Source organism: Pararhizobium sp. P1_E7, from assembly GCF_056405855.1.
The window spans coordinates 1-55843 of sequence record NZ_JBFUBH010000015.1; the positions used below are offsets into that span (position 1 = coordinate 1).

General features: G+C 60.8%; 59 protein-coding genes and 1 tRNA gene (1 of these 60 cut by a window edge). 32 read left to right on the forward strand and 28 right to left on the reverse strand.

Annotated features, from left to right (window positions below):
• Positions 1-298 (reverse strand): ATP-binding protein (locus AC1D17_RS15845; RefSeq protein ID WP_477566417.1); only part of this gene is annotated, 298 nt, incomplete at its 3' end.
• 244 nt (positions 299-542) lie between these two features.
• A tRNA-Gln gene (locus AC1D17_RS15850) sits at positions 543-616 on the reverse strand.
• 265 nt (positions 617-881) lie between these two features.
• On the opposite strand from AC1D17_RS15850, the gene AC1D17_RS15855 reads away from it, so the two are divergent.
• From AC1D17_RS15855 to AC1D17_RS15865, 3 genes are read left to right on the forward strand one after another with little or no spacing between them, the layout of a single operon-like run.
• The gene (locus AC1D17_RS15855; protein WP_477566335.1) at positions 882-2486 is read left to right on the forward strand and encodes a Ppx/GppA phosphatase family protein; all 1605 of its coding nucleotides are present in this window, start codon (positions 882-884) and stop codon (positions 2484-2486) included.
• Positions 2483-3262 carry an RlmE family RNA methyltransferase gene (locus tag AC1D17_RS15860; RefSeq protein WP_264222276.1) on the forward strand — a complete coding sequence of 260 codons (780 nt, stop codon included), beginning with the start codon at positions 2483-2485 and terminating at the stop codon, positions 3260-3262. Before AC1D17_RS15855 ends, AC1D17_RS15860 begins: the two co-directional genes overlap by 4 nt.
• A 3-nt stretch (positions 3263-3265) precedes the next feature.
• Entirely contained in the window at positions 3266-3649 is a 384-nt protein-coding gene (locus AC1D17_RS15865) for a VOC family protein (protein WP_477566336.1), read from the forward strand.
• A 12-nt stretch (positions 3650-3661) separates the two neighbouring features.
• Here the strand turns inward: AC1D17_RS15865 and AC1D17_RS15870 are convergent, their stop codons facing one another.
• Positions 3662-5074 (reverse strand): DHA2 family efflux MFS transporter permease subunit, encoded by a 1413-nt coding sequence (locus tag AC1D17_RS15870; RefSeq protein ID WP_477566337.1) that lies wholly within the window; start codon positions 5072-5074, stop codon positions 3662-3664.
• A gap of 361 nt (positions 5075-5435) precedes the next feature.
• Between AC1D17_RS15870 and guaB the strand changes: the two genes are divergently transcribed.
• The gene (gene guaB, locus AC1D17_RS15875; RefSeq protein ID WP_477566338.1) at positions 5436-6932 is read left to right on the forward strand and encodes an IMP dehydrogenase; all 1497 of its coding nucleotides are present in this window, start codon (positions 5436-5438) and stop codon (positions 6930-6932) included.
• An 82-nt stretch (positions 6933-7014) separates the two neighbouring features.
• Here guaB and AC1D17_RS15880 read toward each other — a convergent pair whose 3' ends face one another.
• Positions 7015-8283, reverse strand: a complete 1269-nt coding sequence (locus AC1D17_RS15880) for a low temperature requirement protein A (protein WP_477566339.1) — start codon at positions 8281-8283, stop codon at positions 7015-7017.
• Positions 8284-8433: 150 nt separating this feature from the next.
• Between AC1D17_RS15880 and AC1D17_RS15885 the strand changes: the two genes are divergently transcribed.
• The 5 genes from AC1D17_RS15885 (at position 8434) to AC1D17_RS15905 (ending at position 12818) form a co-directional block, all read left to right on the forward strand.
• Entirely contained in the window at positions 8434-8853 is a 420-nt protein-coding gene (locus AC1D17_RS15885) for an MAPEG family protein (RefSeq protein WP_477566340.1), read from the forward strand.
• 233 nt (positions 8854-9086) lie between these two features.
• Positions 9087-10214: a DUF3734 domain-containing protein gene (locus tag AC1D17_RS15890; protein WP_477566341.1), complete on the forward strand. Its 1128-nt coding sequence runs from the start codon at positions 9087-9089 to the stop codon at positions 10212-10214.
• Positions 10211-10951 carry an acetoacetate decarboxylase gene (locus tag AC1D17_RS15895; protein WP_477566342.1) on the forward strand — a complete coding sequence of 247 codons (741 nt, stop codon included), beginning with the start codon at positions 10211-10213 and terminating at the stop codon, positions 10949-10951. Before AC1D17_RS15890 ends, AC1D17_RS15895 begins: the two co-directional genes overlap by 4 nt.
• 12 nt (positions 10952-10963) lie before the next feature.
• A complete protein-coding gene (locus tag AC1D17_RS15900; RefSeq protein ID WP_477566343.1) occupies positions 10964-11746 on the forward strand; it encodes a 3-hydroxybutyrate dehydrogenase in 783 nt (260 codons plus the stop codon).
• Between the two features lie 196 nt (positions 11747-11942).
• A complete protein-coding gene (locus AC1D17_RS15905; protein WP_477566344.1) occupies positions 11943-12818 on the forward strand; it encodes a dienelactone hydrolase family protein in 876 nt (291 codons plus the stop codon).
• 33 nt (positions 12819-12851) lie between these two features.
• Here AC1D17_RS15905 and AC1D17_RS15910 read toward each other — a convergent pair whose 3' ends face one another.
• Positions 12852-13751: a hydrogen peroxide-inducible genes activator gene (locus tag AC1D17_RS15910; RefSeq protein ID WP_477566345.1), complete on the reverse strand. Its 900-nt coding sequence runs from the start codon at positions 13749-13751 to the stop codon at positions 12852-12854.
• A 109-nt stretch (positions 13752-13860) separates the two neighbouring features.
• On the opposite strand from AC1D17_RS15910, the gene katG reads away from it, so the two are divergent.
• Positions 13861-16068 (forward strand): catalase/peroxidase HPI, encoded by a 2208-nt coding sequence (gene katG, locus AC1D17_RS15915; RefSeq protein ID WP_477566346.1) that lies wholly within the window; start codon positions 13861-13863, stop codon positions 16066-16068.
• 350 nt (positions 16069-16418) lie between these two features.
• On the opposite strand, the gene AC1D17_RS15920 is transcribed toward katG, so the two are convergent.
• Entirely contained in the window at positions 16419-17369 is a 951-nt protein-coding gene (locus tag AC1D17_RS15920) for a LysR substrate-binding domain-containing protein (protein ID WP_477566347.1), read from the reverse strand.
• A 232-nt stretch (positions 17370-17601) separates the two neighbouring features.
• Here AC1D17_RS15920 and AC1D17_RS15925 point away from each other — a divergent pair, with 232 nt between their 5' ends.
• The 4 genes from AC1D17_RS15925 to AC1D17_RS15940 all read left to right on the forward strand — a co-directional run bounded on the left by AC1D17_RS15925 (position 17602) and on the right by AC1D17_RS15940 (position 19870).
• Positions 17602-17895, forward strand: a complete 294-nt coding sequence (locus AC1D17_RS15925) for a DUF1127 domain-containing protein (protein ID WP_477566348.1) — start codon at positions 17602-17604, stop codon at positions 17893-17895.
• A gap of 412 nt (positions 17896-18307) precedes the next feature.
• Entirely contained in the window at positions 18308-18514 is a 207-nt protein-coding gene (locus AC1D17_RS15930) for a hypothetical protein (protein WP_477566349.1), read from the forward strand.
• A gap of 71 nt (positions 18515-18585) precedes the next feature.
• On the forward strand, positions 18586-18849 hold the full coding sequence (locus AC1D17_RS15935; protein ID WP_477566350.1) for a DUF982 domain-containing protein: 264 nt from the start codon (positions 18586-18588) through the stop codon (positions 18847-18849).
• 586 nt (positions 18850-19435) lie between these two features.
• On the forward strand, positions 19436-19870 hold the full coding sequence (locus AC1D17_RS15940) for a hypothetical protein (protein ID WP_477566351.1): 435 nt from the start codon (positions 19436-19438) through the stop codon (positions 19868-19870).
• A gap of 218 nt (positions 19871-20088) precedes the next feature.
• Here the strand turns inward: AC1D17_RS15940 and AC1D17_RS15945 are convergent, their stop codons facing one another.
• The 6 genes from AC1D17_RS15945 to AC1D17_RS15970 form a co-directional block, all read right to left on the reverse strand.
• Positions 20089-20922 carry a DUF937 domain-containing protein gene (locus AC1D17_RS15945; RefSeq protein WP_477566352.1) on the reverse strand — a complete coding sequence of 278 codons (834 nt, stop codon included), beginning with the start codon at positions 20920-20922 and terminating at the stop codon, positions 20089-20091.
• Between the two features lie 95 nt (positions 20923-21017).
• On the reverse strand, positions 21018-22391 hold the full coding sequence (locus AC1D17_RS15950; RefSeq protein ID WP_477566353.1) for a glutamate--cysteine ligase: 1374 nt from the start codon (positions 22389-22391) through the stop codon (positions 21018-21020).
• A 249-nt stretch (positions 22392-22640) separates the two neighbouring features.
• Positions 22641-23378: a 16S rRNA (uracil(1498)-N(3))-methyltransferase gene (locus AC1D17_RS15955; RefSeq protein ID WP_477566354.1), complete on the reverse strand. Its 738-nt coding sequence runs from the start codon at positions 23376-23378 to the stop codon at positions 22641-22643.
• 172 nt (positions 23379-23550) lie between these two features.
• Positions 23551-25056 (reverse strand): inorganic phosphate transporter, encoded by a 1506-nt coding sequence (locus AC1D17_RS15960; RefSeq protein WP_477566355.1) that lies wholly within the window; start codon positions 25054-25056, stop codon positions 23551-23553.
• Between the two features lie 179 nt (positions 25057-25235).
• Entirely contained in the window at positions 25236-25742 is a 507-nt protein-coding gene (locus tag AC1D17_RS15965; RefSeq protein WP_477566356.1) for an NUDIX hydrolase, read from the reverse strand.
• 271 nt (positions 25743-26013) lie between these two features.
• Complete coding sequence (locus tag AC1D17_RS15970; RefSeq protein WP_477566357.1) at positions 26014-26808, reverse strand: FadR/GntR family transcriptional regulator; 795 nt, start codon at positions 26806-26808, stop codon at positions 26014-26016.
• A 173-nt stretch (positions 26809-26981) separates the two neighbouring features.
• Between AC1D17_RS15970 and AC1D17_RS15975 the strand changes: the two genes are divergently transcribed.
• Positions 26982-28265 carry a DUF3422 family protein gene (locus AC1D17_RS15975; RefSeq protein ID WP_477566358.1) on the forward strand — a complete coding sequence of 428 codons (1284 nt, stop codon included), beginning with the start codon at positions 26982-26984 and terminating at the stop codon, positions 28263-28265.
• A gap of 41 nt (positions 28266-28306) precedes the next feature.
• On the forward strand, positions 28307-29746 hold the full coding sequence (locus tag AC1D17_RS15980; RefSeq protein ID WP_477566359.1) for a DUF6880 family protein: 1440 nt from the start codon (positions 28307-28309) through the stop codon (positions 29744-29746).
• Here AC1D17_RS15980 and AC1D17_RS15985 read toward each other — a convergent pair.
• Positions 29731-30627, reverse strand: coding sequence for a LysR family transcriptional regulator (locus AC1D17_RS15985; protein WP_477566360.1), 897 nt, complete (start codon positions 30625-30627; stop codon positions 29731-29733). The genes AC1D17_RS15980 and AC1D17_RS15985 overlap by 16 nt on opposite strands.
• A gap of 117 nt (positions 30628-30744) precedes the next feature.
• Between AC1D17_RS15985 and AC1D17_RS15990 the strand changes: the two genes are divergently transcribed.
• The 3 genes from AC1D17_RS15990 to glcF are packed head-to-tail and all read left to right on the forward strand — an operon-like array spanning position 30745 to position 34733.
• Positions 30745-32184, forward strand: a complete 1440-nt coding sequence (locus tag AC1D17_RS15990; protein ID WP_477566361.1) for an FAD-binding oxidoreductase — start codon at positions 30745-30747, stop codon at positions 32182-32184.
• Entirely contained in the window at positions 32181-33383 is a 1203-nt protein-coding gene (gene glcE / locus AC1D17_RS15995; RefSeq protein WP_477566362.1) for a glycolate oxidase subunit GlcE, read from the forward strand. Before AC1D17_RS15990 ends, glcE begins: the two co-directional genes overlap by 4 nt.
• 48 nt (positions 33384-33431) lie before the next feature.
• Complete coding sequence (gene glcF, locus AC1D17_RS16000; protein WP_477566363.1) at positions 33432-34733, forward strand: glycolate oxidase subunit GlcF; 1302 nt, start codon at positions 33432-33434, stop codon at positions 34731-34733.
• On the opposite strand, the gene AC1D17_RS16005 is transcribed toward glcF, so the two are convergent.
• From AC1D17_RS16005 to AC1D17_RS16015, 3 genes are all read right to left on the reverse strand, one after another.
• Positions 34724-35395, reverse strand: coding sequence for an outer membrane protein (locus tag AC1D17_RS16005; RefSeq protein WP_477566364.1), 672 nt, complete (start codon positions 35393-35395; stop codon positions 34724-34726). The two genes, glcF and AC1D17_RS16005, sit on opposite strands and share 10 nt — an antisense overlap.
• A 132-nt stretch (positions 35396-35527) precedes the next feature.
• Positions 35528-36139, reverse strand: coding sequence for a L,D-transpeptidase (locus tag AC1D17_RS16010; protein WP_477566418.1), 612 nt, complete (start codon positions 36137-36139; stop codon positions 35528-35530).
• Between the two features lie 280 nt (positions 36140-36419).
• Entirely contained in the window at positions 36420-37181 is a 762-nt protein-coding gene (locus AC1D17_RS16015; RefSeq protein ID WP_477566365.1) for a L,D-transpeptidase, read from the reverse strand.
• Positions 37182-37429: 248 nt separating this feature from the next.
• Here AC1D17_RS16015 and AC1D17_RS16020 point away from each other — a divergent pair, with 248 nt between their 5' ends.
• Entirely contained in the window at positions 37430-38080 is a 651-nt protein-coding gene (locus tag AC1D17_RS16020; RefSeq protein WP_477566366.1) for a DNA-3-methyladenine glycosylase I, read from the forward strand.
• 108 nt (positions 38081-38188) lie between these two features.
• On the opposite strand, the gene AC1D17_RS16025 is transcribed toward AC1D17_RS16020, so the two are convergent.
• The 5 genes from AC1D17_RS16025 to AC1D17_RS16045 form a co-directional block, all read right to left on the reverse strand.
• Positions 38189-38407: a hypothetical protein gene (locus tag AC1D17_RS16025; protein WP_477566367.1), complete on the reverse strand. Its 219-nt coding sequence runs from the start codon at positions 38405-38407 to the stop codon at positions 38189-38191.
• Positions 38408-38532: 125 nt separating this feature from the next.
• Positions 38533-38934: a CopM family metallochaperone gene (copM, locus tag AC1D17_RS16030; RefSeq protein WP_477566368.1), complete on the reverse strand. Its 402-nt coding sequence runs from the start codon at positions 38932-38934 to the stop codon at positions 38533-38535.
• Between the two features lie 53 nt (positions 38935-38987).
• Positions 38988-39353 (reverse strand): hypothetical protein, encoded by a 366-nt coding sequence (locus tag AC1D17_RS16035; protein WP_477566369.1) that lies wholly within the window; start codon positions 39351-39353, stop codon positions 38988-38990.
• Positions 39354-39429: 76 nt separating this feature from the next.
• Entirely contained in the window at positions 39430-39846 is a 417-nt protein-coding gene (locus AC1D17_RS16040; RefSeq protein ID WP_477566370.1) for a hypothetical protein, read from the reverse strand.
• The gene (locus AC1D17_RS16045; protein ID WP_477566371.1) at positions 39831-39977 is read right to left on the reverse strand and encodes a hypothetical protein; all 147 of its coding nucleotides are present in this window, start codon (positions 39975-39977) and stop codon (positions 39831-39833) included. Before AC1D17_RS16045 ends, AC1D17_RS16040 begins: the two co-directional genes overlap by 16 nt.
• Before the next feature lie 153 nt (positions 39978-40130).
• Here AC1D17_RS16045 and AC1D17_RS16050 point away from each other — a divergent pair, with 153 nt between their 5' ends.
• The 5 genes from AC1D17_RS16050 to hisG all read left to right on the forward strand — a co-directional run bounded on the left by AC1D17_RS16050 (position 40131) and on the right by hisG (position 44617).
• Positions 40131-40754, forward strand: coding sequence for a helix-turn-helix domain-containing protein (locus AC1D17_RS16050; RefSeq protein WP_477566372.1), 624 nt, complete (start codon positions 40131-40133; stop codon positions 40752-40754).
• 113 nt (positions 40755-40867) lie between these two features.
• The gene (gene hisS / locus AC1D17_RS16055) at positions 40868-42391 is read left to right on the forward strand and encodes a histidine--tRNA ligase (protein ID WP_477566373.1); all 1524 of its coding nucleotides are present in this window, start codon (positions 40868-40870) and stop codon (positions 42389-42391) included.
• 5 nt (positions 42392-42396) lie between these two features.
• The gene (locus tag AC1D17_RS16060) at positions 42397-42765 is read left to right on the forward strand and encodes a VOC family protein (RefSeq protein WP_477566374.1); all 369 of its coding nucleotides are present in this window, start codon (positions 42397-42399) and stop codon (positions 42763-42765) included.
• A gap of 17 nt (positions 42766-42782) precedes the next feature.
• Positions 42783-43922 (forward strand): ATP phosphoribosyltransferase regulatory subunit, encoded by a 1140-nt coding sequence (locus AC1D17_RS16065; RefSeq protein WP_477566375.1) that lies wholly within the window; start codon positions 42783-42785, stop codon positions 43920-43922.
• Positions 43919-44617, forward strand: coding sequence for an ATP phosphoribosyltransferase (gene hisG / locus AC1D17_RS16070; RefSeq protein ID WP_477566376.1), 699 nt, complete (start codon positions 43919-43921; stop codon positions 44615-44617). The genes AC1D17_RS16065 and hisG overlap by 4 nt, the downstream gene beginning before the upstream one ends.
• A gap of 64 nt (positions 44618-44681) precedes the next feature.
• On the opposite strand, the gene AC1D17_RS16075 is transcribed toward hisG, so the two are convergent.
• Both AC1D17_RS16075 and AC1D17_RS16080 read right to left on the reverse strand, forming a co-directional pair.
• On the reverse strand, positions 44682-45005 hold the full coding sequence (locus AC1D17_RS16075) for a type II toxin-antitoxin system RelE/ParE family toxin (protein ID WP_477566377.1): 324 nt from the start codon (positions 45003-45005) through the stop codon (positions 44682-44684).
• A gap of 6 nt (positions 45006-45011) precedes the next feature.
• The gene (locus AC1D17_RS16080; protein WP_477566378.1) at positions 45012-45275 is read right to left on the reverse strand and encodes a ribbon-helix-helix domain-containing protein; all 264 of its coding nucleotides are present in this window, start codon (positions 45273-45275) and stop codon (positions 45012-45014) included.
• Between the two features lie 174 nt (positions 45276-45449).
• Between AC1D17_RS16080 and AC1D17_RS16085 the strand changes: the two genes are divergently transcribed.
• Positions 45450-46157, forward strand: a complete 708-nt coding sequence (locus AC1D17_RS16085) for a glutathione binding-like protein (RefSeq protein WP_477566379.1) — start codon at positions 45450-45452, stop codon at positions 46155-46157.
• A gap of 213 nt (positions 46158-46370) precedes the next feature.
• A complete protein-coding gene (locus tag AC1D17_RS16090; protein WP_477566380.1) occupies positions 46371-47588 on the forward strand; it encodes an NAD(P)/FAD-dependent oxidoreductase in 1218 nt (405 codons plus the stop codon).
• Between the two features lie 45 nt (positions 47589-47633).
• Here the strand turns inward: AC1D17_RS16090 and AC1D17_RS16095 are convergent, their stop codons facing one another.
• From AC1D17_RS16095 to groES, 3 genes are all read right to left on the reverse strand, one after another.
• On the reverse strand, positions 47634-48083 hold the full coding sequence (locus AC1D17_RS16095; protein ID WP_477566381.1) for a hypothetical protein: 450 nt from the start codon (positions 48081-48083) through the stop codon (positions 47634-47636).
• A gap of 716 nt (positions 48084-48799) precedes the next feature.
• Entirely contained in the window at positions 48800-50443 is a 1644-nt protein-coding gene (gene groL, locus AC1D17_RS16100) for a chaperonin GroEL (protein WP_264222238.1), read from the reverse strand.
• A 68-nt stretch (positions 50444-50511) separates the two neighbouring features.
• Positions 50512-50808, reverse strand: coding sequence for a co-chaperone GroES (gene groES, locus AC1D17_RS16105; RefSeq protein ID WP_037124760.1), 297 nt, complete (start codon positions 50806-50808; stop codon positions 50512-50514).
• 278 nt (positions 50809-51086) lie between these two features.
• Here groES and AC1D17_RS16110 point away from each other — a divergent pair, with 278 nt between their 5' ends.
• The 4 genes from AC1D17_RS16110 (at position 51087) to AC1D17_RS16125 (ending at position 53566) form a co-directional block, all read left to right on the forward strand.
• Positions 51087-51302 carry a hypothetical protein gene (locus tag AC1D17_RS16110; RefSeq protein WP_477566382.1) on the forward strand — a complete coding sequence of 72 codons (216 nt, stop codon included), beginning with the start codon at positions 51087-51089 and terminating at the stop codon, positions 51300-51302.
• A gap of 123 nt (positions 51303-51425) precedes the next feature.
• Positions 51426-52274, forward strand: a complete 849-nt coding sequence (locus AC1D17_RS16115) for a TIGR01459 family HAD-type hydrolase (RefSeq protein ID WP_477566383.1) — start codon at positions 51426-51428, stop codon at positions 52272-52274.
• Positions 52275-52321: 47 nt separating this feature from the next.
• Positions 52322-53314, forward strand: a complete 993-nt coding sequence (locus AC1D17_RS16120; RefSeq protein WP_477566384.1) for a bifunctional riboflavin kinase/FAD synthetase — start codon at positions 52322-52324, stop codon at positions 53312-53314.
• A gap of 12 nt (positions 53315-53326) precedes the next feature.
• The gene (locus AC1D17_RS16125) at positions 53327-53566 is read left to right on the forward strand and encodes a BrnA antitoxin family protein (protein ID WP_477566385.1); all 240 of its coding nucleotides are present in this window, start codon (positions 53327-53329) and stop codon (positions 53564-53566) included.
• 53 nt (positions 53567-53619) lie between these two features.
• Here AC1D17_RS16125 and AC1D17_RS16130 read toward each other — a convergent pair whose 3' ends face one another.
• Positions 53620-53820, reverse strand: a complete 201-nt coding sequence (locus tag AC1D17_RS16130; protein WP_477566386.1) for a type II toxin-antitoxin system HicA family toxin — start codon at positions 53818-53820, stop codon at positions 53620-53622.
• Positions 53817-54068 carry a DUF1902 domain-containing protein gene (locus AC1D17_RS16135; RefSeq protein WP_477566387.1) on the reverse strand — a complete coding sequence of 84 codons (252 nt, stop codon included), beginning with the start codon at positions 54066-54068 and terminating at the stop codon, positions 53817-53819. Before AC1D17_RS16135 ends, AC1D17_RS16130 begins: the two co-directional genes overlap by 4 nt.
• 343 nt (positions 54069-54411) lie before the next feature.
• Between AC1D17_RS16135 and ileS the strand changes: the two genes are divergently transcribed.
• Positions 54412-55843 carry the start of an isoleucine--tRNA ligase gene (gene ileS / locus AC1D17_RS16140; protein WP_477566388.1) on the forward strand. The gene runs 1478 nt beyond the window's last position, so the window shows 1432 of its 2910 coding nt (coding positions 1-1432); it begins with the start codon at positions 54412-54414; its stop codon lies beyond the right edge, outside the window.

Genomic DNA, 55843 nt, shown 5'->3' on the forward strand with positions numbered 1-55843 from the left:
GGTTGTTGGCGTCGTCGAGGAAGTCGCAGCGATGAAGCTGCTGCACGAGCGCCTCGTTGATCTCGCTACTGGCGAAGTCAAAGCCATTCAGATCACGGTAGGCCGGGAAGCGTGCGGTTTTGAGCTGATAAGCCGTTGATCGGACTTCGCGCTCCGCGGTCTCCGCCTTGAGAAGCTGGGACAAGATCGGAATGGCAGCCTCGAACGCCGGCGATCCCTGCTCGGTCAAATCACCGACGGCATGGGCCAGTGCCGCCTTGTCCTGTGGAAGGAAACGGCCGTAGTGCTTGGCCACCATGTCCGCCGTATCCTGGATGGCGTAGCTCGCCTGTTCGTATGAGCCGGTTTGCTTCAGGATATGGGTCGCCAGCACATCCCGGACGTTATGCGGGCCATGTCTATACCCGAGGGCTCTGCCATCGCGCTCGATCGGCGTGGGCATCACCTTTGGGCTACAGTTCTGGGCATCAGGTCGCCAATGATGCCAAAACGGGATCCGGCACGACTGGAAAATCAAGGAATTAAGGGCTTTTAGGGAGAATTGGCTGGGGAACCTGGATTCGAACCAGGACTAACGGAGTCAGAGTCCGTGGGTCTACCGTTAACCTATTCCCCAAAACTGCGTGGGCGATGTTTGTGCCCAGCCGGTGAGGCGGGCTTATAAACAAAAGATCGGGGGATGCAATAGATTTTGGCAAAAAATCCGCAGCGACCGGCAAAAACTCTTGAGCGGCGGCCGTGAAAGGTGCGCGATCGGCTGGGCCCGCGTGGTGTGCAAAAAGAATTTGGCGATTTGGGGTGGCACTGGTAAAGTCCATCCAACGAAAATCAAGAGAGCGCCTTGAGCGGCTATCGTTCCGCGCGGCGCAATGGACAGACACGTGAGAGACCCCGACCACGGCGAACAGCCGTCCGTTTCCGGGGCGTCGGCAGCAGGCCGCAACGACGGGCAGTCACCGCCCCGTTCCGGCAAGGGCAAGCGCAGACGGGGTAAACCGTCGCGCAATGCCTCTGCGAATGCCAGTTCCTCCGTTGGCAACGGAGAAACACGGCGTCCCGAAGTGACAGATGCCACCGGAGAACCGGTGCGCAAGCGCAAACGTAGGCGCCGTTCCAAGTCCGGCCAGGCACAGCAGTCTGCTGCATCCGGAACGGTTGCCGATGCCGCCGTTCAAAGGGCGGCTGGCGCTCCAGGCCCAGACAATTCCAGCCAGAAACGCAGCAAGAAGCACCGGCAGCGCCGCAGCCTGCAGGGACGCCCGCTCGCCGTCAGCGACAAGCCGAGACCGGCTGCCGATGCCGCCCGGCCGCAGCCTGCGGCGACGGCCTCCGGTGCCCGTGCGGACGATAGGCCATCGCCCGGCTCTCACGCTCATGCCAGCCCTCACGGTCATGAGCGGCGCGGCAGTGGCCAAGCATACGCGCACGGGTCTGATTCGGGCTCGCCGCTCTATGCGGCGCTCGATCTTGGCACCAACAATTGCCGCCTTCTGATTGCGCAGCCGACCCGTCCCGGCCAGTTCCGGGTCGTCGATGCCTTTTCGCGCATCGTCCGGCTTGGCGAGGGGCTCGGCGCGTCCGGTCGCCTGTCGCCAGATGCGATGGACCGCTCGATCGAGGCCCTGAAGGTCTGCGCCGCCAAGCTGAAGAACCGCGATATCCGCAAGACCCGGCTGATTGCCACCGAGGCTGCCCGTGCCGCCGAAAACGGCGAGGCTTTCCTTGAGCGCGTGCTGGCCGAGACCGGCCTGGAACTCGAGATCATCAACCGCGAGACCGAGGCCCGGCTTGCCGTCTCCGGCTGCTCGTCGCTGGTCGGGCGCGAAACGAAATCGGTGGTGCTGTTCGATATCGGCGGCGGCTCCTCGGAGATTGCCGTCATCAAGATCGGCGAGAACCGGTCGAGCCGGCTTGCCAATCACATCACCCACTGGACATCGCTGCCGGTCGGCGTCGTGACGCTGTCGGAACGGCATGGCGGCCAGGATGTCTCGCCGGCAAGTTTTGAAGCCATGGTGCTCGAGGTTCAGGGCATGTTGTCCAATTTCGATTGCCCGGCCATCCACACTTTGGAAAATCCCGGCGACGAGAATGGTTTTCACCTGATCGGCACCTCCGGGACGGTGACGACGCTGGCTGGCGTCCATCTCGACCTGCCGCGCTACGACCGCCGCAAGGTCGATGGTCTGTGGCTGTCGGACGACGAGGTCTCGGCCATGCAGGCGCGTCTCTTGTCCTGGGATTTCACCGCGCGTGCCGCCAATCCCTGCATCGGACCGGACCGGGCCGATCTGGTTCTGGCCGGATGCGCCATTCTCGAAGCCATTCGCCGCCGCTGGCCATCGGAGCGCATGCGTGTCGCCGATCGCGGCCTGCGCGAGGGGCTTTTGACCGATATGATGGCCGATGATGGCGTCTGGCGGCGCGGCCGCGCCCGCCGGCCGGTGCGTGGCCCGTATGGTTCCCAAGAAGGAAATACACAATGAGCAAACCCCCGATCGGCGGAAACCGCACCGGGCGCAAGCTTGGCCAGAAGGTCAAAAAAGGCAAGCTGAAGGCGTCGTCGCGGCGCTGGATCGAGCGGCATATCAACGATCCCTATGTGCAGCGCGCGCAGCTCGAAGGCTATCGCGCCCGCGCTGCGTTCAAGCTTTTGGAGATCGACGAGAAGCACAAGATCCTTTCCGGCGCCAAGCGCATCATCGATCTGGGCGCTGCCCCCGGCAGCTGGTCGCAGATCGCCGCCAAGGTGACGAACTCGACCGATGCCGAGCCCAAGGTCGTTGCGATCGATTTTCTCGAGCTCGATCCGCTGGCGGGCGTCCACATCCTGCAGCTGGACTTCCTCGATCCGACGGCGCCGGAAAAGCTGATGACGGCGCTCGGCGGCACGCCGGATTTGGTGCTGTCCGACATGGCCGCACCGACGACCGGCCATCGCCAGACCGACCATATCCGCACCATGCACCTGTGCGAAGTCGCTGCCTATTTCGCCATCGACGTTTTGGCGGAGGGGGGGCATTTCCTGGCCAAGACTTTCCAGGGCGGTGCAGAGCGGGAGCTTTTGACGCTTTTGAAGCAGAATTTCAAACAGGTTATCCATGTGAAGCCGGCGGCGTCGCGGGCCGAATCGGTCGAGATGTTCCTGCTTGCCAAGGGCTTCAAGGGCCGCAAGCCCGGTGCCCGCTCGCTCTATGACAGCGAGACCGAAATCGATGACAGGGATGTGGTGGACGAGCGGGACGCGGTCGAGGCCGAGTGAAACATGCTTCTCTACGTGACCATCGGCAGCAACGATCTTGGCCGGGCGCAGCTGTTTTATGATGCTGCGCTGGCGCCGCTTGGGTTGAAACGCCGCCAGCAAGACGATGTCGAGATCGGCTATGGCGCCGAAAGCGATACGCGCTGCCGGCTCTGGGTGGTCACGCCCTATGACCGCAATGCCGCGACGATCGGCAATGGGTCGATGGTCGCGCTCGAAGCGGAAAGCCGCGCCGTGGTCGATGCTTTCTATGAGGCCGCACTTGCCCATGGCGGCAGCGACGAGGGCGCGCCGGGCTTGCGGCCGTTTCACCCCCATTTCTACGCGGCTTATGTCCGGGATCCCGATGGCAACAAGCTGTCGGCGGTTTGCGAGCGGCCGGAATAGGTCATTCCATCGCTATTTGACGGCAATCGTCTCGGCTTCCGGATCCGTCCGCATCCGGTGACCGGACACGGATGCGCCTGCCGTCTTCGACATGCCGATCAGCGGAATGACCGCCGACAGGGTGATGGCGGAAATCAGCATGAAGGCGATCTGGAAGTCGTGCAGTTCCAGTTTCGATCCCGTCAGCGTCGTCTCGATCTCGAGGATCGCGCCGGCAACGGCAACGCCGAGCGCCAGGCTCATCTGCTGCAAGACGGCGGTCATCGATGTCGCCTTGCTGGCTTGCCTGTCCGGGATGTCGGCGAAAGCCAGCGCGTTGACACTGGTGAAGAAGAACGAGCGGGCAAAACCGGCGAGCAGCAGGATGAACATCATCACGGCGTAGGGCGTTGCCGGGGTGAACAGGCCGTTGATGAAGGTCAGGATCGTGCCGGCGATGCAGGCAAAGATCAGCGTCGTGCGGAAACCGGCGAAGATCAGCACGCGCTTGGCAAAGAACTTCGTCGTCAACGCCCCGACGGCACCGACAAAGGTGATCATGCCGGACTGAAACGGTGTCAGGCCGAAGCCGACCTGCAGCATCAGCGGCATCAGGAAGGGGACCGCGCCGATCGAGATGCGAAACAGCGTGCCGCCGATGGCAGCGGCCCGGAATGCACTGTCCTTGAACAGGTTGAGATCGAGCAGCGGGGCCGGATGGCGCCGCGCGTGACGGACGTAGAGGATGGCGCAGATGACGCCGATGATGACGGCTGCAGCCCCGGCCTGCGGCGGCAGCGCCGGCAGGCTCATCACCGACAGGCCGAACATCGTGCCGGATGCGGCGATGGCGCTGAGGAAAAAACCCTTGATGTCGATCGGCGGCGGTGCGTCGCTCTTGATCTCCGGCAGGTAGATACCGGACAGGATGTAGCCGAGAACCCCGACCGGCACATTGATGAGAAAGATCCAGTGCCAGGAGAAATAGGTGGTGATGAAGCCGCCGAGCGGCGGGCCCGCGAGCGGCCCGACGAGTGCGGGGATGGTGAGCAGCGCCATGGCGCCGACCAGTTCGCTGCGCTGCGTCGAACGCACCAGCACGAGGCGCGCCACCGGCGTCATCATCGCGCCGCCCATGCCTTGCAGGAAGCGCGAGACGACGAAGCCAAGCACGCTGCCGGCAAAGGCGCAGAGGATCGAGCCGGCGATAAAAACCAGGATAGCGGCGCGAAAGACCCGTTTGGCGCCGAACCGGTCGGCCATCCAGCCGCTGAGCGGAATGAAAATCGCCAGCGATACCATGTAGGAGGTCAGCGCCAGCTTCAGCGTGATCGGCCCGACGCCGAGGTCATGGGCGATCGCCGGCAGCGACGTGGCAATGACGGTCGAGTCCATCTGCTCCATGAACAGAGCGACGGCGAGGATCATCGGAACGATGCGATTCATGCGAACGGCCTTGCGCGGTATGGCGGAGCGCCGGAAATAGTGGACTACTGCGGCAAAAGTCGCGATCCGGGGGCTCACTTTGCAATCACAACCGTGTGAATCCGGCAGGCCTATCCTGTCAAGACCCTAGAAGTTGCCTGCCGGAAACCTGCCAGTTCGAAACCTGATATCGCATTTGCGAAAAGAATCTTGGCCGGTCCGGCACACTTGCCGGGCTTTTGCTATTTCCAACCCGTCATATCCGTGTTACCAGCCCTCGCCAACTTCCAAGAAACTCTCGCCCGCTTGAGCGTGGCGAGTCTCCCGCCGCACTGTTGTCCAACTGTGCGGGGAGAACACCTTTTACTGAAGGGATTTGGCCATGGCGCGCATCATCGAAACGGCAACCGGTTTGGAGGCACTGACCTTCGACGACGTTCTTCTGCAACCCGGACATTCCGAAGTCATGCCGGGGCAGACGAATATCGCCACCCGCATCGCCCAGGATATCGATCTCAACCTGCCGATCCTCTCGTCCGCGATGGATACGGTCACCGAAGGGCGTCTGGCGATTGCCATGGCGCAGGCCGGCGGTATCGGCGTCATCCACCGCAACCTGACCCCGATCGAACAGGCCGAGCAGGTCCGCCAGGTCAAGAAGTTCGAAAGCGGCATGGTCGTCAACCCGGTGACCATCGGCCCTGACGCGACGCTGGCCGACGCCCTGGCGCTGATGAAGATGTATTCGATCTCCGGCATTCCGGTCGTCGAGAACGCAACCGGCAAAATTCCAGGCCGCCTCGTCGGCATCCTGACCAATCGCGATGTGCGCTTTGCATCTGATCCGGGCCAGAAGATCTATGAACTGATGACCCGCGACAACCTGATCACGGTGACGGAAAATGTCGAGCAGCAGGAAGCCAAGCGCCTCCTTCACACCCATCGTATCGAGAAGCTCCTGGTCATCGATGGCGACGGCCGTTGCGTCGGTCTGATCACCGTCAAGGACATCGAAAAGTCGCAGCTCAACCCGAACGCCTCGAAGGATGCGCAGGGCCGTCTGCGCGCCGCTGCCGCCATCAGCGTCGGTGATGACGGTATCGAGCGGGCCGAGCGGCTGATCGATGCCGGTGTCGACCTGATCGTGGTAGATACCGCCCATGGCCATTCGCAGCGCGTTCTCGATGCGGTGACCAAGGTCAAGACCATGTCGAACTCGGTTCGCATCATGGCCGGCAACGTCGCCACCGCCGGTGGCACCAAGGCGCTGATCGATGCCGGGGCGGATGCCGTCAAGGTCGGTATCGGCCCGGGCTCGATCTGCACCACCCGCATCGTTGCCGGCGTCGGCGTGCCGCAGCTTGCAGCCATCATGGCAGCGGTCGAGGCAGCCCAGGCAGCCAATATCCCGGTTATCGCCGATGGCGGCATCAAGTTCTCGGGCGATCTGGCCAAGGCGATTGCCGCTGGCGCGTCTGCCTGCATGATCGGCTCGCTGCTTGCCGGCACCGACGAGAGCCCGGGCGAAGTGTTCCTCTACCAGGGCCGCTCGTTCAAGGCCTATCGCGGCATGGGGTCCGTCGGCGCCATGGCGCGCGGCTCGGCAGACCGTTACTTCCAGGCGGAAGTGCGCGACACGCTCAAGCTGGTTCCTGAAGGCATCGAAGGCCAGGTGCCGTACAAGGGTCCGGTCTCCGGCGTCCTGCATCAGCTGGCCGGCGGCCTGAAGGCATCGATGGGTTATGTCGGCGGCAAGACCATCAAGGACTTTCAGGAGCGCGCCACCTTCGTGCGCATCTCCGGTGCGGGCCTGCGTGAAAGCCACGCCCACGACGTGACGATCACCCGCGAAAGCCCGAACTATCCCGGCTCGATGTAAGCGTGACTGTCCCGTTGACCGCATGCGGTCAGGGTTTGTGATTGAAAAGGCGGCGGAAAGATTTTCGCCGCCTTTTCGTTTTCTAATTCGAGGAACCGAGCGCGCGAGCCAGCGCCCGGTTGCCATAGCGATGCCCCTTTGCCTCATAACCGATGACCGGGACGAGCGGCGCCAGCATCAGCACTGTGAGGCAGACAGTCATGCTGACGCCCACGGAGGCTGCAATGACCGGCAGCACCAGCAGGATGCCAGCGCCGGCCAGAAGCCAGAGATAGAAGGCTTCCATTCTGCGCAGGAGATAGACGTAGTGGGCAAAGATCAGCAGGATATAGGCGCCGACGGGAATGGCTACGGCCAGCACGGCGGCAACGGCGCCGATATGCGCCTTGTGCTCGATATAATAGGCCGCCACATGCAGGCCCGCGCCGGTTGCGGCGATTGATGCAAAGATCAGCATGTGACCGTACCCCCAGACAAAGGCCCGGTTGCGGAAGTGATGCAGGATCTGGCCGGACGGCAGCAGGAAATACAGCCACCACATGCCAAAGGTAAGGCCGGTGCCGGCAACGCAGATGAGGACGGCGTCGAGGTTCCATCCCTGCTCCCCGACGATAGCCGAGATCGAGGCCACTGTTCCGACCACGCCTTCGCCAAGTGTGATGATCGCCAAAAGGCCGTACCGTTCGGCGATGTGATGCGCATGCCACGGTGTGCCACCGCCTCTGCGTTCGGCGATGACGGGGCCGGCCATTTCGATGAGGATGAGCATGGCGGCGCAAAGACATGTCGGCAGGAGCGGCATGTCGATGAAGATCAGCACGATCCAGCCGATCTGGGCAATGGATATTGCCGTCGCGTAGGACAGGCAGGCGGCGCGCCGGTCGGGCGTTTGCCGTGCGGCACGCAGCCACTGAAAAATCATCGCCACCCGCATGATGACATAACCGAGCACCATGATGCCGTTATCGACATGTGCGCCCTTGTCGATGGATTCGAACATCTGCGGCAGGCCGAGCGCAAGGATCAGCACACCGACCATCTGCACCATTGTGGTCAGCCGGTAGATCCAGTCGTCGGTGTCGAAGGCGGAGGCGAACCAGGAGAAGTTCACCCACGCCCAGCAGACGGCGAACATCGCCAAACCAAAGCCCGTCATCCCGGCCGCGTAATGGCCTTCCGCAAGCAGATGGGCGAGCTGCGACCCGGCAATACCAAAGGCGATGACGAAGGTAAGGTCGAACAGAAGCTCGAGCGGTGTCGCGACCCGGTGGTGTTCGTGCGGATCGCGTCCGCGCATCGCAGCAGCATGATGGGTGGGCAGCGGAGCGACGGAAGCATGCTGTTCGGACATACGGTTCTTTCTCGTTGAGGCTTAAGCGAACATCGTTCATTCGTAAAACGGCTGTCAAGCAAGGAGCGCGCTGCGGCGTAGTGGCGAACCGTTCTGGATTTCACGCTGGCCCGCTATAGATCAAGCGGGGTTCGAAAAGACGGAGTGATCATGCCCATTTCGACTGCAATCTTCTGGCCGGTCATCGCGCAGGTCGCGTTGATCCATCTCATCTATTTCCTGATGTTGAAACGCCGCAACAGCGCCATGCGCGCCGGGACCGCCAAGGCATCGGATTTCTGGGTTCCTGCCATCGAGCCGGAGCCCAGCGCCACCGTCGCCCGCAGCCTCATCAACCAGTTCGAGCTGCCGGTCCTTTTCTTCCTCGTCTGCGTGCTGTTGCATCTGACTGCTGGTGTGAACTATGCCGCGCTTGCCCTTGCTTGGCTCTTCGTGCTTAGCCGCTGCGCGCATGCCTATGTGCATGTCACGTCCAACAGGTTGCAGATACGCCAGCGTCTCTTCGTGACCGGGTTCGTCCTCAATTTCAGTCTGTGGTTGCTTTTCGCGATCCATCTGGCCGGTATTTGATGGCTGCGGCTGTCACATTGTCTTGCATTGCGCAGTGCACAAGACCGGACTATCATCCGGCTCCAACGGCGCGAAAAGAAACGTAGCGTCCATGTCAACCAATTGAATTAACCGAACATACCGCCTCTCAATAGCCTTTCCACGCTACCGAAACCTAATCTGCGAAGGCGGAACCGGACAACCTTCCAGCCGTTGTCTCTTCGCAGGTGCAATCGTCCGAAGGAAAGCATCCAGTGAGCATACCCACAGAGAAGACCGTTCTGGTATTTCAGGGCGGCGGTGCTCTCGGCGCCTATCAGGCAGGGGCCTACGAGGCGTTGCATGAAGCCGGCGTCCGGCCGGATTGGCTGGCCGGCATTTCCATCGGCTCGATCAACTCCGCGATCATTGCCGGCAGCCCCGTCGATCAGCGCGTCGATAATCTGCGCACTTTCTGGCACCGGGTTTCGTCAGGACTGCCGGGTCATTTTCACGGCAATGGCAATGCCATGCGCAAGTGGTTCAACGAATCCTCCGCCTTTCTCGGCTCGTTGACCGGTGTTCCCGGCTTTTTCACGCCGCGCGTTTTTGCGCCGTGGAAAATTCCCGGCGATCCGATGGCGGCAATCAGCCTTTATGACACGACACCGCTGGAGGAAACGCTTGCCGGCCTGGTGGATTTCGACCTGATCAATTCAGGCGCCATCCGGCTGAGCCTCGGTGCCGTCGATGTCATGAGCGGCAATTTCAATTACTTCGACAACAATCACTGCGCCTTTTCGGTCAAGCATGTCGCCGCCTCCGGCGCTTTGCCGCCGGGCTTTGCGCCGGTCGAGATCGACGGCCGTTTCTATTGGGACGGCGGCATCGTTTCCAACACGCCGTTGCAGCGGGTGCTTTCCGGACAGGAGCTGGAAACCGATCTGTGCATCTTCCAGGTCGATCTGTTCAGTGCCAAGGGGCCCTTGCCGAGGGACCTTTTCGATGTCGAGGCGCGGGAAAAGGAAATCCGCTTTTCCAGCCGCACCCGGCTCAACACCGATCAGTTCCGCAAACTTCAGTCGGTGCGCATGGCGGCCAAGCGGCTGATGGAAAAGCTGCCGCCAGAGCTGAAGGATGATCCGGACGCGCGGCTTCTCGAAAAGATCGGCAATGACTGCGCCGTCACGATGGTGCACCTGATCTATCGGCATAAGGCCTATGAAAGCGGGTCCAAGGACTATGAGTTCTCGCGGCTGTCCGTGGAGGAGCACTGGAAGGCCGGGCATGACGATGTGGTCGAGACGCTGAGCCATCCGGATTGGCTAAACCGCACGCGCCCGACCAACGGGATACGGGTTTTCGATCTTGCCGAGCAACGCCTGCGTGGGAAAAAGCCATGAAAATTGAAGATGTCGTTCGCAATGCCTTCGCCATGCCGCTGACCAGTCCGTCCTATCCGCCGGGACCATACCGGTTCGTCAACCGCGAATACATGATCATCACCTATCGCACCGATCCGGAAGCCCTGCGCCGGGTGGTGCCGGAACCGCTTCAGTTCGACGAGCCGCTGGTAAAATACGAATTCATCCGCATGCCGGATTCCACCGGCTTTGGCGATTATACCGAGTCCGGCCAGGTCATCCCGGTCACCTATAACGGCGTGCACGGCGGCTATGTGCACTCGATGTATCTGAATGACGACGCGCCGATCGCCGGTGGCCGCGAGATCTGGGGTTTTCCAAAGAAGCTCGCCGAGCCGTCGCTGACGCCGGTCAAGGACGCACTGGTCGGTACGCTCGATTACGGCGGCCAGCGGGTGGCGACCGCCACGATGGGTTTCAAGCACCGCACGCTCGACAAGGCGAAAATCCTCGAAAGCCTGAAGCAGCCGAATTTCATGCTGAAGATCATTCCGCATGTCGATTGCACGCCGCGCATCTGCGAGCTGGTCCGCTATTATCTCGAAGACCTGACGGTGAAGGGCGCCTGGGAAGGTCCGGGCGCGTTGGCGCTGTTTCCGCATGCGCTGGCGCCGGTCGCCGACCTGCCGGTGCTGGAAGTCAAATCCGCCGTCCACATCCTCTCCGACCTGACGCTGGGCCTCGGCGAAGTGGTCCATGATTATCTTGCAAAATAGGGAGTTAAAACCATGAAACTCAAGGACAAGGTCTGCATCGTCACCGGCTCGGCCAGCGGCATTGGCCTCGCGATCGCCAGGAAATACGTGTCGGAAGGCGCCAAGGTCGTCATCGCTGACCTCAAGCTTGAAGCGGCCGAAGCCACGGCCAAGGACTTGACCGCAATGGGCCCGGGCGAGGCGATTGGTCTTGCGATGGACGTGACCAGCGAAGACGCGGTCAATACCGGCGTCGCCGCCGTCGTGGCAAAGTGGGGCAGGGTGGATGTCCTCGTCTCCAATGCCGGCATCCAGATCGTCAACAAGATCGAGGACTACGCCTTTTCCGACTGGAAAAAGATGCTCGCCATCCATCTCGATGGCGCCTTCCTGACCACCAAGGCCTGCGTTCCGCACATGAAGGCGCAGAAGGGCGGGGCGATCATCTATATGGGTTCGGTGCATTCGCACGAGGCCTCGCCGCTGAAGTCGGCCTATGTCACCGCCAAGCACGGCCTGCTCGGCCTTGCCCGGGTCGTCGCCAAGGAGGGTGGGCCGGACGGTGTGCGTGCCAACGTCATCTGCCCGGGGTTCGTAAAGACGCCGCTGGTTGAAAAGCAGATTCCGGAACAGGCAAAGGCGCTTGGCATCTCGGAAGACGAGGTCGTCAAGAAGGTGATGCTCGGCGGCACGGTCGATACCGAATTCACCACGGTCGAGGATGTCGCGGAAGTGGCGCTGTTGTTTGCCGGTTTCGAGACCAATGCGCTCACCGGCCAGTCGCTTGTCGTCAGCCACGGCTGGTATATGCAATAATCAGCACCTGATCCGGCCGTGCTCTACATGGCCGGATCACGTTTGCGTCAATTTACGGTGTAGTCATTGCCTTACGCGGCAACTGACACAGATTTGTTTCCTCGGCCGGTCACGGTGAGAACGTGACATGAACCAAACGCCATCACAGCGCCTGCATGTCCTTGGGGCGTGATGGCGCACGCGTCAGGAGGAAAGTATGGAAACGCCGCAGATCACCCAGGCGATGATCAATGCCTATGACGAGTACACCCATCTGAGCCTCGACCGCCGCGCCTTCATGCGCAAGCTGACGGCGCTGACGGGGTCGGCAGCAACTGCGGCTGCGATCGCGCCGCTGCTCGCCGCCAATGGCGCGCAGGCTGAAATGATCCCGGAAGCGGACCCGCGCGTCAAAGCCGAGGATGTCACCTATCCCGGCGCCGGCGCAGACATGAAGGGCTATCTGGTGCGCCCCGCCGATGCGTCCGGCAAGCTGCCCGCCGTCATCGTCATCCATGAGAACCGCGGTCTCAACCCGCATATCAAGGACGTCGCCCGCCGCATGGCGCTGGAAGGTTTCGTTGCGCTTGCCCCGGATTTCCTGTCGCCCGCTGGCGGCACTCCTGCCGACGAGGACAAGGCCCGCGAAATGATCGGCGCGCTCGATGGCAAGCAGACGGTCGACAATGCGGTTGCGACCGTCACTTATCTGGAGGGCAATGACCTCACCACCGGCAAGGCCGGCGCCATCGGGTTCTGCTGGGGCGGCGGTCTGGTCAACAAGCTGGCCGTTGCCTCCCCCGACCTGAAAGCCGGTGTTGCCTATTACGGCGCCCAGCCGCCGGCCGCAGACGTGCCGAAGATCAAGGCGGCGCTGCTCCTGCACTATGCCGGTCTCGACGACCGCATCAACGCCGGCATTGACGCCTATAAAAAAGCGCTGACCGACAACGGCAAGGACTTCACCATCCACATCTACGATGGCGTCAATCACGCCTTCAACAACGACACCTCGGCGGCCCGCTACGACAAGGCAGCCGCCGATCTGGCTTGGGGGCGGACGGTGGAGTTCCTGAAGGCCAAGGTCGTCTGATACCAGGTCTCGATCATCGAGACTTGGTATGACCTATTGCAGCAACCGTTTGGCGGCTTCCGAAATCAGGCTGGCCAGCGCATGCTGATCGTTCTGGCGGCCGCTGCGCGTGCGCCAGACAAGGCCGATCTTGCGCGACGGCTGCGGCTCGGCAAAGGGAACGATCCGCATGCGGTTGCGGGTCTTTTCGTCGTTGACGGCGATCTCCGGGATCAGCGTGATGCCCATGCCGTGGCTGACCATCTGCAACAGGGTGGCCATCGAGGTCGCCCCGTAATTGGCAACGCGCCGGCCGGAGTGGATGCCGCAGACGGCGAGCGCATGATCGCGCAGGCAATGGCCTTCCTCAAGCAGAAGCAGCCGCTCGACATCGACCTTGTCCTCGGTCATCGGCGACATCAGGATGGTGTTTTCATCCTCGGTGCTGGCAATCAGGAACCGGTCCTCGAACAACAGTGAACTCGACAGGTTCTCCTCGTCGATCGGAAGCGCAACGATGACGCTGTCGAGCCGGCCGTGGCGCAGCTCGTCGAGGCAGGGGCCGGTCAGGAGCTCCTTCAGCTCGATCTGCAGGTTGGGATAGCGCTCGCGCACCAGCGGAATGAGCACGGGCACGAGATAGGGGGCGACGGTCGGGATGATCCCCAGCCGGTGTTTGCCTTCCAGAACCCCGGTGACCTGCCGAGCCTGTTGATAGAGCTGATCGATGCCGCCAAGCAGCTTGCGCACTTCCGGCAAAAGCGCCTCGCCCTCGCGCGTCAAAAGCGTCAGACCCTTGCCGCGCTCCACCAGCTTGACGCTGAGTTCGCGTTCCATTTCGGCGATCTGCGCCGACAGCGCCGGCTGGCTGACATTGACCATCTGGGCGGCCCGTCCGAAATGCCGGGCGCTGGCGAGCGCATCGAAATAACGCATTTGGCGAATGGTGATCATGATAGGTTTATCCTATCGATATTCTCATTAAATACAATTGGAAATTATGAAGTAGATGGAGGATGTTGCGGCGGAACCAATGAAATTGCATTTCAAACAGGAGGCAGAAATGGACGCCAAAGTCGATAAAACGGGCAAATGTCCGGTCATGCACGGGTCGCTCACCAGCAACTCGGGCGAGGGGACTTCGAACCGCGAATGGTGGCCCAATCAGCTCAACCTCAAGATTCTCCACCAGAATTCGGCACTCTCCGATCCGATGGGCACCGGCTTCGATTACGCCGAGGCGTTCAAGACGCTGGATCTCGCCGCAGTCAAGCAGGACCTCTTTGCCCTGATGACGGATTCCAAGGACTGGTGGCCGGCCGATTTCGGCCATTACGGCCCCTTCTTCATCCGCATGGCCTGGCATAGCGCCGGCACCTATCGCACCGGCGATGGCCGTGGCGGTGCATCGTCCGGTACCCAGCGCTTCGCGCCGCTCAACAGCTGGCCTGACAACGTCAATCTCGACAAGGCCCGCCGCCTTCTCTGGCCGATCAAGCAAAAATACGGCAACGCGCTCTCCTGGGCGGACCTTCTGATCCTGGCCGGCAACTGCGCGCTGGAATCGATGGGCTTCAAGACCTTCGGCTTCGGCGGTGGTCGTGCCGACGTCTGGGAACCCGAGGAGGATATCTATTGGGGCACTGAGCGCACATGGCTGGACGACAAGCGCTATAGCGGCGACCGTGACCTGGAAAACCCGCTGGCAGCCGTGCAGATGGGGCTGATCTATGTGAACCCGGAAGGCCCGAACGGCAATCCGGACCCGCTGGCCTCCGCCCGCGACATCCGCGAAACCTTCGCCCGCATGGCCATGGACGACGAAGAAACCGTCGCTCTCATTGCCGGCGGTCACACCTTCGGCAAGACCCATGGCGCCGGCGATGCGGCCCATGTCGGCCCGGAGCCGGAGGGAGCCGATATCGAGCAACAGGGTCTCGGCTGGGCCAGCAGCTACGGCAGCGGCCGGGGTGCCGATACGATCTCCAGTGGCTTGGAAGTCACCTGGACCTCGACGCCGACGCGGTGGAGCAACAACTACTTCTGGAACCTGTTCGGCTATGAATGGGAGCTGACCAAGAGCCCGGCCGGTGCGCATCAGTGGACCCCGAAGCATGGCATGGGTGCCGGCTCGGTGCCGGATGCCTTTGATGCCTCCAAGCGCCATGCGCCATCGATGCTGACCAGCGACCTCGCGCTGCGGGTCGATCCGGCCTACGAGAAGATCTCGCGCCGCTTCTACGAGAACCCGGATCAGCTCGCCGATGCCTTCGCCCGCGCCTGGTTCAAGCTGACCCACCGCGACATGGGTCCGAAGGTCCGTTATCTCGGTCCGGAAGTCCCGAGCGAAGACCTGATCTGGCAGGACCCCATCCCGGCCGTCAATCATGCGCTGGTCGATGCCGCCGATATTGCCGGCCTCAAGGAGAAGGTACTTGGCTCGGGCCTGTCGGTTTCCCAGCTTGTTTCGACCGCCTGGGCGTCGGCCTCGACCTTCCGCGGCTCGGACAAGCGCGGCGGTGCCAACGGCGCGCGCGTCCGCCTGTCGCCGCAGAAGAATTGGGAAGTCAACCAGCCGGATCAACTCGGCACCGTTCTGGCCGCGCTGGAAGGCATTCAGACGGACTTCAACAATGCCCAGACGGGCGGCAAGAAGGTTTCTCTCGCCGACCTGATCGTGCTGGCTGGTACTGCTGCCGTCGAAAAGGCAGCAAAGGATGCCGGCCATGATATTTCGGTTCCCTTCACGCCCGGCCGTACCGATGCGTCGCAGGAACAGACCGATGTCGAATCCTTCTCGGTGCTGGAGCCGGTTTCGGACGGTTTCCGCAACTATCAGAAGGTGAGCTTCACGGTATCGGCCGAGGAACTGTTGATCGACAAGGCACAGCTTCTGACGCTCACCGCGCCGGAAATGACGGTTCTTGTCGGCGGCCTGCGGGCGCTGAACGCCAACCACGGCCAGTCCCAGCACGGCGTCTTCACCCAGCGTCCGGGAACGCTGACCAACGACTTCTTCGTCAACCTGCTCGACATGGGCACGGTGTGGAAGGCGGCCTCCGAGAACAAGGAAGTCTTCGAGGGGCGTGACCGCGCAACGGGCGAACTGAAGTGGACCGCTACCCGCGTCGATCTCGTCTTCGGCTCGAATTCCCAGCTCCGGGCGCTTGCCGAAGTTTACGGCCAGAACGATGCAAAGGGCAAATTCGTCCGCGACTTCGCCGCCGCGTGGAACAAGGTGATGAACGCCGACCGGTTCGACCTCGTCTGATCCGGCTTGAGCGGTGCCGGCTGGGCAACGTAACGTCGGGATTTAATGAACCGGGCTCTGGAAAGAGCCCGGTTTCTCCATTGAACGGCCCGGAAAAGGCATTTTTGGCGTTAACCATGGCTTAATTGGCGTGTGATCTCCCCAAAAATGGTCCATTTCGGCCTCTTGGGCCTATATTCAAATTAGCGTATATATTCCCCGCAGCTCCTTTTGGGGTGGCGCATAGTGAGACTATATTGCAGTCGATTTTTACGGCCGCGTTTCATGGCCGGGTATCAATTTTAGCAGATACAAAGAGGCCGCGCCTCCGAAGGGAGCACGGCCTTTTTGCTTGTCCATTTGGTGGGCGCTTACCAGCCGGGCAGCATATGGCTCTGGCGCAGCCGCGGGTAACGCGGAAAATTCTTCATGTCGCCATCGAGATCATCGGTGCTGGTCGTCGGCGTGATGTTGTCGAGACAGGCGGTGATGTGATTGGTGATCGCGTTCGACAGCGAGGGCGAAAGGCCCGGCCGTTTCATGATGCCGATCTGCACCGGAGCGAGTGCCGGAAAACCATCCGCCTGAGTGAGAACCTTCATGCCGGTGCGCAGCGCGGATTCCGGCAGGACGGAAACGGCCATGCCGGCGAGCACCGCCGCGGCCACCACGGTGGACGACCAGCTGGTGAACAGGATCTGGTATTCCTTGCCGGTGGCATCGAGCGCCGAACAGGCGGCCTGCCGCCAGGCGCAGTCGCGTTTGCCGACGGCGAGCGGTACCGGTGCATTTTCCGGCAGGGGATGGTTGATCGAGCTTACCCAGCAGAGCGGCTCGGTTCGCACCACGTCGGATGCGCGGGCGCGCGGATTGTGCGTCACCAATGCGATGTCGAGGTCGCCCTTGGCCATTTTCTCGGCGAGGTCCACCGAGGGCTCGCAGACGATGAAGAGCTCGACATTCGGATGGGTCTTGGCAAAACGGACGATGATTTCCGGCATGTAGCGGTCGGCATAGTCGTCGGGCGTGCCGATCCGAAGCGTGCCTTCCAGCCGGTTGTCGTCGAAGGAGGCGATTGCCTCATTGTTGAGGCGGATCATCCGCCGGGCGAAATTGAGCAGCCGGTCGCCTTCCGTCGTCAGCCGATTACCGCGGCCATCCTTGGCGAAAAGCTGCTTGCCGATGCGCTCCTCCAGCCGGCGCATCTGCATCGAGACGGCCGATTGTGTCTTGAAAACACGATCGGCAGCCTTGGTGAAACTGCCGGTATCGGCGATGGCCACGAAGGTCTGCAATTGGTCGATATCGAGTGGTGCGGACATGATCCTGGTCCTCAAAAAAGAGCACTCATAAAATTGTTTGATGAATATCATTAGAAACATTCGTTGGACTGATCAATAAGGATTTGCGAATTTGGTCTGGCAAATCGCATTCAAGACCACTCCGGCGCGCCAATTGCACTGCCGGTCCACCAACACAGTTTCGACCCAACCCCCGCGCCGACCTCCCTGCGGGGGAAGGGTCGCTTCGTGCCCTGAAAAAGGAGTAAGCATCATGCGCACGACCGATCACGCACTTGACCTCACCCTCACCGGGAAGCTGTCCGCGACATCCCGCCAGACGGGGCTGACGGGCGTGCTGATGTCGGTATGGCGCCTGCTGCGAAACCGAAATGCCATCGGTAGCCTGCAGGATCTCGATGATCATCAGCTGCTCGACATGGGGCTCTGCCGCCATGAAGTGCGCGAGGCGATGACGTCGCCGTTCTTCGACGATCCGGGCCGCCACCTGACGCAGGCGTCCCGCAATCGGGCGAACACGTTTTACCGGAATGCGCGCCTCGATTGACGCATGCATTCGCTGCGCAGGCTGAGGTCCGAAAGGTCTCGGAACGGCGCAGCAGCTTAAAAGTTTTGTTGCGTGCCTCAGACGTTGAAAAACGTTCCCGCGCAACAGGGACGCGCAGCCGCCTCTGCGCGTTACCGTTCCCCGCAGGGTTAGAGCCAATTGCCCTGCTGCTTGCCCGGTGTCCGGTTCCCAAGACCGGTACCGGGCTTTTTCTTTTTTGGGGGCTTGAGGTGTCTGCGACGAGCCTCATTTGCCTGTCCACCGTCTTCTCCCCTGGCCAGGGCTCGGGGTCGGCATTTACGCCGCGCGATCCATGAGGGACGGACGCACTCTTACATTCTCCACATCTTGCGCTGCCGAAGGAAACTCCCAATATTCTGCCCATGATGTGGTTTCACTCGGGAGTGAGAACATGTTGGACTTTCTCGATTCTGACGATTTGGAGAAATTGAGCCGCGCAATCGATGCTCGCTGCAAGGAACTGAATATTCGGCCGGACAGCATTGATGGGCAGATGGTCGCAAGCCAGCTCCTGGGTTTGTTCCGAAGCGGCGTAACGGACGAAACGGACTTGGCCACCCACCCGATTGCGCTGGATATCGCGCCGGTCCGCGGATGACGGACGAGTGTGCAGGGAACAAATTCCCTCGTCCTTCGTTTCGCGCACGGAACGACGACGGGAGAAGCAAAATGCACCCGATTGAAATCTGCAATCCAACTGAAATTGAGTGGCAACCGGTGACCGTCAAGCTTCGCGGTGGCATCGAGAAGAAGGTATGTGGTCCGCTTCAGGGCTTTGAAATCTTGAGCCGGCACATGGTCAGCCCGAACAGCAACATCTGTGCGAACGCCGCACGGTGCTGTCGTCTGGCGATGGAACGGAAGATGACGCCCGAACAGGCCCGACAGGCTTTCATTGCCGCAACGATTGATCAAGAGTTACGCGCCAACTGAGGTCATGCCGCGCCCCTTTGGGCTTTTTATCCCGGGCTAGTCGCCCCCGCATTCATCTGAAGTGCAGGGGGGAGGTTGATGTCGCGAAGCTGCACCGAAGCCGAACGCCGGCATTTGTTCTGATGCGCCATTCCTGCCTCGACACGCGATTGCATCGGGCGTACAAATACGCGTATGGAGGGAGCCATGAGGGTGTTGTTTCTTGCCACTGCGGCGATCGCCGTTTTCACGGGGTGGACAGGCGTTTTCGCCGAGGATGCCGCGCGGCCGAAGCGGGCACTCAAGGTCGGCGATCCCAGCGATGCGCAGCAGATCGCGCCAGCATTATCAGACCGAGACTGCCCGGCGGGCCAAACATGTAGGCAATCGGGTAACCAGTCTGGTGTCCGCCCGACAGTGCGTTCATTGCTTGAGCAAAGCCCATCGTATGGCCGCCTGCCTGGGGCGAAGGATTGAACATCCGTTCCCGCTCTGCCACTGCCTTTCAGGTGGAAAAAGGACGCATCTGCAATGTTAAGGGTGGGCTTCCATGACATGCAACCGACATTTGACAAGCTTATTTGCTGCGGCTTCGCTGGGTGCGTTCATGGCACATGGTGCTGTTGCCCAATCGGCTGGGATAGCAATGCCAACTGACAGCCCCCGCGCCTATTTCGCTGTGTCCAATGGTACGTCAGCATCATTGGGGGAAACAATGAGGCTCAGCCGCGCATCAGCACACTTTTCCTTAATGAAAGGGGAAATGAAGCTGCAATACTCGGGCGAGCGGAAAAGCGATAGCGATACTGATACGGAATTCAGCGGCGACGTTTACCAGGTGCTAAACGCCGACGAGTTTTTCTCGCTGAACAAGGGTAGCGGCCTGTGTGATAAACCGATTCGGTGGGTAACCATCAGGGATTCAAGCGATACCATTGGCGAAGGAACCGTTCGCGTTGGCATGCTGAGCATCGACGACTGGCACAAGTATAATCCCAATTCACTCGGTGCGTGCAGCGCGGATTCATTCAAGCTGAAATAGTCTCCCTTCGGCTGCGTCCAAATTAAAAGATTCCACGAACGCAGACGCAGGAGGAAGACAAGCTTGGGGTGTCTTGCGCCCCTAGCCTGAACCGGCCTTACCTGAAGAAGCGGAGGGGAACCCCGGCCGGGGGAAAGGGGCAATCTGTTGTGGCCGGCCGGTGATGCCGGCTTTCCGAGCCGAGCCTCAGTATCTCCAATAGCAACGACACCCTTCGATCAAACGCTCGTGTTTTTGCGATACGTCTCGAACAGACCGTCGATGCTCTTTTGATATTCCTTCTGCGCTTCCAGCCCGCTGTCGAACATGCTGTTGAACATCTCGGTAAAGGGCGCCATCGGATTGGCGTCGGCGGGCTTTTTTTCCGGTTCCGGCGCCGCCTGCGGCTTTCCGCTCATCATGTCCTGAAACGCCTTGACGAAGGGGTTGGCCGCAAACATGTCGGGTGCCGTCTGCTGTTTTTCCTCCGGCTTTCCCATGCCGAAAAAGCCCTGCATCGCCTGCGTGAAGGGATTGTCGAACGGATTTGGTGCGGGCTGCGGTTTCTTGATGAAACCGGAGGCTTCGAGCCACGGCTTCATCATCGCTTCCATCGGCGTGTTGGCAAACGGGTTCTGCATCCCGCCCATCTGTCCCGAGGCCTGCTTGAACAGTCCGCCCATGATGGCACTCGCCATCACCGGCAGCATCTGCTTGTAGATTTCCTGGCCGATACCGGTCATCTGGGCCGCCTGTGCAGAGACGGCCTGCAGCATATCCTTGGAGCCGAAAAGCTGGTTGAGAACGGTATTGCCGTCAGCCACGCCCTGGGGCGTAAACGCCTTGCTCAGATCCTCGAAATATTGGGCGTAGGTGCCGCTCGACATGGCGGTGAGGAAACTGCTGAAATCATAGGGATTGGCGGTGTTGCGCTTGAGCGCGGTGGAAAAGGCCGGCATCAGCGCTGCCGTCGCCTTGGCCATCTGTTCCTGCGCGAGGCCGAACTGCTTGGCCATCACGTCCATGGCATTGCCGTTCTGCGCCTGCATCATCATGTCAAACAGCGGAATCATGTCCAGTCCTCTCCTGCAGGCGAAACGACGCATGTCGTTGCACTATAACGGGAATAAGACAGGTGGAAACTGCTTTTTGTCGGTTGGGGCAAAGCCTAGTATTGGTAGTCGGCAAACACCGGCTCGACCGATCCGTTCCAGCGTCCTTTGTAAAGCGCCAGAAGGTCTTCGGCGAGCGTCGCCTTCTTGGCCAGCACTTCGTCGAGCGGGGCAAGGAAGATGCTTTCATCCACCTCGTCGCCGTTCAGCCGGTTGCGGTTTTTGAGGCCAAGCCGGGAAATCGACAGCACTTCGCGGGCAACATCGAACAGGGAGATGCCGCGATGCGTGGCCGAAAGGCCCTGTGCCGGGACCGCATTGCGCATGGCAAGTGTGTCTTCATAGGTCCAGTCGCGGGTCAGGTCTTCGGCGGCGTCGAGCGCTGCGTCGTCATAGAGCAGGCCGACCCAGAAGGCCGGCAGCGCACAGATGCGCCGCCATGGACCGCCGTCGGCGCCGCGCATTTCCAGGAAGCGCTTGAGGCGCACATCCGGAAACAGCGTTGAGAGATGGTTGGTCCAGTCGCCCATATTGGGCTCCCAGTCGGCAAGCTCGCCCTTCAGCGCGCCGTTCATGAACTGGCGGAAGGTCACATGCGTGCAGTCGTGATACTTGCCGTCGCGCACGACGAAATACATCGGCACGTCGAGCGCCCATTTGACGTAGTCCTCGAACCCGAAATCCGCGTTGAAGACCGCGGGCAGAACGCCGGCGCGCTGGTTGTCGGTATCGCGCCAGATATCGCCGCGCCAGGACAGGAGCCCGTTCGGCTTGCCGTCGGTAAAGGGGGAGCTTGCAAACAGCGCCGTCGACAGCGGCTGCAGCTTGAGCGACACCTGCATCTTGCGGCGCATGTCCTGTTCGGACGAGAAGTCAAGGTTCACCTGGATCGTGCAGGTGCGATACATCATGTCGAGGCCCTGCGTGCCGACCTTCGGCATGTAGCGGCTCATGATGTCGTAGCGCGATTTCGGCATGCGCGGCGTTTCCGCCAGCGTCCATTTCGGCGAGCCGCCGATGCCGAGGAAGCGGATGCCGAGCGGCTCGGCGATTTCGCGCAGCACCGCCAGGTGGCGGTTGGATTCCTTGCAGGTCTGGTGCAGGTTTTCGAGCGGCGCGCCCGATAACTCGAATTGCCCGCCGGGTTCCAGCGAGATGGCGCCCTGACCGGACTGTTCGGCGAGGCCGATGATGTTGCCGGCGTCGATGATCGGCTCCCAGCCGGTCTTTTCCGCCATGCCGTTCAGAAGGGCCGAGATGCTCGCTTCGCCAAAATAGGGAACCGGGCTGTTGTCGGCCTTGAAGAAGGCGAACTTCTCATGCTCCGTGCCGATGCGGAACTTATCCTTCGGCTTGTTGCCCTGAGCCAGATACTCGGTCAGGTCTGCAAGCGCGGTAACCGGCGTCTGGTCGGTGGTGTCTCTGGCCATGGGCGTCTTCTTTTGAACGGGCGGAACCTGCCGGACGGCAGACATCAGGAGGGTGATTGAACCGGTTTCAAGTGTGGTGCAAGTGAAATTGTTTCAAGGCCGGTTCAAATTTTTAACACCTCGAAATGACGTAAGTTCCTTACTGCCTAATTCTTAAGGCCGGAATCGATTCCAGGAAAAATTATGCAGCAAATTTAAAGTGCTACAGCGGCCTTTGCGCGTCATGAACGGGGCGCGGCGCTGTCCTTCCTACTGCCAGTCGCCAATCGATGCCTGGATCACCGCCATCGCTGCCACGGCCGCCGTATCCGCCCTTAGAATCCGCGGTCCGAGCGGAATGGCGGTGACGAAATCAAGACTGCGCAGCAGAGACCGTTCGCTCTCCGAAAAACCGCCCTCGGGGCCGATCAAGAGCGCCAGTTTGCGTTCTTTCACCGCTGCCAGAACCGGCAGAGGATTTTGCCCGGCATCGCCCTCGTCGCAAAAGATGATCCGGCGGTCGTTCGGCCAGCCGTTCAGAATGTCTTCCAGCTTGCGCGGCTCGGTGACATCCGGAATTCCGAGAACCCCGCATTGCTCGGCGGCCTCTATGACATTGGCCCGGACCCGCTCGAGATTGCTGATCTTGCCCTGAACATGCTGGGTCATCACCGGCTGGAGCAGGCCGGCGCCCATCTCCACGGCCTTCTGCACCAGATAATCGAGCCTGCCGACTTTGAGCGGTGCAAACAGATAATGCAGGTCGCACGGTGCCGGCTGCGGGCGGGCCTGTTCGGTGGCCGTGAGGAAAAGCCGCTTCTTGGTCGGAAATGACAGCTCAGCCTGCCATTCGCCGTCCTGCCCGTTGAAGACGAGCACGGCATCGCCTGCCTCGAACCGCAGCACATTGACGAGATAGTTGAATTGCTCCCGGCTGGCTTCGTAGATCGTGCCCTTTGCGAGCGGCACGTCGATGAAAAGCCGCTGCATGCGGAAATTGGCGCGCATAGATCAGACCCTAGAGACTCGTACTATAAATGAGGCACATTCTGTTGCCTGAAATCGGCCGCCCACTGCGTCGGATGGCTTGACCGATGGGTCGGCATCGCTCCGCGCCATCGCTTCTAGCGGATCGGCCGATTTGAGACAACAGAATGCGCCTCATTTATCGTACGAGGCGCTAGATGAAGAATACCGCGAAAACCATGTAGACCGCCGCCGACAAGAGCGCCGAAACCGGAACGGTGATAACCCAGGCCGCAACGATTGTCATGAAGTGCGAACGCCGCACCAGACGGCGCCGGTGCAATTCTTCCGGGCTGTGCTGTACGCGCCGCTCGAAGTCCAGGTGCCCGGTCTTCTGACGCACGTACTCCAGGCGCCGCTTGGAGTTGCGGGTGAACCATTCCCGGAAGAAGCCGATGCCGAAAACCGCGCCGACCGCAGTGTGCGTGGTCGAGACGGGCAGGCCGAGCGATGTCGCCAGGATGACGGTGATCGCCGTCGCTAAAGCAACGCAGAAGGCGCGCATCGGATTGAGCTTGGTGATCTCCTCGCCGACGACGCGGATGAGCTTCGGCCCGAACAGCAGCAGGCCGCAGGAGATGCCGAATGCCCCGATCAGCATCACCCACAGCGGCACATAGGTGGTCTTCACGATGGCGAGGCCATTGACGTTTGCGACGATCGCCGAAAGCGGCCCGACGGCATTCGAGACGTCGTTTGCGCCATGTGCAAAGGAGAGAAGCGCCGCCGACAGGATCAGCGGCATCTGGAACAGCTTGCGCAGCGACTGGTTGCGGTTGTCGAGCCCCTGAGCCTGGCGGACGATCCACGGCCTGCTGGCAATGACCGTCACCGCGGCGACTGCCAGGCCGATCAGAATGCCGCTCGTCAGCGAGACGTTCACTGCCTTTTCGAGGCCGATGACAGCAAAATACGTGGCGAACGCGCCGGTCATCACGGCAATCAGGATGGGCGTCCAGAAAATGGCCGCGTCGATCTTGTCTTCACGGTAGATGATGAAGGTCTTGATGAACGCCAAAAGCAGGGCGGCAATCCCGCCGCCAAGGATTGGCGAAACTGTCCAGCTTGCGGTTATTCCCGCCAGCGATACCCAGTGGATCGAGGAGAAGCCGGCCGCTGCAACGCCGGAGCCGAGAATACTGCCGACGATCGAGTGGGTGGTTGAAATCGGTGCGCCGGACCAGGTCGCGATGTTGATCCACACGGCCGCCGAAATCAGCGCTGCCATCATCACCCAGACGAATGTCCCGCCGGAGGGCATCTGTGCTGCATCGACGATACCGGCCTCGATGGTAGAAACAACGCGCCCGCCAGCGAACACGGCGCCGGCAATCTCGAAGATGGCAGCGATGATCAATGCCGTCGTCATGGTGATCGCCTTCGATCCCACAGCCGCGCCGACATTGTTGGTCACGTCATTGGCGCCGATGTTCATGGCCATGTAACCAGCGACCGCGGCGGCAGCGAGGATGATCAGATATTTGGGCTCTTCGGAGACGTAAGCCGCGGCAAAAATCACGCTGACCAGCATGAACAGAAGCCCGAGACCGACACCGGCCCATGGCCGCAGGACATGGTGCGTCGCTTGCTCGGTGAGGGTGACCTTGTCCAGGTATTTGTCGAGTGTCGGTTTTTCGAGGCTCGGGCGCGGTTTTGTCACCGTCTGTTCTCCAGTTCAGTCTGCCTGCTACCGCATAATTCCTTAAACCGGAAAGGAATTAAGAAAAAAATTGTGCAGCGGTTTGAAGTGCTACAGCGATCTGTGCGTGTGATGAACGACGCGCGGCGCAGCGGGACCGGGCATGCCTCGCGTCGTTCTATCCAGCCGCGTTGAAAGATTTATTGCACAGCGGTTTTCGCAGGCGAAGTCATCGTGGCAAGCAGGCGCTGTTCGAAACTGAGGATAATATCCTTGAGCATCGGTTCTGCAACGCGGCTGGCACCTTCGGCAAAGCTTACCCACTCTATTTTCCGGCTGCCTTTTTCCGGGAAGTGCTTCAGCATGTCGAGCACGATCAGCGGGTAGACCTGAACCATACACTGGACTTTCAGGCCCTGATCCATGCCTTTGTCATACATGTAGAAGCCGATCCGCTCGGCACCGGTCTCACCCTTGACGCCGGCCTCTTCATAGGCCTCGCGTTCGGCAGCCTCATGACACATCTTGCCTTCCATCGGCCAGCCCTTGGGGATGACCCAGCGACCCGTGTCACGGCTGGTGATCAACAGCATCTCAGGCGCCGCGCTCTTCTTCTTGAACCGGTAGCACAGCGCGGCACACTGCATTCGCACCGGACGGCGAAACATCAGGCGGACGTCAGTGACAATGCGGTTCAGAATGTTCAACGTCGGGGCATCCTTTCACAGAAGAGAATCAACTCGCGGTAATATCGTTCCAATATGCTCGCTTTAAACGGCCTGTAAACGCGCAGATTTGGTGAGGTACATATAGTTATCGCGGCGCTCCGGATGAAGGGGGCGACAACGCGCAAGACGGGCAATTTAATGAGATTGCGCCACCGGAATGTGCCGATAGCGGCTCTTATAGAGCATGTTTGCGGCATTGACGAGACCCGCATGGAAATTTGCCCGGCGCGTGTCTTTTGTGTCGCTCGGCTCAGGGGCCGGTCTGGTGATCGCGCTGCTGCAGTCTCAATTGCGAAATGCGGGCCCATTCGCCGGAGCGCTCGGCATCCCGGGTTGCGGTGATGATGAAGTCGATATGGGCTTGCGCTGCTTCTCGCGCCTGCGCCGGGTTGCCGGCCATGATGGCCTCATAGATTGCCTCGTGCTGGGCAAGCAACATGTCGCCGGCACCCGGAGCTGCGAAAAGCACTTCCCGGCTGAAGAAGATACCGCCGCTCAAAAGCCGGTAGCAGGCGCGCAGCGTGTGCAGCAGGATGATGTTGTGGGCGCATTCGCCGATGGCGCTGTGCAGATCGACATCGGTCTTCAGCCCGCCCTCGGCAGAACCTGAAAGATGCGCTGCCCGCATTTCTTCCATGATGCGCGTCAGCATGTCCCGGTCGAAGCGGGTGGCGCGGCGTGCGGCAAGTTCCGCCGTCATCCCCTCCAGCTCACGGCGATATTCGAGGTAATCCTGTGTCGCTTTCTGGTGCCGCGAGATCAGGTCGATCACCGGTTTGGAAAACACCTGGCCGATGACATCGGCGACGAAAGTGCCGCCGCCGTGGTGGCTGACGAGCAGTCCGCGCGCCTCCAATTCCTTCAGCGCCTCGCGCAGGATCGGACGCGAAACGTCGAAGCGGCGCGACAGGTCCCGTTCGCTCGGCAGCCGCTCGTTGTCGCGCAGCACGCCCTCGAGGATCAGAAGTTCGATCTGCTGAATGATTTCGCCGGAGGTCCGGGTGTGAGGGATGCGGGCAAAGGCATCGATGGTGTCGTCAGTCACGGCAGCTCTCCTTGGCGCCAACTTAGTCACCTGCTGCAAAGTGGTCAATTTCTTTTGCCACTTTGCGGCGTCATGCCAAAAGAAAGTGTGGCCTGCGTCAAAGCGTCCTTTCCCTTTTGCTCACCCTGTTGATAAGACGGTTCTGATTGACGCGTGAGAGGGGAAAACGCTTCATGGCCAAACGCAGTTTCGCATTTCCGCCGGCTCCTGCCCGCGCACAGGCGCTGGGTGAAATCCACTCGCGTCCATATGCGCTGGTGACGACGCCGCGCGTCATCTTCCAGCTTGCCTTCATGACCGATGGCGGCTCGGCGGTTGATCATGCCGTTCTTTCAGAGCTTTCGCGTGCCCGCGGCGTCTCGCCGCCGAGCCGCGAGGCTAATCATCACGCATTGTCCTGGGGGCAGGGCAGCTTGCGCTGGGAGCGGCACACCGAATTCTCGACCTATTTCTGGGACGGTGTCATTCCCGACCGGTTTGGCGGCGAGGTCACCAACCATCCCTTCGGCGACGGGTTTTCGCCGCCGGGAACGCTGATTTCCGGCATTCGCCTGGAAATCCGCCCGGATTCGGAGGAAACCCGCGCGGCGATGAGCGCGTTCGATCCGACCAGCCTCTGTTATAGCGACGTCAAGAGCGGCCAGGCCGTGGTGCTCACCGATTTCCGCCAGAACGGCGACGGCCTGACGCAGATCCTCGTCATCGACCACGGCATGACGGAGGCCGGAACAGGTGCGCTCGTCCAGCGGCTGCTCGATATCGAAACCTATCGTACTTTGGCAATGGTCGGACTGCCCCTGGCGCAGTCGCTGTCGCCGGATATCCGCCGGATCGAGGACGGGCTGACCGGTGTTACCCAGCGGATGCGCACCAGCGCCCGGGAAAAAGCCGACGAGATGTTGGCCGAGATCACGCTCCTGGCGGCCGAACTCGAAGCGGGTGCTGCGCTCAGCCTTTACCGTTTCGGCGCCAGCCGCGCCTATTACGGCATCGTCCAGGAGCGTATTCGCTCGCTGATCGAAACCGGCGTGCCGGGCTATGAGACACTCGGCACCTTCCTCGAACGGCGCTTGGCGCCAGCCATGCGGACCTGCCAGTCGGTGGAGGAACGTCAGGCCAACCTGTCGCGCAAGCTGACCCGCGCCACAGCACTGCTTCGAAGCTGGGTGGATGTCGAGCTGGAGCGGCAAAACAGTGCGCTGCTCAATTCGATGGATCGCCGCGCCAAGCTGCAGCTGCGTCTGCAGCAGACGGTCGAAGGTCTCTCCGTCGCCGCGATCTCCTATTATGTCGTCGGTCTCTTCGGCTATCTTGCCAAGGCACTGGAAAGCGAGGGTGTTCCGGTGAAGTCGAGTGTGCTCACCGGTTTCTTTGTGCCTGTTGCCGTACTGGCGATGTGGCTGGTGGTGCGGCGCATCCGCAAGCACCATGCAGACGAGGACCGCGAAACCCTTTAAGTTTCACAGGATATTCGAAACGAATCGACCTGTGCGACACCATGGCAAAAGCGGCAAAAGCGGCAAAGAAAGCAAAACTCGACCGGGACGGCCTGACCGCCCTCGGTCTGGAAAGGCTTATCGAGATTGCTCTGGACGAGGCAGCCCTCAACACCTCCTTCAAGAAACGGCTGAATGCGGCGCTCGCCGGGATCAGCGGTGCTGCGGGCGTGGCCAAGCTGATCGACAGCCGCCTTACCGCGCTCGAAAAGTCGAGCACGCGCATCCGCTGGCAGAAGGAACGGGCCTTCGGCAACGATCTCGACAGCATCTCGGCCAGCATCGTCAAGGAGTTCGGCGCAGTCGATCCCGGCATGGCGCTGGAGCGGCTGATCCGTTTCGTCCTCGGCTACGACGGTATCGCCGAGCGGGTCAACGATTCCAGCGGACGGATCGCCGGCATCTATATGCAAGCCAGCGAGGCTGCCGGCCACCTCGCGCTGCTCGTGCCGGCCGACCAGCAGGCGCGCATCCCGGCCTTGATCACGCCCGGCCTGCAGGGCATGGACTATCACGGCGTCAAGACCTTGGTTGCGGTGCGGATCGCAGCCGCGCTGTCGCCGGATGTGCTGAAATCCTGGGACGAAACGCTGGCTGCAGCGATGAAGATACCGGCCGGCACGACTTTTCTGCCGGCCATCGTTTACGTGCGCCGTGCTATTGCCGATGCGTGCGGCGATCTCGATGCTTACGTGGCGATCGAGGACAGCCTGCCGGAGCCATTGCGCGAGCCGGCAGTTATTGCCGAGCGGCTGCATTCCGCCGGCCGTTTTGCCGAGGCGCTGATCTGGGTGCGTAAACCCCGCACGTCGCGGATCGGCTTTTCGCGCCGCGCCGAAATCCTCAGCGGCGACCTGAAGCCGTTGCCGAACAAGGACCGGCTCGAGGCGGCCATTCTCGACGGGCTGAAAGACCGCGGGGCGTCGCAGGCCATCCGCTGGAAAGTTTTCGAACAGAGCCTCGATGCCGGAATGCTGCGCGAATATATCGCCAAGGCCGGTGATTTCGAGGAATTCGAGGCGCTTGATAAGGCATTCGCCTTTGTCGAGCACGCCCGCGAACCGCATGCAGCGCTACGGTTTTATCTCGCCTGGCCACGGCTCGATCTTGCGGCGCGCTATGTCGTTGCCCGATGGGGTGTCTGGGAGGGGGAATTCTACGAGTTTCTGTTGCCTGCAGCCGAGGCCTTCGAAACCGACTATCCGGCGGCGGCAACCGCGCTCTACCGCGCGCTGCTCGACCGCATTGTTGGCCGTGGCCTGTCGGAGGCCTATGGAGAGGGCGCGGACTATCTGGCCAGGCTCTCGGCATTGGCAAAGCGTCCCGGCGGCAATGACGGTTTGATGGCGCATGCCGACTATGTAGCGGAGTTGCGAAGGCAGAATATCCGCAGGCATGGTTTCTGGGACCGCATCCCGCCGGAAACCTACCGCTCCCAATAGGGCTCCGGTCCATAAAGCCCGGCGAGATAATCGATGAACAGCCTGACCTTGACCGGCAGGAACTGGCGGCTGGGATAGAGCGCCGAAACGAACAGGTTGCGAGATCCCTCCCAGCCGGGCAGGACCTGCACGAGCTTTCCCGATTTCAGGTCACTGCCGACATCCCAGGTCGAGCGCAGCGCAATGCCGGCACCCGACAACACCGCTTCACGCACCACTTCCGAGGAATTGGTGATCAGCCGGGCCTGCGGCCTGTAGCTCATCGAACCCGCCTCGCTTTCGAGCTTCCAGATGTCGTGATTGTGCTGGCGAAGGCAGATATGGTCGCCGAGATCGTCAATGGTGTCCGGCATGCCGTATCGCGCGATATAGGCCGGCGACGCGCAGAGAATACGCCGCACCGGCACCAGCTTGCGCGCGACCAGCGTCGAATCACTCAGTTCGCCGATGCGGATGGCCAGATCGAAACTCTCCGCGACGATATCGGTGAATTCGTCCGAGAGCACGATGTTGAGAATGAGATCGGGATGCGCTTCGATGAAGCGGGCCAGGTGCGGCGCTACATGCATGCGGCCGAAGGAGGTCGGCGCGGTGATGCGCAGCGTGCCCTGCGGCTGGCCGGAGCGGCCGGAAGCAAACGCCTCGGCCTCCTCGATGCCGGCCATGATCCCGAGCACGCGGTCGTGAAACCCCTGTCCCGCTTCGGTCAGCGATATCTGTCGTGTGGTCCGCTGAAACAGCCGCGTGCCGAGCCGGTCTTCCAGGCGCTTGATGCGTTTGGAGACGACGGCCGGCGAAAAACCCAGCGCCCGTCCGGCTGCCGACATGCTGCCGGCGGCAACGACGCGCGTGAAGACCTCAAGATCGCCTAGATTTGTCATCAATCTTGACCATTGTTTCGGAAACAGAAAAACTGATTAACATTTGCTGCGTCATGATGAAAGTGGTAAAGAAAAAATACCAATCATGCCGCAATGGAAATGCGCCGGGAGGCCGATATGCCGGAGACGATTGCCTTTCTGGAGCCGAAACCATCCGTGCTGGCGCGCCGTGATGCGATCATCGAGGATCTCGCCGATATCCTGCCTGCGGGCTGCCTGATCAGCGAAAACCGCGGGCTGGTACCGTTCGAGACCGATGCCTTCATCGCCTACCGCCAGGTGCCTTTGGCCGTCGTCCTGCCGGAAACCACGGCGCAGGTGGCGGCGGTTTTGAAATATTGCAGCCGCTACGGCATTCCCGTCGTGCCGCGCGGGGCGGGCACCTCGCTGTCGGGCGGCGCCATTCCGCAATCCGACGCGGTGGTCATTGGCCTTTCAAAGATGTCGGGCATCCTCGATATCGATTTTGCCAACCGCACCGCTACAGTGCAGGCGGGTGTCACCAATATCAACATTTCCGAAGCGGTATCCGCCGACGGTTTCTTCTATGCGCCGGACCCGAGTTCGCAGCTTGCCTGCACCATAGGCGGCAATATCGGCATGAATTCCGGCGGCGCCCACTGCCTGAAATATGGCGTGACCACCAACAATCTGCTGGGCGTCAAGATGGTATTGTTTGACGGCACGGTAATCGAGCTGGGCGGCAAGGCACTGGATGCGCCGGGCTATGATCTGCTCGGCCTCGTCTGCGGCTCGGAAGGCCAGCTCGGCATCGTCACCGAGGCGACGGTGCGGCTGCTGGCCAAGCCGGAAGGAACCCGACCCGTGCTGTTCGGCTTCATGTCGTCGGAAGAGGCGGGGACTTGCGTCGCCGAAGTCATCGGTTCCGGCATCATCCCGGTTGCCATCGAATTCATGGACAAGCCGGCGATCGGCATCTGCGAGGCGTTTGCACAGGCCGGCTATCCGATGGATGTCGAGGCGCTGCTGATTGTCGAGGTCGAAGGATCGGACGCCGAGATGGAGGCGATGCTGGCAAGCATCATCGAAATTGCCCGCCGCCATGGCGTTGTAACCATCCGCGAAAGCCAGTCGGCCACGGAAGCGGCGTTGATCTGGAAAGGCCGCAAATCCGCCTTCGGCGCCACCGGCCGCATCGCCGACTATATCTGCATGGATGGAACGGTGCCGCTCAGCCAGCTTTCCTACGTATTGAAGAAAACCGGCGAGATCATCGATGGCTACGGCCTGCGCGTCGCCAACGTATTCCACGCCGGCGACGGCAACATGCATCCGCTGATCCTCTACAATATCAACGATCCGGAAGACGCGGCACGCGCCGAAGCGGCGGGCAACGATATCTTAAAACTCTGCGTCGATGCCGGCGGCTGCCTGACCGGCGAGCACGGCGTCGGCATCGAGAAGCGCGACCTGATGCTGCACCAGTTTAATCAGGCCGATCTGAACCAGCAGATGGCCGCGCGCGCCGCCTTCGATCCGCAGTGGATCATGAACCCCTCCAAAGTCTTTCCGCTGGAAGGGCGCCCGGCCGCATGAGCATGAACTTTAAACCGACATCAGAAACGGAAGCCGCCGATATCGTCCGGCAGGCCGCCGAGGCAGGAACACCTCTTGCGATTATCGGCGGCGGCACGCGACCGGGCCTTGGAAACCGTGTTCGGGCGGAGCAGGTCCTGTCGGCGCGAGAGCTCTCCGGCATCGTCAGCTACAATCCGGCCGAGATGACGATGAGCGCCAGGGCGGGAACGCCGATGGTCGAGATCGAAGCGGCGCTCGCTGAAAACCGCCAGATGCTGGCTTTCGAGCCGATGGATCATCGCGGCGTCATGGGCACGAGTGGCCAGCCGACCATCGGCGGTGTCTTTGCCGCCAATGTCTCCGGCCCGCGCCGCATTGCAGCCGGTGCAGCGCGCGATCACCTGCTCGGCATTCGTTTCATCAACGGATTGGGCGAGGCAATCAAATCCGGCGGCCGGGTAATGAAAAACGTCACCGGGCTCGATCTCGTCAAGCTGCTCTGCGGCTCGCACGGTACATTGGGACTGTTGACCGAAGTGACGTTCAAGGTCCTGCCTTTGCCGCCCGCTGCAGCCACCATCGTGGCTTTCGGCCTCGACGATGCGCAGGCCGCTGCCGCCATGGCGCATGCGCTGGCAATGCCGGTCGAGGTTTCGGGCGCGGCTCACCTGACGGAGAGCGTCCGCTACCGTTTCATCGGCAGCAGCCATCCGGAGGGGGCAGCGACCGTCCTTCGGCTTGAAGGACTGCCGGCCTCGGTTCCTGTCCGGGCTGAAAAACTCAAGGCCGCCTTCGCTGAGGTCGCGCCCGCGACGGTGCTCGACAAGGAGGCAACGGAAAAGCTGTGGCGGGACATCCGCGATGTCAAACCCTATGCGGACGGCACGCAAAAGCCACTCTGGCGCGTTTCCGTTGCTCCGACGGCCGGCCATCAACTGGTCGCCGCCTTGCGTCTGCAAACCGGCGTCGATGCATTCTACGACTGGCAGGGTGGCCTCGTTTGGCTGCGCATGGAGGCCGACGCCGAAGCAGACTTGCTGCGCCGCTTCATCAAGGGCATCGGCGGCGGCCATGCAACGCTGGTGCGGGCGTCGGATGCGGTGCGCGGTGTGACGCCGGCTTTCGAGCCGGAGCCACCGGGCGTTGCCGCTCTGTCGGCGCGGATCAAGGAAAAGTTCGATCCCAGGGGGATTTTCAACCCGGGGAAGATGGGGTGAGGGAATGATGAATATGCCGCGCACTGACAGCACAGAGGTCTGCGCCTGATGCAGACCAGCTTCACTCCCGCTCAGCTCGCCGATCCGCATGTCGCAGAGTCCGAGGCGATCCTGCGCAAATGCGTACATTGCGGCTTCTGCACCGCCACCTGTCCGACCTATGTGACGCTCGGCAACGAACTCGACAGTCCGCGCGGGCGGATCTATCTGATCAAGGACATGCTGGAAAACGGCCGTGCGGCCGATAAGGAGGTGGTCACCCATATCGACCGCTGCCTGTCCTGCCTTGCCTGCATGACCACCTGTCCGTCCGGCGTCAACTATATGCATCTGGTCGATCATGCCCGTATCCATATCGAGCAGACCTACAGGCGCCCCTTGAAGGACCGGCTGGTGCGCAGCGTCCTCGCAGCGGTTCTACCCTATCCCGGGCGGTTCCGGCTGGCGTTGCAGGCTGCCCGGCTCGGCCGGCCATTCGCGGCGGCGATGAAGCGGCTGCCCTTCCTGAAGGCGTTTGGCGTCATGCTCGACCTCGCGCCATCGGACATCGCTCCGGCGTCCGCCGCTTCCGCGCCCGGCATTCGTGCTGCCCAAACGGAGAAACGCGGCAGGGTCGCCATTCTCACCGGCTGCGCCCAGCCGGTGCTGAAGCCGGGGATCAACGAGGCGGCGATCCGGCTGTTGACCCGGCTCGGCGTCGAGGTCGTGGTGCCGCAAGGCGAGGGCTGTTGCGGGGCGCTCGTGCATCATATGGGCCGCGAGGAGCAGGCGCTTGAGGCTGCCCGCCGCAATGTCGATGTCTGGGTGAAGGCAGCGGATACGGGCGGGCTCGATGCGATCATCATCACTGCATCCGGCTGCGGCACCACCATCAAGGATTACGGCCATATGCTGAGGCTCGATCCGGCCTATGCCGAGAAGGCCGCCCGTGTCTCGGCCTTGGCCAAGGACATCACCGAATATCTGGCGACGCTCGACCTGCCGCCGCAGGAGCCGAAAGACATGACCGTCGCCTATCATTCCGCCTGCTCGATGCAGCACGGCCAGAAGATCACCATGGCGCCGAAGCTATTGTTGCGAAATGCCGGTTTCACCGTCCGCGATCCGGCCGAGGGCCATCTCTGTTGCGGCTCGGCCGGAACCTACAACATCCTGCAGCCGGAGATTTCAGCGACGCTCAAGGCCCGCAAGGTGAAGAACATCGAGGCGACCAAAGCCGATATCATCGCCACCGGCAATATCGGCTGCATCACCCAGATTGCCAGCGGCACCGCCATGCCGATCCTGCATACCGTCGAATTGCTGGACTGGGCCTATGGCGGCGAAAAGCCGGCCGCAATTCAAAAATGAAGCGAGACGCCGAGATTGACCGCATTGGTGATGACGTTGGTTTTCAGGCGGTCGCCACTGTCGATCGGCACGTCGACGAAAGAGTAGTTGCCCTTGTATTCGCCAAACACCGACCAGCGTTCTGAAATCTGGTAGGAAATGCCAGCCTGTGCCTGAAGGGTCATGCCGCCGAATTCATAGTCGAACGTCTTGCCGGATGGTCGGGTGACCTCGACATGGGGCACATTGATGCCCACGCCGGCACCGATATAGGGCGTCCATTTCCGGTCCGGTTTCTGGATGCGATAGATGGCGTTCAGCGTGAGCAGATTCAGGCCATCGGTAAATTCGAAATGGGTCCATCCTGGCGTCTTGCCGAAGGTCTCGTCGTCCGCATAGACTTTGGCATGGGTATAGTCGATCGACAGGCCGAGATTCGGCTTGCCGAGGTCGGTCAGCCACCAGATGCCGCGCACGCCGTAATATTGCGGCGACTTGAAGGAGTTGCCTTCCCAGCCAGCGGTAAAATCCGTGCCGTCTGACACATTCACGTTGCTATGTGGTGCCGTCTGATATCCACCGTAGACGGAAATCTGCAGATCTTCCGCTCTGGCGGAGCCGAAGTTTGCAAGAACGAGAAACGCGGAAGAAAGGGCTATCGCCCGGCCGGTGTCGAAAAACATGTCCATCCTCAGCCAACGTCAACTGAGAAAGACATATATTTCAGGGGCAACAGCGGTGTGACACGCTGCTGCAACTGAAACAAAAAAAGCGCCCGTCCAGGCGGGCGCTTTCAATCGTGCATGGCTGAAAGATCAGCCGCCAAAGATCGTGCGCAGGATATCGACGCCACGGTCGTCATAGGAAACATCGCCCTGCTTGTTGCCGGGGCCGATGACGATCACCTTGGTGCCGATCGAGGCGCGCTCGTAGAGATGCTCGACATCCTTGTTCATCATGCGGATGCAGCCGGACGACATGTTGAGGCCGATCGTCCAGGGCTGGTTGGTGCCGTGGATGCGGAAGCCGGAATCGTTCTTGCCCTTGTAGAGATAGAGCGCGCGGGCGCCGAGCGGATTGTCGATGCCGCCTTCCTGATAATCGGGAAGGATATGGCCCTTCTTGCGTTCGCGGGCGATCATCTCCTTCGGCGGTGTCCAGCCCGGCCATTCCGCCTTGCGCTGCACCTTGACGACGCCCGACCAGCCAAAGCCTTCGCGGCCGACGCCGATGCCATAGCGGGTCGCCCGGTTCGGGCCTTCAATGTAATAGAGATACTTGTTGTTGGTATCGACGATGATGGTGCCAGGCGCCTCATCCGTGCTCAGCCGCACCTTGGTGCGCCAGAATTTTTGAGCCGGCTTCTTTTCCATCGCCACCAGCGTGACGTCCGGGTTCGGCTTTGCGCCTGCCGGTTCGCCCGGCATGAAGGCTGATGCACTCGAGGCACCGAAAGTAACAGCGGCCACAAATCCGATCGCGGCCAATGTCTGCAAGGCATATTTCATCGACGATTCCCTCATCCAGTCCCAAGCTGCGAGACGCTATTCAATACCGCGTTTTACGCAAGTCTCATGGGTTCTGGATAGGGCAATGTGATCAATTGGGCTGTAACCCCGGGAACCGCTGTTGCCGAAAGGCCACGTTTACGGCCCTCCGGCGGGTAAGCGTTGGCTAATACCAAGTCTCTATCATCGAGACCTGGTATTAGATCACGACAACCTTGGTGCCGACCTTCACGCGCTCGTAGAGATCGGTCACGTCCTCGTTGCGCATGCGGATGCAGCCGGACGAAACGGCATAGCCGATCGTCCAGGGCGCGTTGGTGCCGTGGATGCGATAGAGCGTCGAGCCGAGATACATGGCCCGCGCACCGAGCGGATTTTCCGGACCGCCGCTCATGCTGGCGGGCAGATAGTGTCCCTTGGCTGCCTCGCGGGCGCGCATTTCGGACGGCGGCGTCCAGACCGGCCATTCCGCCTTGCGCGACACCTTGTGGGCGCCCGCCCATTCGAAGCCCGGCTTGCCAACGCCGACGCCGTAGCGCCGTGCCTCGCCGTTGCCGGTGACCAGATAAAGGAAGCGGCTGTTGGTATCGATGACGATCGTACCGGGCTTTTCCGTGCTGTCATAAGCCACGGTCTGCGGCAGGAACTGCGGGTCTATCTGACGCACGGGCCTCTGGGCGCGGGTCATCGCCACCGGTTGAGCGACACCGGCACCGGAGCGCTGGACGCGCCTTTGGAACAGATACTGTTTTCGGGTGGCGCCCTGCGGCTCGACTGCGATAGGCCGCTGCTGACGGTAGACGACGCGTTCAGGCCGGCCGCCGAGCTGGGTCACCCAGGGGGCGGTGAGGTCCGGACTGATGACCACCGGCGGGCGGTTCTGGTACCGGTCCTGCGCCTGAGCGAAACTGGACAGTGCGACGAACAGGGATGTGGCAAGGATCAGGGTTTTCTTTATCATCGGACGGGCTCACTACCTTTCGCCGGAATATCTCATAGCTCCGCCGTCCGCGGTTCAGCGGATGACGGGCGGCACGGACGCCAATAAAGGATTGGCGGAATGGAAAGATCGTGGCACTCCGCAGCAACCGAATGGTAAATGCCCGTTCATTAAAAGCCGTTCGCCCGGATAAAGCTTTGGGTAGGGTTATCGCCGGCTTTAGGACTATGGTTGGCAATTGGTAAAACGAGGGATTCAGGGAGAAGCGCGTGACGGCAAAGGGTATTATCACCGGAGAAGACGGCAGGGACCGCTGCGCCTGGCATGCCAATCTGGCGGACTACCAGCGCTACCACGATGAAGAGTGGGGCAAGCCGATGGCCGATGATATCCGGCTGTTCGAAAAGATCTGCCTTGAAGGTTTCCAGTCCGGCTTGTCCTGGTTGACGATCCTGCGTAAGCGCGAGGCTTTTCGCGCGGCCTTTGCCGGGTTCGACTTCGATGTGGTCGCGAATTTTGGCGACGCGGATATCGCCCGCTGCCTTGCCGATACGGGTATCGTGCGCCATCGCGGCAAGATCGTCTCGACCATCAACAATGCCAAACGGGCAAGGGAACTGAAGGCCGAGTTTGGCTCGCTCGCCCGTTATTTCTGGAGCCACGAACCTGGCGGCAATGAACGGCCGAAGATCGTCACCTGGGAAGCAATCGCCGCCAACCCAACGACGCCGACCTCAACGCTGATATCAAAAGACCTGAAAAAACGCGGCTGGACCTTTGTCGGCCCGACCACGGTCTATGCCTTCATGCAGGCGATGGGCCTGGTCAACGACCACATCGAGGGCTGCTACTGCCGCAGCAGGATAGAAGACCTGCGGCGCGCGTTCGTGCGGCCCAACGGGGCCGCGCGTCAGTCATGACGCGCAAAGGCCGCAGTGGCACTTAAAATCGGCTGCATAATGTCTCAAGTCGATTCCGATTTGAGACATGATGCATAAACGATCCGTCGGGATCAGGACGGGGTCGTCCTAAAACAGATCGTCGCCGGGCATACCGTGCAGCCGGGTGGTCGGCCGGTTGTTCTGGTAGAGCAGTCCGAGGCCGAAGATGACCAGCATGGCGCCGATGACCAGCCACTCCTTGTCGCCGGACATGGCCATGCCGGGAATGATGTTGGAGCCTTGCAGCATCCACAGGCCGCCCAGCAAGATGATGACGATGCCTGCGATATTCTTGAATACCTTCATGACGTCCTCCAAACTCCTGCTGAAATTATGTGCCCAAGGCGGTCTGCGGTCAACGCCGGTGAAAAGGACGGCTGGGCAGATGCCGGAGACAGGCTCCGGCATCGCATTTCATTGGAACAAAGGGATCAGCCGCCGTTTTTTGCCAGCCAGTCCGTCATCGTCTTGATCTCCGCTTCCTGGGCCGAAATGATGCCCTCGGCCAGTTTGCGCAGCCCGGCATCCTTGCCGTATTCAAGCTCGATCTTCGCCATGTCGATCGCCCCCTGGTGATGGGCGATCATGCCGCGCACGAAATCGGCATCGGCATTGCCGGTAAAGGTAATGTCCATGCCGCCGTGCATCTTGGCATTGGCTTCGGCAAAGGCCTTGCTCGAGGCGCTTGTGTCGCCCTTCGGCTGCGCCGTGCCTTCCATCGCCCCGTGGTCCATCTTGCTGTGGTCCATCTCCTGGGCAGCCAATGGGGCCGCAAGCGAAGTGGTGAAGGCAACGGCCAGCAGTGTCGCAGTCGTGATCATTCTCAGAGACATCGTGTGCTCTCTTTCGTTTCTAGAGTCACAATCGACGGGCTTTCGGCCCGCGTTCAGGAAAACGAGAGAAAGATCTTGGGAGGCGGGAAACGGGGCTTGAGCGTGGTCGCCAGCATCGGCTTTTGCGGTGAGGGAAGGACGGTGCCTGCAGGAAGCGCGGCCCGGTCGAGACCGTGTGCATCGAGAACGACGGCGAAACAGGCAGCGCAGAGCAGCGGGTGGACTGTGCCGGGATGCTGATTGCAGGATTTCGCCGCCTTGCAATCCATATGGGCATCCGCGCGCATGCCATGGCCGGCCGGCGCGCCGGCGTGATGCGTTACTGCCATTCCGCCCAGATCCTGCACGCGGGCAAGCGAGGCCGTCCAGCCGCTGATCAGCGCGCAAAAAACAGCAAGGGCGAGAAGGGTGATCCGCATGCGGCAAACATAGGGGCTGCGACTGCCAAAGAAAAGATGCGCCTTGCCGGATAGTGAACAGCAGGTGTCCTGCGTTTCAATATCCCGGAGGGGAGAAAGCAAAGACGCCCTGCATCCGGCCGGTGGCCGCTGCGCCATCGATCGTCGATGTGCCGATGCAACAGAGCCGCCCGGCAGAACCGTCTTCATGGGTGATGATCGTGCAGTAATAGAAGGACGATGCCGCGGATGTCGCCTCTTCCAGGATGTTGAGCACGATCTTGCGGTGACCGTCCCCGTAGTCGCGGATGATATCGAGCAGGCCGCAGGTGCCCTGTTCCAATGCGTGAATGCGCTGTGCCGTTCTGCCGATCGAAAAGATGCCCGTCGACAGATCGCAGTTCCAGCCTTCGATGACGTAGCCCTGCTCGACCAGTTCGGCGACCCATTCTTCGTGGGCGCGCGCGTCTTCGGGCAGAATCGTTCCGAAGCCGGGTTTCACGAATTTGAGCATGCTGTTTCGCTTTCGATGTCCGCCCGCGCCGCGGTATTTTCAAGTCTGAGACGCTTTTTGCCTGCGGTTTTTTCGTCGCGCTGAAAAAGCGCTTTACCGGCATTCAGAAAAGCGTTGATCTGATCTTTCACCGCGGCGTTGCAGTCAGCAGAAAATCGTCCTCAAGGTTTTGAAAATAGTCGATAACTACCAGTTTCGAAACGGCCGCAATTGATCATTGACTCTCCCTCTAGCTTATTAAATTTCAGTAATGCAACCAATGATTTCAGGAAAGGCCGGTTAAAATGTTGGAGACCCAGAGTGAACTCATCCGGCAATTGCGAGGCTACCGGCTGAAGGCCGGGCTGACGCAGGGCGATATCGCCTGGAAACTTGGCTTTTCGCTGCCAACCGTCTCCCGCTGGGAGCGCGGTATCTGCGCACCCGACCTGCGCGCCATCGGCGCCATCGTCGATTTCTTGCGACGCGCTGACGCACATACGGAAAAAATCCTGCTGCGGTCCATCCAGTCGGCCAGGGACAGCCGCAATCTTTGGGAAGGCGAAGATATCCGCTATCTCGCCGGTTCGCGCCAGGAGTTTGCCGAGACGCCTCTGATGCGGGCGATGGTCGGCAAAAGCATCCGCCGCTACATGACCGGGCTGTATCATGATTTCATCGAGGATCAGGCCATCGTTTCGAGCCTGAAATCCGGCGAACTTGCCAGCATCGATTTCTACAGCGGGGCGGCCATGTCGGTCACCAGCATTCCCGATGGCTTCGTTCAGTTCAAGCGGATGAGCTTCCAGTCGGAGTTGAAGGGCGTCATTCGCGGCGACACGCATTCGATCCTCATTCCGCAGGCGCAAGCACCGATGACGGAGGGTACGGTCGTTCATACCTGGGATACGCTGTCACGGCCGCTTTAACACTGCAGGGCTATGGGTTGGTCCAAACCGTTGAAAGGCTTGCCGCCCTTGCCCTGATCGGATAGGGAAAGCGCCGAAACTATTGACCGATCGACGCTGAAAGTGCTGCTGCCATGAACGACAAAAAGAAGAAGCCACAAAAGCTGAAAGCCCGCCTGCCGCGCGGTTTCGTCGATCGTTCTGCCGCCGATATCCGCGCCGTCGATGAGATGACGGCGAAGATCCGCGAAGTCTATGAGCGGTACGGCTTCGATCCGGTCGAAACGCCGCTGTTTGAATATACCGACGCGCTCGGCAAGTTCCTGCCCGACAGCGACCGCCCGAACGAGGGCGTCTTCTCGCTGCAGGATGATGACGAGCAGTGGATGAGCGCCCGCTACGACCTGACGGCGCCGCTCGCCCGCCATGTCGCTGAAAATTTCAACGATATCCAGTTGCCCTACCGCACCTACCGCGCAGGCTACGTTTTCCGCAACGAAAAGCCCGGTCCCGGCCGCTTCCGCCAGTTCATGCAGTTCGACGCCGATACGGTCGGCGCCGCCGGCGTCCAGGCGGATGCCGAAATGTGCATGATGATGGCCGACACGATGGAAGCGCTTGGTATTGCGCGCGGCGACTACGTGATCCGGGTGAATAACCGCAAGGTTCTGGATGGCGTGCTGGAAGCGATCGGGCTTGGCGGCGATGACAACGCCAATGCGCGGCTGACGGTTCTCAGAGCCATCGACAAGCTCGACAAGTTCGGTCCGGAAGGCGTGAAGCTTCTGCTCGGTCCCGGCCGCAAGGACGAGAGCGGCGATTTCACCAAGGGCGCAGGGCTTAATGAAGATCAGATCGCCAAGGTCATTTTCTTCATCGGTATCACCGACTACGCAGCCAGTGCCGCTGACCTTGCCGCACTCGTCGCCGGAACGTCGAAGGGGGCCGAGGGCGTGGAAGAGCTGAACCTGATCGGCAGCCTCGTCACAAGTGCTGGCTACGGCCCAGGACGCATCAAGATCGACCCGTCCGTCGTCCGCGGTCTCGAATACTACACCGGCCCGGTCTTCGAAGCCGAACTGCAGTTCGCCGTCACCAACGAAAAGGGCGAAAAGGTTGTCTTCGGCTCGGTCGGCGGTGGAGGCCGTTACGATGGTCTCGTCTCGCGCTTCATGGGCCAGCCGGTACCGGCTACCGGTTTCTCGATCGGCGTCTCGCGCCTGATGACGGCGCTGAAGAACCTCGGCAAGCTCGGCATGGAAGAAGTCATTGCCCCCGTCGTCGTCTGCGTCATGGACCGCGACACGGAAAGCCTCGGCAAATACCAGCAGTTCACGCAACAGCTTCGCCATGCCGGCATCCGCGCCGAAATGTATCAGGGCAACAAGAAGAACTTTGGCGACCAGCTGAAATATGCCGACCGCCGCGGCTCGCCGCTCGCCATCATCCAGGGCGGCGACGAGCGGGCGCAGGGCCTCGTGCAGATCAAGGACCTGATCGAAGGCAAGCGCCTGTCGGGCGAGATCGAGGACAACACCACCTGGCGCGAAGCCCGCGTGGCGCAGGTTTCGGTGCCGGAAGGCGACCTCGTCGCCAGGGTGCGCGAGATGCTGGCTGAGCAGGCCGAGGATCGGGCACGCGCCTCCAGTCAGGGCTGAGAGAGATGACATTGCTGGGCCTCGATCATATCCAGCTCGCCATGCCTGCCGGTGGAGAAGGTCAGGCCCGCGCCTTCTATTCCGGTCTGCTCGGTATCCCGGAACGGGAAAAACCTGCCAATCTAGCCAAGCGTGGCGGCTGCTGGTTTGAGGCGGCCGCACTGAAGGTACATCTGGGCGTTGAGCCGGATTTTCGCCCTGCGCTGAAGGCTCATCCGGCGTTTCTGGTCGATGATGTCGCTATTCTGGCGAAAAACCTAAAGACGGCGGGCTGCCGGGTTGTTGAAGATGAGCCGCTGGAAGGATATGAGCGGGTCTATGTTTTTGATCCGTTCGGCAACCGCATCGAACTGATCCAATCTTTGGCGCCTTGAAGGAAAACTGCCGGTTCATGCCCCTGATCAACCTTCCAGCCTTTGCCCCCGATCTGCTGTCCGATTTCGAGCGGCTTGGAACGCTGCGCGTCGATACGCCGGTGATCCAGCCGGCCGAGCCGTTTCTCGATATGGCCGGCGAAGACCTGCGCCGCCGCATCTTCATGACCGAAAGCGAGACCGGCAGGAGCCTGTGCCTGCGCCCGGAATTCACCATTCCCGTCTGCCTGCGCCATATCGAGACCGCCACCGGCACGCCGCAGCGTTATTCCTATCTCGGTGAAATCTTCCGCCAGCGGCGGGAAGGGGCCAACGAATTCTATCAGGCCGGTATCGAGGATCTCGGCGAGACGGATGTGGCGGGTGCCGACGCGCGAGCCATCGGCGATGCCATCGCGATCCTTTCCGCGCGCCTGCCGGGCAAAAAGCTTGATGTGACGCTCGGCGACCAATCGGTATTTGAAGCCGTGGTTGCCGCCTGCGGCCTGCCTGCCGGCTGGCAGAAGCGCCTGATCCATGCCTTCGGCAATCCCAACCAGATCGATGCCCTGTTGACGCGGCTGTCGAGCCCGCAGCCGGTCACGGGGCTGAGCGCCGAGATCGAGGCGCTGCTTGTCTCCGGCGACGATGCGACGCTGATTGCCCATCTCGATGAGACAATGGAGGCGACCGGCTATTCCACCAATGCCAGCCGCAGCCCGAAGGAAATCGCAGCCCGACTGAAGGAAAAGCGTGCCCTGGAAAAGACCGCGCTCGATGGCCGCACGCTTGCCGTTCTGCGCGAGTTCCTGTCTTTGAACATGCCGCTTGCCGATGCGCCGGCGGTGCTGTTCCAGTTTGCGGAAAAATCCGGCCTGACGCTCGATGGCGCCCTGTCGCGGTTCGATGCGCGCGTCGCAGCGCTTGGCAATGCCGGCGTTGACGCCAAACGGCTCACCTACCGCGCCGCCTTTGGCCGTCCGCTCGACTATTATACCGGCATGGTCTTCGAGATCGTCATCGAGGGGTCTTCGGCGGTTCTCGCCGGTGGCGGCCGCTTCGACCGGCTGATGACGCTGCTGGGCGCAAAGGAACGCATTCCGGCCGTCGGCTTCGCGCTCTGGCTCGACCGGATGGAGCAGGCGCTGACGCAGCCACAAGGGGAGGCGGCCCAATGACCATCACCATCGCGCTACCGTCCAAGGGCCGGATGAAGGACGATGCCTCCGCCATCTTCGAAAAAGCGGGCCTGAAGATCGTCGCCGTCGGCAACGAGCGCTCCTATYGCGGCCGTGTCGAAGGTCTTGACGATGTTGAGATCGCCTTCCTGTCGGCGTCGGAAATTTCCCGCGAGATCGGCAGCGGCTCGATCGATTTCGGCGTCACCGGCGAAGACCTGATCCGCGAAGGACTGTCGGAAGCCGATGCCCGCGTCGAATTCTGCGCCCGGCTCGGCTTTGGCCATGCCGATGTCGTCGTCGCCGTGCCGGAAATCTGGCTCGATGTCGATACCATGGCCGATTTGGGCGATGTTGCCGCCGATTTCCGCGCCCGTCATGGCCGCAGGCTGGCGATCGCCACCAAATACTGGCGCCTGACCCAGCAGTTTTTTTCAGCCCAGCACGGCATCCAGCTCTACCGCATCGTCGAAAGCCTCGGCGCCACCGAAGGCGCCCCCGCCTCGGGCTCTGCCGATATCATCGTCGATATCACCTCGACCGGCTCGACGCTGAAAGCCAACCATCTGAAGATCCTGTCGGATGGCATCATGCTGCGGTCGCAGGCCTGCCTGGTGCGGGCGCGCAAGGCCGAGCATGCGGGCGATCCGCTGGTGGCAAAGATTATCGCGGCGGTGCAAGGGGCTGTCGCCTAGCCTTGGTGGCCGAGGGACAGGTCGGGCCGCTCGTCATGCTTGAAACATGCTGTCGCGGGTGGGGTTATTCATCCTTCAATGTTTGACGCAGCAGGGCGGCGTAATCGCGACGGCCAGAGAAAATATTGGTGATCCATACAGTCTGATCGCGAACGACGTAGAGAATAACGGCCTTTCGCTCGAAGGGGACAATCCGGATACCCGGACCGAGATCGTTCCTGGAAATGCCGCCAAAGGGTGCATCTCCAATTTTCTCGCAGCGTTCGAAAATACGATCGGTGAAGCGAGCTGCAGTCACCGCATCGAAACTTGTCTCGAGTATGTAGCTGAAGAGCCCCTCGATATCGTCCACGGCATCGGCGTGATACTCAACCGGAAAGCGCTGCATTTCCCGTCAACTCTGGTGTTTCGTATAAAGCGCGTTGAGCCGCGCCCGCACGTCCTCGCCAGATAAGCTCGGTCGAGGGTCTTCGAGAGAATGCCGGACACGCGCGCGAAGTCCCGTGAGACGCTCTTCATGTTCCTGTTCCTGCCGCAGCCATGTCCGCATCGCTTCGCGTATGACCTCGCTGGTCGAGGCGTGGGAGCCAGCTTCGACGCGGCTTTTGATGGCATCGACCATTTCGGAGGGAAGCGTAATGCTCAATTTTTCAACCATGAGATACCTCCGGAATTCGTTCGATGAAAGAGTAGGATAAAATGCTACCGTTCGCAATCTGTCGCTCGCTGACGTTCGATCCGTTTCAAAGCCGCGCTCAAAATTTCAGACAGACGCCCTGATAATTTGCGCACGACCGTCTTATATCCGAACTCCCACCTCAAGGAGTTCCTCATGGCCGATCTCAGTGCTTTCCCGATCACCACCCGCTGGCCCGCCAAAAATCCCGACATCATCCAGCTTTACTCGCTGCCGACGCCAAACGGCGTCAAGGTTTCCATCGCGCTTGAGGAGCTCGGACTGGCCTATGAGCCGCACCTGATTTCCTTCGGTACCAACGATCAGAAGTCGCCGGAATTCATCTCGCTCAATCCCAATGGCCGCATTCCCGCGATCATCGATCCCAATGGCCCGGACGGCAAGCCGATTGGCCTGTTCGAATCCGGCGCCATCCTTGTCTATCTCGCCGAAAAGACCGGCAAGCTTATTCCAGCCGATGCTGCCGGGCGCTACGAGACACTCGCATGGGTGATGTTCCAGATGGGCGGCGTCGGGCCGATGCTTGGCCAGTTCGGCCATTTCTTCAAATTCGCCGCCGACAAAGTCGCCAACAATTCCTATCCGATGGAGCGTTACCGCGATGAGTCCAAGCGCCTTCTGAGCGTTTTGGAGGCGCGCCTTCAGGGCCGTCAATGGCTGATGGGCGACCAATATACCATCGCCGATATCGCCACCTTCCCCTGGATCGAGGGCGCCCGCAAGTTTTACGGCGGCGCCGATGTTCTGGAATATGCAAGCTTCCCGAATGTTATGGCCTGGGTCGATCGCGGCCTTGCCCGTCCGGCCGTGCAAAGGGGCATGGAAATCCCCAGGCGCGACTGATCCTACCTAGAGTACAGGACAAAGGCCCCTCATCCGCCCTGTCGGGCACCTTCTCCCCGTTTTGACGGGGAGAAGGGATGACGGGGCAATCCAGCACAGACATTCGCCGTATCGTGCCGATCCCGCCATTCCCTCGATTAGCCCATGTTGACTGGGCTTGGGCGGACAGGCTACGTCTGGGGGAAAGAAGCATTCTCGACGGGTGGAACAAACGTGGCAGGTAGACTTGTTGTTGTCGGAGGCGGCCAGGCCGCCTTTGCTTTGGTAGCAAAACTGCGGGCCTTGAAGGATGAGCGCCCGATCACCATCGTCGCGTCGGAAGCAAGCCACCCTTATCAGCGGCCGCCTCTCTCGAAGAAATACCTGCTGCGCGAAATGGACCTCGACCGCCTGCTCTACCGGCCGGAAAGCTGGTACGGCGAGCACAATATCGATATCCGCCTCTCGACCTCGGTGACGGCGATCGATCGCGCTGCAAAGACGGTCACTCTCAGCGACGGCTCAACGCTTGACTATGATGTGCTCGCGCTTGCCACCGGCTCGACGCCGCGAAAGCTGCCGGCCAGCGTCGGCGGCGATCTCGATGGCGTTTTCGTCGTGCGCGATTTCACCGATGCCGACAGCCTTGCCGATGAAATGAAGCCCGGAAAACATGCACTGATCATCGGCGGCGGCTATATCGGCCTGGAAGCGGCAGCCGTAGCGCGCTCAAGCGGGCTTGACGTGACCGTCATCGAGATGGCCGACCGCATCCTGCAGCGTGTCGCTTCGGTTGCGACCTCCTATCTCGTCAAGGACATCCACACGTCGCGCGGTGTCGATATCCGCGAGGGCACCGGCCTTGTCCGGCTCATCGGAACGGACGGCCGGGTGACGGCCGCGGAACTGACCGACGGCTCGACCATTCCGGTCGATCTGGTGATTGTCGGTATTGGCGTGACCGCCAACGATGCGCTGGCGCAGGCTGCCGGCCTGGAGGTTGCCAATGGCATCGTCGTCGATCGTTTCGGCCGGACCTCGGATCCCGCCATCCATGCCATGGGCGATTGCGCCGTGCTGCCATGGAAAAACATGCGCGTCCGACTGGAATCGGTGCAGAACGCCGTCGATCAGGCCGAGGCGGTGGCAGCGCTCCTGGCCGGCGGCGAGGCGCCCTATGAGCCCAAACCCTGGTTCTGGTCGGATCAGTACGACGTCAAGCTGCAGATCGCCGGCTTTGGCCTCGGTCACGACGAGACGGTGGTGCGCAAGGGACAGCGCGAAGGCAGCGTCTCTGTGTGGTATTTCACAGGCGGCAAGCTGATTGCCGTCGATGCGCTCAATGACGCCAAGGCCTATGTCACCGGCAAGAAGCTCATCGATCTCGGCCTGACGCCGGATCGCACCAGCCTTGAAGACCCGCAGACCGACCTGAAGACACTTCTGCCGTAGCGGCTAATACCAAGTCTCTATCGTCGAGACTTGGTGTAGGCCTCGCTATTGATGCTGGGTGAAAACGCGCGCCCGTGCTTCCAGCTGGAAGCGGGGAAAGAAGAACACGCCGAGGATCGAGCCCGAATAGCGCTGTTCCAGGCCGATGGATTCACCGACGCAGAAAACCGGCTGTTTCTGGCCGGACGGCAGAATGATCGTGGTCGAGAAGCAGAAGGACGAGGAGGCCGTTGCTGCCTGCTCGAAAAGGGCCAGTACATGATTGCGGTCGGCGCTGTCATAGCAGCGCACCAGATTGAGCAGGCCGCATTCCCCCTGATCGAGGCCGTGCATCGCAGCAGCCCTTTCACCGAGATGGAACAGGCCGTTCGACAGATCGCCCGACCAGCCTTCGGAAAAACAGAATTGATCGAGCGGATCCAGCCCGCTTTCGCCACGGGCAAAGGAATCCGCGCCGGGCGGCTGTGAAAGGCCTGCGGTTGCAATTTTAAACAAGGCGGACCCCGGCAAATTCACAAAATCCGAAATTCATTCGTCTGTTCCCGTAAGTGTTCACAAGAAACAATTTCCATTTCACAACAGACTGGACGGCGCGGCAAATTATGACGGGGCGGCGTGGTTCGCTGCAAAAAATAGAAAGCTCAATTTTCAGGGTCTTGGGCGCGTATATCCGCAAGACAAAACAAATTGCATGCGTGGAAAATCTATAGGCTTTTGTGCGCTGGAATCAAAAGGACGTTGGCTAAGCAGTTGATACCGAAAAATTGCGCTGTTTTTATTGGCAATTTATCCGGGTTCCTGATCCCTGTGAATCTGTGGTTCACTTGGGGCGTTGTTATAATTGCTTTTTCTCCCGCTTCAATGGGCTTTTGAGAAATATTTTGTGATCCAAGATTAATATTGCCGATTGCAGCGGCCTGCGGCCGGCACAATCAGAGCATGATCTTCAATGTCCGGCCATGAGCCAGCCGCAGGCTGTTGGCGGAACGTCCTCCCACCACAACACAGGCACTAAAAAAGGGCAGACCTTGCGGCCTGCCCTTTCCCAATCCGGAAACCCGGAAAGCTATATGCTCGTCATTGGTAATAAGGCAGACGCCTTATCACATCATGCCGCCCATGCCGCCACTTCAGCGCGCTTGGCGCGCTGAAGCACTTTGGATCATGGGCGAAGCTATATGGCCGTCATTCGTAATAAGGCAGACGCCTTATCACATCATGCCGCCCATGCCGCCCATGCCGCCCATGTCCGGCATGCCGCCGCCAGCCGATTCCTTCTTCGGAAGCTCGGCGATCATGGCTTCCGTGGTGATCAGCAGCGAAGCAACCGAAGCTGCGTTCTGCAGAGCCGTGCGGACAACCTTGACCGGATCGACGATACCCATGGCGATCATGTCGCCGAATTCGCCGGTCTGGGCGTTGTAGCCGAAGTTGTCGGTGTTGCTTTCGAGGATCTTGCCAACGATGATCGAGCCTTCGTCGCCTGCGTTTTCAGCGATCTGGCGAACCAGCGACTGAAGTGCCTTGCGGATGATGCTGATACCGGCGGTCTGATCGTCGTTTGCGCCCTTGAGGTCGAGAACGATCGAGGCACGCAGCAGAGCCGTACCACCACCAGGAACGATACCTTCCTGAACGGCAGCGCGCGTTGCGTTCAGCGCGTCGTCGATACGGTCCTTCTTTTCCTTGACTTCGATTTCAGTCGCACCGCCGACGCGGATGACGGCAACGCCGCCAGCGAGCTTGGCAAGACGTTCCTGCAGTTTCTCGCGGTCGTAGTCGGACGTGGTTTCTTCGATCTGACCCTTGATCTGGGCAACGCGGCCTTCGATCTCGGCCTTCTTGCCATGACCGTCGACGATCGTGGTGTTTTCCTTGGTGATCGAAACCTTCTTCGCACGGCCGAGCATTTCGAGCGTGACGTTTTCCAGCTTGATGCCGATATCTTCGGAGATGACCTGGCCACCGGTCAGGATGGCGATGTCTTCGAGCATGGCCTTGCGGCGATCGCCGAAGCCCGGAGCCTTGACGGCAGCAATCTTCAGGCCGCCACGCAGCTTGTTGACAACGAGGGTCGCAAGCGCTTCGCCTTCGACGTCTTCCGAGATGATCAGGAGCGGCTTGCCGGTCTGAACGACGGCTTCGAGAACCGGGAGCATGGCCTGCAGGTTGGAGAGCTTCTTCTCATGGAGAAGGATGTAGGCGTCTTCCAGCTCGGCAACCATCTTTTCCGGGTTGGTCACGAAGTAAGGCGACAGGTAGCCGCGGTCGAACTGCATGCCTTCGACGACTTCGAGTTCGGTGTCTGCGGTCTTGGCTTCTTCAACCGTGATGACGCCTTCATTGCCGACCTTCTGCATCGCGTCAGCGATGTACTGGCCGATTTCCTTTTCGCCGTTGGCGGAGATCGTGCCGACCTGGGCCACTTCTTCCGAAGTGTTGATCTTCTTGGCCTTCGCAACGATGTCCTTGACGATGGCGGCGACTGCGAGGTCGATACCGCGCTTCAGGTCCATCGGGTTCATGCCGGCTGCAACGGCCTTGCCGCCTTCGCGAACGATAGCCTGGGCGAGAACGGTTGCCGTCGTGGTGCCGTCGCCGGCGATGTCGTTGGTCTTCGAAGCAACTTCGCGGACCATCTGGGCGCCCATGTTTTCGAACTTGTCTTCGAGTTCGATTTCCTTGGCGACGGAAACGCCGTCCTTGGTGATGCGCGGTGCGCCGAACGACTTGTCGATGATGACGTTACGGCCCTTAGGACCCAGCGTTACCTTCACTGCGTCTGCGAGGATGTCGACGCCGCGCAGCATCTTTTCGCGCGCGGTACGGCCGAACTTAATTTCTTTGGCTGCCATGTTAAAAACTCCCGGGCTGATGCCCAATTGGTTTTATGGAAAGTGGAAAAGGTAGGAACCGGCTCAGATCAGCCGATAACGCCCATGATGTCGGCTTCCTTCATGATCAGAAGGTCTTCGCCGTTGAGCTTGACTTCGGTGCCCGACCACTTGCCGAACAGAACGCGGTCGCCAGCCTTGACGTCGAGAGCGATGAGAGCGCCCTTGTCGTCACGGGTGCCGGTGCCGACAGCGACGATTTCGCCTTCCTGCGGCTTTTCCTTGGCGGTATCCGGAATGATGATGCCGCCCTTGGTCTTTGCTTCAGACTCGACACGGCGTACGACGACGCGGTCATGCAGCGGGCGGAAATTGGTGCTTGTCATTGTCTAATCCCTCGATCAAATGACTTCACGGATCGTCTCTGCGATCCGCTGGATGGATGTTAGCACTCCTATTGCTTGAGTGCTAGCGGCTTGCAGATAGGGGTGGCCGCCGATTGAGTCAAGGACAGGCCGGCAAGATTTCTTTGCGGCCGGAAAATGGCTGATTTGGTTTCCGTTGTTTCCGTTTTTTTCGTCTAGTTCGCCGATGGGGTCTGCGAATGCCCCACGAGGCATGATGCCATCACGTCGCGTCCAGTCCCTCGAAAAGGACGTAAATCATGGCCTCGTATAACACTATCTCTACGGAAAACCTCGGGGTGGGCCGCTTTGTGGCAGGACCGGTTTCCATGCCTTTGCCGGTCTGGCAGACCTTCCAGCTGCCACCATTCTGGCTGGCGCTTCTGGCAGCCTTCGCGCTCTCTCGCTTCAAGCGTGGCGTCGTGACAACCGTTGCCATCCGCGCGGCCGCCGGTTGGCTGATCCGCAGCTTTTAGCGGTTTCGCCGAATTCTGCGCCGGAAACCTTGGAATTCAGCCGCCATTTTCCGGATGGAGACTTGTGTTTTTAACGCCTGCCTGCGATGTCACCCCGACCATTTTTTTCTGCGGGAAGCCAGCATGGCCGTTCGGATCAACAGTTTTCGCGACATTGCAAGCCGTTATGATGTCGTTCTGTGCGATGTCTGGGGCGTGCTGCACAATGGGGTCGAGGCTTTCAAGGGGGCTTGCGAGGCGCTGACTGAAGCGCGCGCCAAGGGGCTGACCGTCGTTCTCATCACCAATTCGCCGCGCCCGCATCCCGGCGTCATCGTCCAGATCCGCGGCCTTGGCGTGCCGGACAGCGCCTATGACCGTATCGTCACTTCCGGCGATGTCACCCGTGCGCTGATCTCTGCCGGCCCGAAGAAGATCTATTTCATCGGCGCCGAAAAGGATCTGCCGCTGCTTGAGGGCCTGGGCGTCAGCATGGTCTCGTCCGAGGAAGCCGAAATCGTTGTCTGCGCCGGCTTTTTCGACGACGAAACCGAGACTGCCGACGACTATCGCGCAACGCTTTCCGGTCTCGCCAAGCGCAAGGTGCCGTTCATCTGCGCCAATCCGGATCTGGTCGTCGAGCGCGGCCACAAGCTGATCCCCTGCGCCGGCGCGATCGCCAAGGTCTATGAGGAACTCGGCGGCGAAACCCGGATTTCGGGAAAACCCTATGTACCGATCTATCGCGCGTCGCTGTCGGAAGCCAAGGCCGTTCGCGGCGGGCTCGACCTGTCGCGGGTGATCGCGGTCGGCGACGGCATGCCGACGGATGTCAGGGGCGCCCAGGATTTCGGTCTCGATGTGCTTTATATTAGCGCTGGCATCCACGCGGCCGAATATATGGTGGTTGAGAAGACCGACGAAGCCAAGCTGACGGCATTCCTGAAAAACGAGGGTGCCACGCCGAAATGGTGGATGCCGAGACTGGCGTGACGGATTGGGCTTGATCGACCTGCACTAGAGAAGACTGGCTAACGGATATGACGGTTTTTCATCGCAACGAGACCCGCGAACCTCTGCCACAGGCGCTACGCGGCGGTGTCATCGCCATCGGCAATTTCGATGGCGTGCATCGCGGCCATCAGTCCGTGCTCAACCGGGCATTGGAAGAAGCGCGGGCGCGCGGCGTTCCGGCCCTGGTTCTGACATTCGAGCCGCACCCGCGCAGCGTCTTTCGTCCGGACCAGCCGGTCTTCCGCCTGACGCCGGCGCCGCTGAAGGCGCGTATCCTCGAAGGCATGGGCTTTTCTGCCGTCATCGAATATCCGTTCGACCGCACCTTCTCGCAGTTGTCCGCCTCCGACTTCATCCGCTCCGTGCTGATGGACTGGCTTTATGCCAGCCACGTGGTCACCGGTTTCGATTTCCATTTCGGCAAGGGCAGGGAAGGCGGCCCGGCCTTCCTGATGGCGGCCGGCGGCGAAAACGGCTTTGGCGTGACGCTGGTCGATGCGTTCCGCGACGAAAACGCTTCGGTAATCTCCTCCAGCCATATCCGCGGGTTGCTGGGCGAGGGCGATGTGTCCCAGGCCGCCGGAATGCTCGGATATCGCTATACGGTGGAATCGGATGTGATCGGCGGCAAGAAGCTCGGTCGCACATTGGGCTATCCCACCGCCAACATGCAGCTTCCGCCGGAAGTCGAGCTCAGGAACGGCATTTACGCCGTGCGCTTCCGCCGCGCCGATGGCAGCATCCATGACGGCGTCGCCAGCTTCGGCAAGCGCCCGACGGTCGATAGTGATGGCATTGCCCTGCTGGAAACCTTCGTCTTCGATTTTTCCGGCGACCTCTACGGCGAAATCTGTTCCGTCTCCTTCTTCGGGCACCTGCGTGACGAGCTGAAGTTCGACGGCCTCGACCCGCTGGTGGTGCAGATGAAGCAAGACGAGGCGGAAGCCCGGGCATTGCTATCCGGCGTCAAGCCGCTCAGTGTGATCGACAGCAAGATTGCTTTCGATGTAACCCCTTAAAGGATGACCCCGATGGCCACCACGCCCCGCCGGCCCGTTAGCGCCATGGACGCCGCTGAAGCCCTGTTCAAGCCGGTCAAGAAGCAGGCGGCACCTGCCGTCGAGAAACGCGCACTGCCGGAAACCAAGGAGCTTGTGTCGATCAAGCTCGACAGCGCCGTTCTGCACTATTTCCAGGATGACGGCCCCGGTTGGCAGGACCGCATCAACGACGCGCTGCGCGCCGCGATACTGGCAAACCCGAAGGGCTGAGGAACTGCAGCTACCCTGATGCGATTAGCAAGGCTTGCTCCCTGAAGATGGGATCAAAGCTTGCGGTCAGAGCCCACTGTCTTGAGGATGGCGTTCGCGGTATGACGGCTTTTCAAGTTTCGCGGAACGAGCACCATCTTACCGGTTTCGCGCGACTGCCATTTTTCGTGCGAGCCCTTCGCATTCGTCAGGTATTCATAGCCGAGAGAAACAAGGATATCGCAGACGATCCTGTAGTAGCCTTGCACCATCATGCCGCCGCTGGGACCTCCGGTCTCTGCCAGAGAATGGCTGGAATGAGGTCACGCAACGGTGTGTCGGCGAGGTCGGGCAGGCTCATGTGGTTGGCGACGATCAGGTCGATCGCGGTATCGAAAATGATCTCTTCGAATTCGTCGACTGTGCCGGCTTCGATATGGAAGCCTTCGATATCGCTTTCCGAATAAAAGACCTTCGCTTCCGGGTCCCAAACTGCTTTTACAAAAAATGTCCGTTTGACCATCTGCTGCTCCCGCATCGAACCTGCCATGGGTAACGCGCTACCGGACCCAATATCATATAATGCGCTGAAAATTGCGTTCCATCACCACGCAGTACATCGTTCTTTGAAACTTTGCCGTTGTCATCTTCCTTTTCGCACAAAAACCGCTTAAACAACCCGCCACCATGACCCGATATCGTCGATTGATACGTGATCAGCGAATTATTGGCCCGGCCTTCCCAGCGCTTTGATAGCCGCCGGAAGGTCCGGGTTTTCGGTGCTTCCCTGAGGCGCCCTCCGTTATCCCTTATGATATCCCGTTCGCATGCGCGGCGACACGCGCCCAGATATGATTGCTGAAACCATGACCGATACCGCCGAAAAGCTAGACTATTCCAAGACCCTCTCTCTGCCGGAAACCGAATTCCCGATGCGCGCCGGCCTGCCGCAGAAGGAGCCGGAGACCGTTGCCCGCTGGCAGCAGATGGGCCTCTACAAGAAGCTGCGCGCTTCCGCCGCCGGCCGCGAAAAATTCGTCCTGCATGACGGCCCGCCCTATGCCAACGGCAATATCCATATCGGCCATGCGCTGAACAAGATCCTGAAAGACATCATCACCCGCTCGTTCCAGATGCGCGGCTTTGATGCGAATTATGTCCCGGGCTGGGATTGCCATGGCCTGCCGATCGAATGGAAGATCGAGGAAGCCTATCGCGCCAAGGGCAAGAACAAGGACGAGGTCCCGGTCAACGAATTCCGCCAGGAATGCCGCGACTTCGCCGCTGACTGGATCAAGATCCAGTCGGCAGAGTTCAAGCGCCTGGGCATCGAGGGCGACTTCGACAATCCCTATACGACCATGGCCTTCCACTCTGAGGCCCGCATTGCCGGCGAACTTTTGAAGATCGCCAAGTCCGGCCAGCTCTATCGCGGCTCCAAGCCGATCATGTGGTCGGTCGTCGAGCGCACGGCACTGGCGGAAGCCGAGGTCGAGTATCAGGATGTCGAGAGCGACATGATCTGGGTGAAATTCCCGGTTGTCGAGGGGCCGGAGAGCCTGAAGGATGCCTTCGTCGTCATCTGGACGACGACGCCCTGGACCATTCCGGGCAACCGCGCCATCGCCTATTCGTCGCGCTACCCTTACGGCCTCTTCGAAGTGACGGCCGCCGAAAACGACTTCGGTCCGCAACCAGGCGAAAAGCTGATCTTCTCCACCCGCCTTGCCGGCGAATGCGCCGCGAGAGCCAAGGTGACGCTCAATCTGGTGCGTGGCCTTGAGGAAGGCGAGTTGTCCAGCATCACCTGCGCTCACCCGCTGCACGGTCTCGGCGGCGGCTACCACTTCCAGGTTCCGTTGCTCGACGGCGAACATGTCACCGACGATACCGGTACCGGCTTTGTCCATACCGCTCCCAGCCACGGCCGCGAGGACTTCGATGCCTGGATGGACAATGCCCGGGCACTCGAAGCGCGCGGCATCTCCTCGACGATCCCGTTCCCTGTTGACGACGCCGGTTTCTACACCACCGATGCGCCCGGCTTCGGCCCTGACGCCGAAGGCGGCGCCGCCCGCGTCATCGATGACACGGGCAAGAAGGGTGATGCCAACGACCGCGTCATCAAGGCGCTGATCGCCCGCCACACGCTGTTTGCCCGCGGCCGCCTGAAGCATACCTATCCGCATTCGTGGCGCTCGAAGAAGCCGGTGATCTTCCGCAACACGCCGCAATGGTTCGTCTATATGGACAAGGACCTTGCCGATGGCACGACGCTGCGCTCGCGGGCGCTTTCGG

Bases quoted from the DNA above. Each gene is read 5' to 3' on its own strand.
- AC1D17_RS16075 (WP_477566377.1), bottom strand. From the start codon at position 45,005: ATGCAGCGCTTTCCGGTTGAGTATCACGCCGATGCCGTGGACGATATC.
- AC1D17_RS15940 (WP_477566351.1), top strand. From the start codon at position 19,436: ATGGCACATGGTGCTGTTGCCCAATCGGCTGGGATAGCAATGCCAACT.
- AC1D17_RS15945 (WP_477566352.1), bottom strand. From the start codon at position 20,922: ATGATTCCGCTGTTTGACATGATGATGCAGGCGCAGAACGGCAATGCC.
- glcE (WP_477566362.1), top strand. From the start codon at position 32,181: ATGAGCATGAACTTTAAACCGACATCAGAAACGGAAGCCGCCGATATC.
- groL (WP_264222238.1), bottom strand. From the start codon at position 50,443: ATGGCAGCCAAAGAAATTAAGTTCGGCCGTACCGCGCGCGAAAAGATG.
- AC1D17_RS16035 (WP_477566369.1), bottom strand. From the start codon at position 39,353: ATGCGGATCACCCTTCTCGCCCTTGCTGTTTTTTGCGCGCTGATCAGC.
- AC1D17_RS15990 (WP_477566361.1), top strand. From the start codon at position 30,745: ATGCCGGAGACGATTGCCTTTCTGGAGCCGAAACCATCCGTGCTGGCG.
- AC1D17_RS16050 (WP_477566372.1), top strand. From the start codon at position 40,131: ATGTTGGAGACCCAGAGTGAACTCATCCGGCAATTGCGAGGCTACCGG.
- AC1D17_RS15930 (WP_477566349.1), top strand. From the start codon at position 18,308: ATGTTGGACTTTCTCGATTCTGACGATTTGGAGAAATTGAGCCGCGCA.
- AC1D17_RS16015 (WP_477566365.1), bottom strand. From the start codon at position 37,181: ATGATAAAGAAAACCCTGATCCTTGCCACATCCCTGTTCGTCGCACTG.
- AC1D17_RS16135 (WP_477566387.1), bottom strand. From the start codon at position 54,068: ATGGTCAAACGGACATTTTTTGTAAAAGCAGTTTGGGACCCGGAAGCG.
- glcF (WP_477566363.1), top strand. From the start codon at position 33,432: ATGCAGACCAGCTTCACTCCCGCTCAGCTCGCCGATCCGCATGTCGCA.
- AC1D17_RS15885 (WP_477566340.1), top strand. From the start codon at position 8,434: ATGCCCATTTCGACTGCAATCTTCTGGCCGGTCATCGCGCAGGTCGCG.
- AC1D17_RS16025 (WP_477566367.1), bottom strand. From the start codon at position 38,407: ATGAAGGTATTCAAGAATATCGCAGGCATCGTCATCATCTTGCTGGGC.
- groES (WP_037124760.1), bottom strand. From the start codon at position 50,808: ATGACAAGCACCAATTTCCGCCCGCTGCATGACCGCGTCGTCGTACGC.
- AC1D17_RS16085 (WP_477566379.1), top strand. From the start codon at position 45,450: ATGGCCGATCTCAGTGCTTTCCCGATCACCACCCGCTGGCCCGCCAAA.
- AC1D17_RS15925 (WP_477566348.1), top strand. From the start codon at position 17,602: ATGCGCACGACCGATCACGCACTTGACCTCACCCTCACCGGGAAGCTG.
- AC1D17_RS16005 (WP_477566364.1), bottom strand. From the start codon at position 35,395: ATGTTTTTCGACACCGGCCGGGCGATAGCCCTTTCTTCCGCGTTTCTC.
- AC1D17_RS15935 (WP_477566350.1), top strand. From the start codon at position 18,586: ATGCACCCGATTGAAATCTGCAATCCAACTGAAATTGAGTGGCAACCG.
- AC1D17_RS15985 (WP_477566360.1), bottom strand. From the start codon at position 30,627: ATGACAAATCTAGGCGATCTTGAGGTCTTCACGCGCGTCGTTGCCGCC.
- AC1D17_RS16120 (WP_477566384.1), top strand. From the start codon at position 52,322: ATGACGGTTTTTCATCGCAACGAGACCCGCGAACCTCTGCCACAGGCG.
- katG (WP_477566346.1), top strand. From the start codon at position 13,861: ATGGACGCCAAAGTCGATAAAACGGGCAAATGTCCGGTCATGCACGGG.
- AC1D17_RS16130 (WP_477566386.1), bottom strand. From the start codon at position 53,820: ATGATGGTGCAAGGCTACTACAGGATCGTCTGCGATATCCTTGTTTCT.
- hisS (WP_477566373.1), top strand. From the start codon at position 40,868: ATGAACGACAAAAAGAAGAAGCCACAAAAGCTGAAAGCCCGCCTGCCG.
- AC1D17_RS16010 (WP_477566418.1), bottom strand. From the start codon at position 36,139: ATGCCGGGCGAACCGGCAGGCGCAAAGCCGAACCCGGACGTCACGCTG.
- AC1D17_RS15975 (WP_477566358.1), top strand. From the start codon at position 26,982: ATGGCCAAACGCAGTTTCGCATTTCCGCCGGCTCCTGCCCGCGCACAG.
- AC1D17_RS15895 (WP_477566342.1), top strand. From the start codon at position 10,211: ATGAAAATTGAAGATGTCGTTCGCAATGCCTTCGCCATGCCGCTGACC.
- AC1D17_RS15905 (WP_477566344.1), top strand. From the start codon at position 11,943: ATGGAAACGCCGCAGATCACCCAGGCGATGATCAATGCCTATGACGAG.
- AC1D17_RS16115 (WP_477566383.1), top strand. From the start codon at position 51,426: ATGGCCGTTCGGATCAACAGTTTTCGCGACATTGCAAGCCGTTATGAT.
- guaB (WP_477566338.1), top strand. From the start codon at position 5,436: ATGGCGCGCATCATCGAAACGGCAACCGGTTTGGAGGCACTGACCTTC.
- AC1D17_RS15980 (WP_477566359.1), top strand. From the start codon at position 28,307: ATGGCAAAAGCGGCAAAAGCGGCAAAGAAAGCAAAACTCGACCGGGAC.
- AC1D17_RS15870 (WP_477566337.1), bottom strand. From the start codon at position 5,074: ATGAATCGCATCGTTCCGATGATCCTCGCCGTCGCTCTGTTCATGGAG.
- AC1D17_RS16125 (WP_477566385.1), top strand. From the start codon at position 53,327: ATGGCCACCACGCCCCGCCGGCCCGTTAGCGCCATGGACGCCGCTGAA.
- AC1D17_RS15950 (WP_477566353.1), bottom strand. From the start codon at position 22,391: ATGGCCAGAGACACCACCGACCAGACGCCGGTTACCGCGCTTGCAGAC.
- AC1D17_RS15955 (WP_477566354.1), bottom strand. From the start codon at position 23,378: ATGCGCGCCAATTTCCGCATGCAGCGGCTTTTCATCGACGTGCCGCTC.
- AC1D17_RS16065 (WP_477566375.1), top strand. From the start codon at position 42,783: ATGCCCCTGATCAACCTTCCAGCCTTTGCCCCCGATCTGCTGTCCGAT.
- AC1D17_RS16080 (WP_477566378.1), bottom strand. From the start codon at position 45,275: ATGGTTGAAAAATTGAGCATTACGCTTCCCTCCGAAATGGTCGATGCC.
- copM (WP_477566368.1), bottom strand. From the start codon at position 38,934: ATGTCTCTGAGAATGATCACGACTGCGACACTGCTGGCCGTTGCCTTC.
- AC1D17_RS16040 (WP_477566370.1), bottom strand. From the start codon at position 39,846: ATGCTCAAATTCGTGAAACCCGGCTTCGGAACGATTCTGCCCGAAGAC.
- AC1D17_RS16060 (WP_477566374.1), top strand. From the start codon at position 42,397: ATGACATTGCTGGGCCTCGATCATATCCAGCTCGCCATGCCTGCCGGT.
- AC1D17_RS15910 (WP_477566345.1), bottom strand. From the start codon at position 13,751: ATGATCACCATTCGCCAAATGCGTTATTTCGATGCGCTCGCCAGCGCC.
- AC1D17_RS15900 (WP_477566343.1), top strand. From the start codon at position 10,964: ATGAAACTCAAGGACAAGGTCTGCATCGTCACCGGCTCGGCCAGCGGC.
- AC1D17_RS16110 (WP_477566382.1), top strand. From the start codon at position 51,087: ATGGCCTCGTATAACACTATCTCTACGGAAAACCTCGGGGTGGGCCGC.
- AC1D17_RS15880 (WP_477566339.1), bottom strand. From the start codon at position 8,283: ATGTCCGAACAGCATGCTTCCGTCGCTCCGCTGCCCACCCATCATGCT.
- AC1D17_RS15920 (WP_477566347.1), bottom strand. From the start codon at position 17,369: ATGTCCGCACCACTCGATATCGACCAATTGCAGACCTTCGTGGCCATC.
- AC1D17_RS15865 (WP_477566336.1), top strand. From the start codon at position 3,266: ATGCTTCTCTACGTGACCATCGGCAGCAACGATCTTGGCCGGGCGCAG.
- AC1D17_RS15860 (WP_264222276.1), top strand. From the start codon at position 2,483: ATGAGCAAACCCCCGATCGGCGGAAACCGCACCGGGCGCAAGCTTGGC.